51 protein-coding genes (1 of these 51 cut by a window edge) are annotated in these 56,827 nt (G+C 69.1%); 19 read left to right on the top strand and 32 right to left on the bottom strand.

Annotated features, from left to right (window positions below):
• From F1599_RS23795 to F1599_RS23785, 3 genes are all read right to left on the bottom strand, one after another.
• Window positions 1-2,173 carry the 5' portion of a cytochrome c gene (locus F1599_RS23795; RefSeq protein WP_150084747.1) on the bottom strand. Its footprint begins 959 nt before the window's first position, so 2,173 of the gene's 3,132 nt are visible here — the first part of the coding sequence; its start codon is at window positions 2,171-2,173; the stop codon falls past the left edge of the window.
• Window positions 2,170-2,679 (bottom strand): (2Fe-2S)-binding protein, encoded by a 510-nt coding sequence (locus F1599_RS23790; RefSeq protein ID WP_150084746.1) that lies wholly within the window; start codon window positions 2,677-2,679, stop codon window positions 2,170-2,172. Before F1599_RS23790 ends, F1599_RS23795 begins: the two co-directional genes overlap by 4 nt.
• Window positions 2,680-2,808: 129 nt before the next feature.
• On the bottom strand, window positions 2,809-4,008 hold the full coding sequence (locus F1599_RS23785) for an FAD-dependent oxidoreductase (protein WP_150084745.1): 1,200 nt from the start codon (window positions 4,006-4,008) through the stop codon (window positions 2,809-2,811).
• A gap of 338 nt (window positions 4,009-4,346) precedes the next feature.
• Between F1599_RS23785 and F1599_RS23780 the strand changes: the two genes are divergently transcribed.
• The 4 genes from F1599_RS23780 to F1599_RS23765 are packed head-to-tail and all read left to right on the top strand — an operon-like array spanning window position 4,347 to window position 7,698.
• On the top strand, window positions 4,347-5,099 hold the full coding sequence (locus tag F1599_RS23780; protein ID WP_149318536.1) for a maleate cis-trans isomerase family protein: 753 nt from the start codon (window positions 4,347-4,349) through the stop codon (window positions 5,097-5,099).
• 12 nt (window positions 5,100-5,111) lie between these two features.
• Window positions 5,112-5,942, top strand: coding sequence for an alpha/beta fold hydrolase (locus F1599_RS23775; RefSeq protein WP_149318537.1), 831 nt, complete (start codon window positions 5,112-5,114; stop codon window positions 5,940-5,942).
• Window positions 5,943-5,984: 42 nt separating this feature from the next.
• Complete coding sequence (locus F1599_RS23770; RefSeq protein ID WP_150084744.1) at window positions 5,985-7,064, top strand: M29 family metallopeptidase; 1,080 nt, start codon at window positions 5,985-5,987, stop codon at window positions 7,062-7,064.
• Window position 7,065: 1 nt separating this feature from the next.
• Window positions 7,066-7,698 carry an N-carbamoylsarcosine amidohydrolase gene (locus F1599_RS23765; RefSeq protein WP_150084743.1) on the top strand — a complete coding sequence of 211 codons (633 nt, stop codon included), beginning with the start codon at window positions 7,066-7,068 and terminating at the stop codon, window positions 7,696-7,698.
• A gap of 40 nt (window positions 7,699-7,738) precedes the next feature.
• Here the strand turns inward: F1599_RS23765 and F1599_RS23760 are convergent, their stop codons facing one another.
• A complete protein-coding gene (locus tag F1599_RS23760; RefSeq protein ID WP_150084742.1) occupies window positions 7,739-8,527 on the bottom strand; it encodes a TetR/AcrR family transcriptional regulator in 789 nt (262 codons plus the stop codon).
• Between the two features lie 163 nt (window positions 8,528-8,690).
• Here F1599_RS23760 and F1599_RS23755 point away from each other — a divergent pair, with 163 nt between their 5' ends.
• Complete coding sequence (locus F1599_RS23755) at window positions 8,691-11,144, top strand: xanthine dehydrogenase family protein molybdopterin-binding subunit (RefSeq protein ID WP_150084741.1); 2,454 nt, start codon at window positions 8,691-8,693, stop codon at window positions 11,142-11,144.
• 63 nt (window positions 11,145-11,207) lie between these two features.
• On the opposite strand, the gene F1599_RS23750 is transcribed toward F1599_RS23755, so the two are convergent.
• Window positions 11,208-11,702 (bottom strand): MarR family winged helix-turn-helix transcriptional regulator, encoded by a 495-nt coding sequence (locus F1599_RS23750; RefSeq protein ID WP_149318542.1) that lies wholly within the window; start codon window positions 11,700-11,702, stop codon window positions 11,208-11,210.
• A 245-nt stretch (window positions 11,703-11,947) separates the two neighbouring features.
• On the opposite strand from F1599_RS23750, the gene F1599_RS23745 reads away from it, so the two are divergent.
• Window positions 11,948-14,185, top strand: coding sequence for a hybrid sensor histidine kinase/response regulator (locus tag F1599_RS23745; protein WP_190286445.1), 2,238 nt, complete (start codon window positions 11,948-11,950; stop codon window positions 14,183-14,185).
• Window positions 14,186-14,239: 54 nt separating this feature from the next.
• Here F1599_RS23745 and F1599_RS23740 read toward each other — a convergent pair whose 3' ends face one another.
• From F1599_RS23740 to F1599_RS23715, 6 genes are all read right to left on the bottom strand, one after another.
• Window positions 14,240-14,956 carry an ABC transporter ATP-binding protein gene (locus F1599_RS23740; protein ID WP_149318543.1) on the bottom strand — a complete coding sequence of 239 codons (717 nt, stop codon included), beginning with the start codon at window positions 14,954-14,956 and terminating at the stop codon, window positions 14,240-14,242.
• Window positions 14,953-15,753, bottom strand: coding sequence for an ABC transporter ATP-binding protein (locus F1599_RS23735; protein WP_149318544.1), 801 nt, complete (start codon window positions 15,751-15,753; stop codon window positions 14,953-14,955). Before F1599_RS23735 ends, F1599_RS23740 begins: the two co-directional genes overlap by 4 nt.
• The gene (locus F1599_RS23730; RefSeq protein ID WP_150084740.1) at window positions 15,750-17,723 is read right to left on the bottom strand and encodes an ABC transporter permease; all 1,974 of its coding nucleotides are present in this window, start codon (window positions 17,721-17,723) and stop codon (window positions 15,750-15,752) included. Before F1599_RS23730 ends, F1599_RS23735 begins: the two co-directional genes overlap by 4 nt.
• 99 nt (window positions 17,724-17,822) lie before the next feature.
• Window positions 17,823-19,001, bottom strand: a complete 1,179-nt coding sequence (locus F1599_RS23725) for an ABC transporter substrate-binding protein (RefSeq protein WP_223819856.1) — start codon at window positions 18,999-19,001, stop codon at window positions 17,823-17,825.
• Between the two features lie 559 nt (window positions 19,002-19,560).
• Window positions 19,561-20,076: a class IV adenylate cyclase gene (locus tag F1599_RS23720; RefSeq protein ID WP_150084739.1), complete on the bottom strand. Its 516-nt coding sequence runs from the start codon at window positions 20,074-20,076 to the stop codon at window positions 19,561-19,563.
• Window positions 20,077-20,144: 68 nt separating this feature from the next.
• A complete protein-coding gene (locus F1599_RS23715; RefSeq protein ID WP_150084738.1) occupies window positions 20,145-20,765 on the bottom strand; it encodes a 2-hydroxychromene-2-carboxylate isomerase in 621 nt (206 codons plus the stop codon).
• A 339-nt stretch (window positions 20,766-21,104) separates the two neighbouring features.
• Between F1599_RS23715 and F1599_RS23710 the strand changes: the two genes are divergently transcribed.
• The gene (locus F1599_RS23710) at window positions 21,105-21,290 is read left to right on the top strand and encodes a glycine zipper 2TM domain-containing protein (protein ID WP_053823305.1); all 186 of its coding nucleotides are present in this window, start codon (window positions 21,105-21,107) and stop codon (window positions 21,288-21,290) included.
• Between the two features lie 210 nt (window positions 21,291-21,500).
• On the opposite strand, the gene F1599_RS23705 is transcribed toward F1599_RS23710, so the two are convergent.
• The 13 genes from F1599_RS23705 to F1599_RS23645 all read right to left on the bottom strand — a co-directional run bounded on the left by F1599_RS23705 (window position 21,501) and on the right by F1599_RS23645 (window position 34,701).
• Window positions 21,501-21,944 (bottom strand): BLUF domain-containing protein, encoded by a 444-nt coding sequence (locus F1599_RS23705; RefSeq protein WP_149318550.1) that lies wholly within the window; start codon window positions 21,942-21,944, stop codon window positions 21,501-21,503.
• Between the two features lie 11 nt (window positions 21,945-21,955).
• Complete coding sequence (gene folE, locus F1599_RS23700) at window positions 21,956-22,720, bottom strand: GTP cyclohydrolase I (protein ID WP_150084737.1); 765 nt, start codon at window positions 22,718-22,720, stop codon at window positions 21,956-21,958.
• 119 nt (window positions 22,721-22,839) lie between these two features.
• Window positions 22,840-24,129 carry an oxamate carbamoyltransferase subunit AllG family protein gene (locus F1599_RS23695; RefSeq protein ID WP_150084736.1) on the bottom strand — a complete coding sequence of 430 codons (1,290 nt, stop codon included), beginning with the start codon at window positions 24,127-24,129 and terminating at the stop codon, window positions 22,840-22,842.
• 18 nt (window positions 24,130-24,147) lie between these two features.
• Entirely contained in the window at window positions 24,148-24,936 is a 789-nt protein-coding gene (locus tag F1599_RS23690) for an ABC transporter ATP-binding protein (RefSeq protein ID WP_223819853.1), read from the bottom strand.
• Entirely contained in the window at window positions 24,933-25,727 is a 795-nt protein-coding gene (locus tag F1599_RS23685) for an ABC transporter ATP-binding protein (protein ID WP_150084735.1), read from the bottom strand. Before F1599_RS23685 ends, F1599_RS23690 begins: the two co-directional genes overlap by 4 nt.
• Window positions 25,727-26,728 (bottom strand): branched-chain amino acid ABC transporter permease, encoded by a 1,002-nt coding sequence (locus F1599_RS23680; protein ID WP_150084734.1) that lies wholly within the window; start codon window positions 26,726-26,728, stop codon window positions 25,727-25,729. The genes F1599_RS23685 and F1599_RS23680 overlap by 1 nt, the downstream gene beginning before the upstream one ends.
• The gene (locus tag F1599_RS23675; RefSeq protein ID WP_150084733.1) at window positions 26,725-27,588 is read right to left on the bottom strand and encodes a branched-chain amino acid ABC transporter permease; all 864 of its coding nucleotides are present in this window, start codon (window positions 27,586-27,588) and stop codon (window positions 26,725-26,727) included. Before F1599_RS23675 ends, F1599_RS23680 begins: the two co-directional genes overlap by 4 nt.
• Window positions 27,589-27,612: 24 nt before the next feature.
• Window positions 27,613-28,806, bottom strand: coding sequence for an amino acid ABC transporter substrate-binding protein (locus tag F1599_RS23670; RefSeq protein WP_150084732.1), 1,194 nt, complete (start codon window positions 28,804-28,806; stop codon window positions 27,613-27,615).
• Between the two features lie 58 nt (window positions 28,807-28,864).
• The gene (locus F1599_RS23665; RefSeq protein WP_150084731.1) at window positions 28,865-29,533 is read right to left on the bottom strand and encodes an SRPBCC family protein; all 669 of its coding nucleotides are present in this window, start codon (window positions 29,531-29,533) and stop codon (window positions 28,865-28,867) included.
• Between the two features lie 63 nt (window positions 29,534-29,596).
• Window positions 29,597-30,094, bottom strand: a complete 498-nt coding sequence (locus tag F1599_RS23660) for a (2Fe-2S)-binding protein (protein ID WP_150084730.1) — start codon at window positions 30,092-30,094, stop codon at window positions 29,597-29,599.
• Window positions 30,091-30,921 carry an FAD binding domain-containing protein gene (locus tag F1599_RS23655; protein ID WP_150084729.1) on the bottom strand — a complete coding sequence of 277 codons (831 nt, stop codon included), beginning with the start codon at window positions 30,919-30,921 and terminating at the stop codon, window positions 30,091-30,093. The genes F1599_RS23660 and F1599_RS23655 overlap by 4 nt, the downstream gene beginning before the upstream one ends.
• Window positions 30,918-33,407 (bottom strand): xanthine dehydrogenase family protein molybdopterin-binding subunit, encoded by a 2,490-nt coding sequence (locus F1599_RS23650; RefSeq protein ID WP_150084728.1) that lies wholly within the window; start codon window positions 33,405-33,407, stop codon window positions 30,918-30,920. The genes F1599_RS23655 and F1599_RS23650 overlap by 4 nt, the downstream gene beginning before the upstream one ends.
• Window positions 33,408-33,417: 10 nt before the next feature.
• Window positions 33,418-34,701, bottom strand: coding sequence for an amidohydrolase/deacetylase family metallohydrolase (locus F1599_RS23645; protein ID WP_150084727.1), 1,284 nt, complete (start codon window positions 34,699-34,701; stop codon window positions 33,418-33,420).
• Window positions 34,702-35,070: 369 nt separating this feature from the next.
• Here F1599_RS23645 and F1599_RS23640 point away from each other — a divergent pair, with 369 nt between their 5' ends.
• Together F1599_RS23640 and F1599_RS23635 are read left to right on the top strand one after the other, a co-directional pair.
• Window positions 35,071-35,589 carry a MarR family winged helix-turn-helix transcriptional regulator gene (locus tag F1599_RS23640; protein ID WP_150084726.1) on the top strand — a complete coding sequence of 173 codons (519 nt, stop codon included), beginning with the start codon at window positions 35,071-35,073 and terminating at the stop codon, window positions 35,587-35,589.
• A gap of 105 nt (window positions 35,590-35,694) precedes the next feature.
• Window positions 35,695-36,708, top strand: a complete 1,014-nt coding sequence (locus tag F1599_RS23635) for an MBL fold metallo-hydrolase (protein ID WP_150084725.1) — start codon at window positions 35,695-35,697, stop codon at window positions 36,706-36,708.
• Window positions 36,709-36,889: 181 nt separating this feature from the next.
• Here the strand turns inward: F1599_RS23635 and F1599_RS23630 are convergent, their stop codons facing one another.
• The gene (locus F1599_RS23630) at window positions 36,890-37,771 is read right to left on the bottom strand and encodes a LysR family transcriptional regulator (protein WP_395897042.1); all 882 of its coding nucleotides are present in this window, start codon (window positions 37,769-37,771) and stop codon (window positions 36,890-36,892) included.
• A gap of 282 nt (window positions 37,772-38,053) precedes the next feature.
• On the opposite strand from F1599_RS23630, the gene F1599_RS23625 reads away from it, so the two are divergent.
• Window positions 38,054-38,497, top strand: a complete 444-nt coding sequence (locus tag F1599_RS23625; RefSeq protein WP_150084724.1) for a nucleoside deaminase — start codon at window positions 38,054-38,056, stop codon at window positions 38,495-38,497.
• Window positions 38,498-38,502: 5 nt separating this feature from the next.
• A complete protein-coding gene (locus F1599_RS23620) occupies window positions 38,503-39,933 on the top strand; it encodes an MFS transporter (protein WP_190286444.1) in 1,431 nt (476 codons plus the stop codon).
• A gap of 204 nt (window positions 39,934-40,137) precedes the next feature.
• On the opposite strand, the gene F1599_RS23615 is transcribed toward F1599_RS23620, so the two are convergent.
• The 4 genes from F1599_RS23615 to F1599_RS23600 form a co-directional block, all read right to left on the bottom strand.
• Entirely contained in the window at window positions 40,138-41,118 is a 981-nt protein-coding gene (locus F1599_RS23615) for a tripartite tricarboxylate transporter substrate binding protein (protein ID WP_150084723.1), read from the bottom strand.
• Window positions 41,119-41,190: 72 nt separating this feature from the next.
• A complete protein-coding gene (locus tag F1599_RS23610) occupies window positions 41,191-42,210 on the bottom strand; it encodes a Bug family tripartite tricarboxylate transporter substrate binding protein (protein WP_149318555.1) in 1,020 nt (339 codons plus the stop codon).
• Window positions 42,211-42,339: 129 nt separating this feature from the next.
• Window positions 42,340-43,170: a 5-deoxy-glucuronate isomerase gene (gene iolB / locus F1599_RS23605; protein WP_223819851.1), complete on the bottom strand. Its 831-nt coding sequence runs from the start codon at window positions 43,168-43,170 to the stop codon at window positions 42,340-42,342.
• The gene (locus tag F1599_RS23600) at window positions 43,167-45,134 is read right to left on the bottom strand and encodes a bifunctional 5-dehydro-2-deoxygluconokinase/5-dehydro-2-deoxyphosphogluconate aldolase (protein WP_149318556.1); all 1,968 of its coding nucleotides are present in this window, start codon (window positions 45,132-45,134) and stop codon (window positions 43,167-43,169) included. The genes iolB and F1599_RS23600 overlap by 4 nt, the downstream gene beginning before the upstream one ends.
• 227 nt (window positions 45,135-45,361) lie before the next feature.
• On the opposite strand from F1599_RS23600, the gene F1599_RS23595 reads away from it, so the two are divergent.
• The 6 genes from F1599_RS23595 (at window position 45,362) to F1599_RS23570 (ending at window position 51,453) form a co-directional block, all read left to right on the top strand.
• Entirely contained in the window at window positions 45,362-46,219 is an 858-nt protein-coding gene (locus F1599_RS23595; protein WP_150084722.1) for a MurR/RpiR family transcriptional regulator, read from the top strand.
• A 27-nt stretch (window positions 46,220-46,246) separates the two neighbouring features.
• A complete protein-coding gene (locus F1599_RS23590) occupies window positions 46,247-46,624 on the top strand; it encodes a hypothetical protein (RefSeq protein WP_150084721.1) in 378 nt (125 codons plus the stop codon).
• Window positions 46,625-46,827: 203 nt separating this feature from the next.
• Window positions 46,828-47,157, top strand: coding sequence for a YXWGXW repeat-containing protein (locus F1599_RS23585; RefSeq protein ID WP_150084720.1), 330 nt, complete (start codon window positions 46,828-46,830; stop codon window positions 47,155-47,157).
• A 241-nt stretch (window positions 47,158-47,398) separates the two neighbouring features.
• A complete protein-coding gene (locus F1599_RS23580; protein WP_150084719.1) occupies window positions 47,399-48,823 on the top strand; it encodes a mannose-1-phosphate guanylyltransferase/mannose-6-phosphate isomerase in 1,425 nt (474 codons plus the stop codon).
• Window positions 48,810-50,036: a GDP-mannose 4,6-dehydratase gene (gmd, locus tag F1599_RS23575; protein WP_150084718.1), complete on the top strand. Its 1,227-nt coding sequence runs from the start codon at window positions 48,810-48,812 to the stop codon at window positions 50,034-50,036. The genes F1599_RS23580 and gmd overlap by 14 nt, the downstream gene beginning before the upstream one ends.
• 112 nt (window positions 50,037-50,148) lie before the next feature.
• Entirely contained in the window at window positions 50,149-51,453 is a 1,305-nt protein-coding gene (locus F1599_RS23570; protein WP_149318561.1) for a lipopolysaccharide biosynthesis protein, read from the top strand.
• Between the two features lie 191 nt (window positions 51,454-51,644).
• On the opposite strand, the gene F1599_RS23565 is transcribed toward F1599_RS23570, so the two are convergent.
• From F1599_RS23565 to F1599_RS23555, 3 genes are read right to left on the bottom strand one after another with little or no spacing between them, the layout of a single operon-like run.
• On the bottom strand, window positions 51,645-52,319 hold the full coding sequence (locus F1599_RS23565; protein ID WP_006577967.1) for an acyltransferase: 675 nt from the start codon (window positions 52,317-52,319) through the stop codon (window positions 51,645-51,647).
• Window positions 52,316-53,119, bottom strand: coding sequence for a glycosyltransferase family 2 protein (locus F1599_RS23560; RefSeq protein ID WP_150084717.1), 804 nt, complete (start codon window positions 53,117-53,119; stop codon window positions 52,316-52,318). The genes F1599_RS23565 and F1599_RS23560 overlap by 4 nt, the downstream gene beginning before the upstream one ends.
• Complete coding sequence (locus F1599_RS23555; RefSeq protein WP_149318563.1) at window positions 53,116-54,387, bottom strand: hypothetical protein; 1,272 nt, start codon at window positions 54,385-54,387, stop codon at window positions 53,116-53,118. Before F1599_RS23555 ends, F1599_RS23560 begins: the two co-directional genes overlap by 4 nt.
• Window positions 54,388-54,698: 311 nt before the next feature.
• Between F1599_RS23555 and F1599_RS23550 the strand changes: the two genes are divergently transcribed.
• Together F1599_RS23550 and F1599_RS23545 are read left to right on the top strand one after the other, a co-directional pair.
• Window positions 54,699-55,700, top strand: a complete 1,002-nt coding sequence (locus F1599_RS23550; protein ID WP_149318564.1) for a GDP-L-fucose synthase family protein — start codon at window positions 54,699-54,701, stop codon at window positions 55,698-55,700.
• A gap of 19 nt (window positions 55,701-55,719) precedes the next feature.
• Window positions 55,720-56,827, top strand: a 1,108-nt coding sequence (locus tag F1599_RS23545) for a glycosyltransferase WbuB (RefSeq protein ID WP_150084716.1), incomplete at its 3' end; no start/stop codon positions are given.

The following is a 56,827-nucleotide window of genomic DNA, read 5'->3' as shown; positions in this document are numbered from 1 at the left end:
CCTCGCTGATCTTGGCGAAGGCGGTATAGGGGAAGGCGGGGTACAGCCGGCGTCCGTCGCGATGGACGCCTTCGCGCATCGCGCGCTCGAACGCGGCGTACGACCAGTTGCCGATGCCGGTGTCGACATCGGGCGTGATATTGGTGCTGTAGATCGTGCCGAACGGCGTCTCGAGCGGCAGGCCGCCGGCGTTCTTCGCGCCGTTGGGCGCGGTGTGGCAGACGGCGCAATCGCCGGCCGCCGCCACCAGCCGGCCGCGTTCGATCGTCGCGGCCGAATAGAAGCCCGGCTCGGGGGGCGCAACGGGCGCGATCGCCGAGCGCCATGGCATCACGGTGGCGCACAGTCCGGCGATGGCGGCGCCCGCCGCAATCAGCCATTGGCGCTTGCGCCTGGCGGGCGCGTCCTCGGTGTGTTCTCCGGCCAGCGCCAGGCGTACGCGTTCGCCGCTGAACGGCGGCTCGCGCAGGCGCACGCCGGTGGCATCAAAAATCGCATTGGCGATCGCGGCGGCGGCGGGCAGGGTCGCGGCGGCGCTTCCGCGCAGACCCGCGGTCGTCGTCAAGCCGCCGACGACGCGGACCTCGGGAGCGAGCGTGCCGACCGCGGCCGGCAGCGCGGTGGCGGCATCGGCGGCCGTCGCCCAGCGATCGAACGACGGCGCCTGTGCCGTCAATTGCCGGGTCGCTTCGGCGATATCGTGTTCCAGCGCCGGCGCAGCGGCCTGCGTTCGGCCGGGTGAAGGTGAAGGCAAGGACGACGGCGAAGGTGTGGACGTGGACACCGCGCTGTCGTGACCGAGCGTGACCCGTGTCACGCTGACTTCGCCGCTGAACGCGTCTACCTCGACGTCGGCGACCCAGGCGGCCCAGCTGTGCGTTGGCTGCGCGCCATCGGCATCGACCACGCTGGCGTAGGCGAAGCCGCGCCCGCGGCGAACGCCCGCCGACGCATCGCCCGACGCGGCGCGGGACACAGAGCGCTGTGCAGGCGCCTGCCATCCGGCCTGCCGCGCCACCTGCCGAACCAGCGCCGCGCCCCGCTCGTCCTGCAGATGATTCAGGCGCAGCGCAACCGGATCGACGCCGGCCAGCGCGGCGGCCTCGTCCAGATGCGATTCGCGTGCAAACACCTGAGCGACGGCGCCCGCCAATGGGTTGATCGCGATGGCGGCTGCCGTGGGCGCCATGTCGGCCGACACCGCTTCGAGATGGTCGATCCGATACGGCGGCACCAGTCCGGCGTCATCGCTGCCGCCGACATCCGAGACCGCGGACGGCGTACCGGTCTGGATCGATGCCAGCGGCCGAGCCTGGACAGGCATTGCCGTGGCTGTGACCTGGTAGGCGGAAATCGCGGCGGCCTCGCCATCGGGCTCGCCGCCGGTCGTCGCACTTGCGATGCGGGTCGTGATCCATCCCGTGGCATCGTCGAACGCCGCCGCATCGAAGCGAACCCGCACCGGTCCGCCGACCGCCTGCGCCAGCAGCGCGGCATCGGCGGCGGCATGATGGGACACGCTTGCCCGGGCGGCCGCACCGCTCACGTCGGCCATGTCGGCCATGTCGGCCATGGCGGCCATGGCGGCCATATCGGCCATATCGGCGCCGTCGTGCCAGCAGATCAGCGCGACCGCGGTCTCGGCAATCCCGAGCAGCTTCGCCAGCTCGGCGCGCAGCGCACCGGGACGGCTATCCGGAAGCCAGACCCGCAGTTCGCCGTCTCGCCAATCCGCGATCGCGGTGGCGGCAGGCGGGGCGATGCCGGCCAGCGGCCAGCGGTAGTCCTGTTCGAGTTGCATGGATGCGGCCGCCAGCGCCGACGCTGCGTCGCCGTGCGAGGCGACCACCCGGCGCCGGCGCGGAACACGCTGCTCGGTACGGCCCCCGGCCTCCGACCATACCGGGCGCAACGCTGCCGCACCGGCTGCCGCCTGCGCGGGCGAGCGTGCCACCACGGCGAGGAAGTTGGCGCGCGCGACCACCGCGACCACATCGGGCACCGCGCGTGCGGCCTCGGCGTCGAAGCGGCGCAGCGTCGCGGCATGCGGATGACGGGGCCGCACGACTTCGCCAAACAAGCAGCGTTCGCGCGCGGGCGGTGGGATCAGCATCGTCCCGTCCGCTCCGTGGGCGATATCGCCGCCGCCGGCCACCCGTGCCAGATCGTTCATCGCGGCTCCGCCTGTTGGCCGGCCTGCCCCAGCAATACCGCGGCGCGCTTGACCGCGCGCACGATCTCGACATGCGTGCCGCAGCGGCACAGGTTGAAGCGCAGCGCTTCGCGGATCTGCTCGTCGGTGGGATCGGGATGCATCGACAGCAAGGCCTTGGCGGTCATGATCATGCCGTTCAGGCAGTAGCCGCACTGGGCCGCCTGTTCCTCGATAAAGGCTTGCTGCACCGGGTCCAGCCGCTCGCCCCGCGCAAGCCCTTCCAGCGTCGTCACCACATGCCCGACCGCGGCCCTGACCGGCACCACGCACGAACGCGCCGCGACGCCGTCGATCAGCACCGTGCAGGCCCCGCACTGACCGAGCCCGCAGCCGTACTTCGGCCCGTTGCATTCCAGGTCGTTGCGCAGGACATAGAGCAGCGGCGTGGCCGGGTCGGCGCAGACCGATCGTTCGGTGCGGTTGACGTTCAGCGAGAGCTGGCTGGGGGGGCGAGGCACGCTCATGGGGCTGGCTTGTCTTGGGGGCGGCAATGCAAGGTTGCCGCGCCTCCGGGATTCACGATGGGCATCGCGGGCCGGAGCGCGCCGGCTCGACCGCGCCGGCGGGCCCGAAGACCCGCGCAAGGCCTGCGCTCAGGCCGCGGCGGTGGCGGTGGCCGCGGTGGCCGCGGTGGCCGGGCTGGCGGGCACCGCGGCCGCGGCAGGCTCGACCAGCGGCACCTCGAACACATCGTAGCCGAAGCACCAGTCGGGATTCTCGTTGCTGCGCAGCCAGGTGTTCTCGTGCGAGACCCGTTGCACCTTGCTGGCGCGCTCGGCGCGGTTGGCCTCGTACAACGCAAAGGTCGTGCCGAAGTCGTCGAGCCCGGCTTCGACGAAGCAGCGCGTCAGCATCGCGGCGTCCTCGATCGCCATCGCCGCGCCCTGGGCCATATGCGGCTTCATCGGATGGCAGGCATCGCCCAGCAGCACCAGCCGGCCGCGGCTCCACAGCGGCAGCGGGTCGCGCTCCAGCAGCGGCCACTTGGTGACCTCGACCGTGCCTTCGATCAGCGACTGCACGCCCTGGTGCCAGCCGTCGAACGCGGCGCGCATCTCGTCGATGCTGCTCGGCAGCCAGCTCTTGCTCATGTCCCAGGTCGGCTCGGGCACGCCCGTCACGTAATAGATCTCGTCGAGCTTGCCCGTGTCGAAGTAGACCATCATGTGCCGATCGTCGGACCACCACTTGGTACAGCGGTCGTGCGTGAAGCCCTTGACGCGCGAGATCGGGAACACCGCGCGGTGCGCGATATAGCCGGTGTACTTGGGCGGCTCGGCGCCCAGCAGCGTTTCGCGGATCTTCGAATTGACACCGTCGGCGCCGATCACGATATCGGCCTCCTCGACGGTGCCGTCGGCAAAGCTCAGCCGCACCACATCGCCCAGATCCTCGACCTGGGTCAGCTTCTTGTCGAACAGCAGCGTGCCGGGCGCGACCGCGTCGGTCAGCAGCGCGTGGAAGTCGCCGCGGTGCACGGTCAAGTAGGTGGCGCCGTAATGGGACACCGCGTAGTCACCCAGCGGAATCTGCGCGATCACCTCGCCGGTCTTCCAGTCGCGGCTGTACCAGTAGTCCGGATGGCAGCCCATCGCATTGAGTCCGTCCTCGATGCCGATCCTGCGCATGATCTTCATCACGTTGGGTCCGACATGGATGCCGGCGCCAAGCCGCGAAAACGCCGGGGCCTGTTCATACAGCCTGACGTTGAAGCCCTCACGCTGCAGCAGCGCGGCCGCGGCCGTTCCTCCCAGTCCTGCACCGATCACGGCGATCCGAGGTTTGCCTTGCACGTTTTTCTCCTGGCCATCACTTCCATCAAACACAGTTCGCGCCGGCCGGGGCCAGCGATTGGAATTGAGTGTACACACCATATTTTTTTACGTAAAGGCGGAATGTGGCGACTCGGTGTAATCCCTAGGTATTGAAGTGGACGGAACGCTGCAATGCGCCATATCCGTGAAATCAAGCACCAATTGCGCCTTACGTTCGTTGAGTACTTACTAAAATGGTGCATTCGGCACGGTGCCGGAGATGGTTGTCGTAATACAGTGTGTACACTACAATGACTCGACACACGCAAGACGGCTTGCCGTAACGCGCCCCTCTCTACTGACAAACGGAGTCGACAGTGCAGAAAGTCTTCCGGATCGGCCAGATCGTGCCGAGCTCCAACACCACCATGGAAACCGAGATCCCCGCGATGCTGGCGGCGCGCCAGCTGGTGCGGCCGGAACGCTTTACCTTCCACTCGAGCCGGATGCGGATGAAGACGGTCAAGAAGGAGGAGCTTGCCGCGATGGACGCCGAGTCGGACCGCTGCGCGGTCGAACTCAGCGATGCGCGGGTCGACGTGCTGGGCTACGCCTGCCTGGTGGCGATCATGTCGATGGGGCGCGGCTATCACCGCGTGTCGGAAGAGCGCCTGCAGTCGCGCACCGCCGAGAACGACGGCACCGCACCGGTGGTCACCAGCGCGGGCGCGCTGGTCAATGCGCTGAAGGTGATCGGGGCGAAGCGCATTGCGCTGGTCGCGCCCTATATGAAGCCGCTGACCGAGCTGGTGGTCGACTACATCCGGAACGAGGGCTACGAGGTGGTCGACTGGCGCGCGCTGGAGATTCCGGACAATCTCGAAGTGGGCCGCCACGATCCGAACCGCCTGCCGGCCATCGTCGCGCAGATGAATACGCGCGACGTCGATGCCGTGGTGCTGTCTGCCTGCGTGCAGATGCCTTCGCTGCCGGTGGTCGAGAAGGTCGAAGCGATGACCGGCAAGCCGGTGATCACCGCCGCGATCGCGACCACCTACGCGATGCTCAAGGCGTTGGACCTGGAGGCGGTGGTGCCGGGCGGCGGCACGCTGCTGTCGGGCGCGTACTGAGCGGAGGCCGTCATGACAGCGTCCCTACTCTATGGCGGCAACGTCCTTGCCAACGGCATCCGCCAGCATTACCTGCGCTACGGCGGTCCGGGCGAAGGCCGCGACGCGCGCGACCCGGTCATCGTCGTGCCGGGCATCACCTCCCCTGCGATCACCTGGGGCTTCGTCGGCGAGCGCTTCGGCCGCCAGTTCGATACCTATGTGCTCGATGTACGCGGCCGCGGCCTGTCCGAGGCCGGCGACGCGCTCGACTACAGCCTCGATGCCCAGGCGGCCGACGTGATCGCCTTCGCCGAGGCCCTCGGCCTGCAGCGCTACAGCGTGGTCGGCCACTCGATGGGCGCGCGCATCGGCCTGCGCGCGGCGCGCGCCAGGCCGGCCGGCCTGGTACGGCTGGCGATGATCGACCCGCCGGTATCCGGCCCCGGCCGCCGGCCCTACCCCTCGCAGCTGCCCTGGTATGTCGATTCGATCCGGCTGGCGCGCCGGGGCATCGATGTAGAAGGCATGCGCGCCTTCTGCCCGACCTGGACCGAGGCGCAGCTGCGGCTGCGCGCCGAATGGCTGCATACCTGCGACGAACGCGCGGTGGTGGCCAGCTTCGATGGCTTCCACCAGGACGACGTGCATGCCGACATGCCCCATGTCGCCGTGCCGGCGCTGCTGATGGTCGCGGGCCGCGGCGACGTGATCCGACCCGAGGACGTCGAAGAAATCCGCGGCCTGATGCCGCAGCTGCAGGTCGCGCGCGTGCCAGACGCCGGCCACATGATTCCGTGGGACGACGAGGCCGGGTTCTATCGCGCCTTCGGCGACTTCCTCGGCGCGCCGCTGCAGCCGTGAGCGCACGCCAACCCTCACCGAATCACCGAGCAAGGAGAACGCATGCCGGTAAGCGATCATGATCTGACGCAAGCCTGGAAGCAGGTGCTGACGCTGTCGAAGCTGCAGCCGGGCCAGAGCGTCACCGTGCTGACCAGCGCCGCCACGCATCCGCAGACGATGCGCACCGCGCTGCTGGCGGCCTCGTCGATGGGCGCCATCGTCAACCGGCTGGATCTGCCGCCGGTCAACGCGGAGAAGGCGCTGAGCCGCGATTCGCTGGCCTATCTCGGCACCACGCCGCTGACCGGCAATCCGGCCGCGATCGCCGCGCTCAAGGCCAGCGACCTGGTGCTCGACCTGATGACGCTGCTGTTCTCGCCCGAGCAGCACGAGATCCTCGCCACCGGCACGAAGATCCTGCTGGCGGTCGAGCCGCCCGAGGTGCTGGTGCGGCTGGTGCCGACCGAAGCGGACCGCACGCGCGTGCGCGCCGCCACCGCGCGGCTGTCGCGGGCGCGGGAGATGCATGTCGTCTCCGACGCCGGCACCGACCTGCGCTGCGCGCTCGGCGAATTCCCGGCCATCAGCGAGTACGGCTTCGTCGACGAACCCGGCCGCTGGGACCACTGGCCGAGCGGCTTCGTGCTGACCTGGCCCAACGAGGGCGGCACCAACGGCCGCATCGTGCTCGACCGCGGCGACATCCTGCTGCCGATGAAGTCCTATCTGCAGGCGCCGATCGATGTCACGGTCGAGAACGGCTATGTCACGTCGATCGACGGCGAGCTCGACGCCGAGCTGCTGGCCGATTACATGGCCTCGTTCAACGACCCCGAGGCCTATGCGATGTCGCACATCGGCTGGGGCCTGCAGCCGCGCGCGCGCTGGTCCACGCTGGCGATGTACGACCGCGAGGCCACCATCGGCATGGACGCGCGCGCCTACGAGGGCAACTTCCTGTGCTCGTTCGGCCCGAACAACGAGGCCGGCGGCAGCCGCACCACCGCCTGCCACATCGACATTCCGGTACGCCATTGCACCGTCCGCCTCGATGGCGAGACGGTGGTGGAGCGCGGCCGCGTGATGGACGGCGGCGCGCCGGTGCAGCATGCATTCGACTATCGAAACGACGGAGCCTGACATGCAGGATGAAGTGTCGACGTACCAGCGCCAGGGCTTTGGCGCGACCATGGAGATCGCCGCGCCGTTCGGCCTGCTGATCATCGACTTCGTCAACGGCTTTGCCGATCCGGCGGTCTTTGGCGGCGGCAATATCCCGCAGGCGATCGCCAACACCGGGCCGCTGCTGGCCGCGGCGCGCGAACAGCGCTGGCCGATCGCGCATACGCGCATCGTCTTTGCCGACGACGATGCCGACCGCAATGTCTTCACGCAGAAGGTGCCGGGCATGCTGACGCTGAAGGAGGCCAGCCACAACAGCGCGATCGTGCCCGAGCTGACGCCGCGCGACGGCGAGCTGGTGGTGCGCAAGACCGTGCCGTCGGCGTTCTTCGGCACGTCGCTGGCGGCCTGGCTGGCGCACCGCGGCGTGCGCACGCTGCTGGTGGCCGGCTGCGTGACCAGCGGCTGCGTGCGCGCCAGCGTGGTCGATGCGATGTCGCACGGCTTCCGCCCGCTGGTGCTGTCCGACTGCGTCGGCGATCGCGCGCTGGGCCCGCATCAGGCCAATCTGTTCGATATGGAGCAGAAGTACGCGACCGTGATGCCGCGCGACGAAGCGCTGGGCGCGATCGCCGCGGCGCAGGATCGTTAAGGCTTCGACAGACCGCCGGAGACCGCCGATGCGTCCCGCTTCAACCGGCCGCCGCCACGCGGGCGTTCTGCGCGGTCTTGCCCACGGTCTTGCGCACCGGCTTGCGCGCGGACCTGGCGGGGCGGGATGCCGCGGCCGGCTCGGCCGCCGTCGCCTGCTCCGCCGCAATGGCGGGCCGGCAGACCGCGTTGAGCACGGTGTGCTGCATCACCTCGCGCCAGTGCTCCAGCGCGGGCTTGCTCATCATCGGCTCGCCGAGGAACGCGCTCAGCGTATGGTGGTTGGAGTTGTAGAAGTAGCCCAGCGAGGCGATCACCAGATAGATGTCGCGGGCGCGCACCTCGGGCCGGAACTGGCCGCTGGCCTTGCCGCGCTCGAGCACGCCGTCGAGCACCGACAGCGCATAGCTCGAGATTTCCTTGAGCCGGCCGGACTTCTTCGCATGCCGGCCCTGGCTGATATTCTCGCTGGTCAGGATCGCGACGAACTCGGGGTGGTCCAGGTAGTAGTGCCAGACGAAATCGGTCAGCTGCATCAGCGCGCGCACCGGATTGTCCGGATCGAGCTCCAGCGCCTGCTCGGCCTCGTTCAGCTGCATGTAGATGGTCTCGAGCACTTCGACGAACAGCTTTTCCTTGCTGCCGAAGTAGTAGTAGATCATCCGGTCGTAGGTCTTGGCGAGCGACGAGATGCGCTCGACCCGTCCACCGTCGTAGCCGCGCTCGGCGAACACCTTGATGGCGGCCTTCAGGATCTTGGCGCGCGTATCCTGGGCTTGCCGGGCCCGCGTGCCGGCCGCTGCCCTGGTTCTTGCCGTCGCGGTGGTCATGTCGTCGGTTGCGAGGATCTGGCGTTGCGAAGCTGCCAGTATAACTGTCGAAGGTGCCCGCGGCCGCACGCCTTGCAGGCCATGCGGGGCGATCCATGCAAGGCGATGCGAGAGCACTGCGGCGCCATCGCGGCGCGGCCGCCATCGAAGGAAAACGAACGAAATGCCGATGCACGACGATGACTCTCCGCGCGCCCTGAGGGCGGCGCTGTCGCAGGCCCGCGGCGTGCTGCTGATCACGCGCGCCCCGCAGGCCGCGCCCAAACCCGCGCCCGGCCAGCCCGGGGCGGCATCCGACTATGTGCCGGCGCTGCCGGATGTCTTCGTCGCCGTGCAAGCGGACGGCGAGGTGCTGGCCTTCAATGGCCACGTCGATCTCGGCACGGGCATCCGCACCGCGCTCGCGCAGATCGTCGCCGAGGAACTGGACGTGCCGCTCGCTTCGGTGCGCATGGTGCTCGGGCATACCGATGCCACGCCGAACCAGGGCCCGACCATCGCCAGCGCGACCATCCAGATTTCCGCGCAGCCGCTGCGCCGGGCCGCGGCGCAGGCGCGCGCCTTCCTGCTGGCGCGCGCCGCCGAGCGCCTTGGCGTGGCGGCCGACGGCCTGGTCGTGGACGCGGGCCGCGTTCGCGTCCGTCCATCGGACAGCCATACGCCCGCCGAAACCGGCCTGTCCTACGGGGCCCTGCTCGGCGACGACCACATCGAACTGCCGCTGGCCGACGAGGTCGCGCTCAAGCCGGCCAGCGCCTATCGCGTGGTCGGCAAGGCCGCGCCGCGCGTCGATATTCCGGGCAAGGCCACCGGTGCGCTGACCTTCGTCCATGACGTGCGCGTGCCCGGCATGCTGCATGGGCGCGTGATCCGTCCCCCGTATGCGGGACGCGATGCCGGCGACTTCGTCGGCCGCAGCCTGATTTCGGTAAATCGGGACTCGATCCGCAACGTGCCGGGCGTGGTCGATGTCGTGACGATCGGCGATTTCGTCGGCGTGGTCGCGCAGCGCGAGGAGCAGGCGATCGAAGCGGCGCGCCGGCTGCGCGTGCATTGGCGCGCCGCGCCGCCATTGCCGCCGCTGGACGATCCCGAGCCCGCGCTGCGGGCCAATCCCGCCAAACGGCGCGAGCTGCGCGCGCAGGGCGATGTCGATCTTGCCCGGGAGCAGGCCGCCACCACGCTGCAGCGCAGCTATGTATGGCCCTACCAGATGCACGCGTCGATCGGGCCGTCCTGCGGTGTGGCCCACTGGCGCAACGAAGGGCGCAACGAAGGGCGCGACGATGGGCGCAACGAAGGCCGCAACGAAGAGCGGGACGACGACGGACGCAACGAAGAGCGCGAAGAACGGCACGAAGAACGGCACAACGATGCGGACGGCAGCGCGCTGACGGTCTGGTCCGGCACGCAGAACCCCCATGTGCTGCGCATCGACCTGTCGCGCCTGACCGGGCTGGACGAAAGCCGGATCGAGATCGTGCGGATGGAGGCGGCCGGCTGCTATGGCCGCAACTGCGCGGACGACGTCTGCGCCGACGCCGTGCTGCTGTCCCGCGCGGTGGGCCGGCCGGTGCGCGTGCAGCTGTCGCGCGAGCAGGAACATCTGTGGGAGCCCAAGGGCGCGGCGCAGCTGATGGACGTGCAGGGCTCGCTTGGCGCCGATGGCGCGCTGCTGGGCTACGACTTCGTCAGCCGCTATCCGTCCAACGACGCGCCGACGCTGGCGCTGCTGCTGACCGGCAGGATCGACCCGGCGCCGCGGATGCTGGAAATGGGCGACCGCACCGCGGTGCCGCCCTACGACTACGCGCATACGCACATCGCCTGCGACGATACGCCGGCCATCGTCCGCGCCGCGTGGCTGCGCGGGGTATCGGCGCTGCCGAATACCTTCGCGCACGAGTCCTTTATCGACGAGCTGGCGCACGAGGCGGGCGCGGACCCGCTGGCCTTCCGGCTGCGGCATCTTGCCGACGAACGTGCGGCGGACTTGCTGCGCGCGGTCGCCAACGAAGCCGGCTGGCGCGAGGGCGAACGCGGGACACGCGGCATCCCCGCTGCCGACGGCAGGCTGCGCGGCCGCGGCATCGCCTATGCCCGCTATATCCACAGCAAGTTTCCCGGCTTCGGCGCGGCCTGGTCGGCGTGGGTCGTCGATCTGGAGGTCGAGCCGGACAGCGGCAGCATCCGCGTGCTGCGCGTGGTGGTCGGCCAGGACACCGGCATGATGGTCAACCCCGACGGCGTCCGCCATCAGGTTCATGGCAATGTGGTGCAGACCCTCAGCCGCTCGTTGAAGGAGCAGGTGCGCTTCCACGCGGACGGCGTCGCGAGCCGCGAATGGGGCAGCTATCCGCTGCTGACCTTCCCCGAGCTGCCGCCGATTTCGGTGGTGCTGATGCCGCGCCAGCACGAGGCGCCGCTTGGCGCCGGCGAGTCCGCCTCGCTGCCGGGCGCGCCGGCGCTGGCCAATGCGCTGTTCGACGCCACCGGCCTGCGGCTGCGGCGGCCGCCGTTCACGCCGGAATCGGTGCGCGCGGCGCTGGCCGACGCCGCAGGGAAATCGTCGCCCGCGCGAATGCGGGGACCCGGTGTCTCCGCCCTTGCCGGCTGAAGCAGCGGCTGCATTACCGCGCTCGCGGGAACGGCAGCCTTTGCGTTCGCGTTCGAGTTGGTGCTACGCCCCCGGCTCGCGCTCGTCGAACTCGCTCATCTTCTTGAGCAGATAGGTGATCGCGACGCGTTCGGCCGGGTTCAGGTCGCCGAAGGTCTGCTCGGTGATCTGGTGCGCGAAGGGAATCGTCTGGTCGATCAGCGCCAGTCCGGCGGGCGTGACGGTGACCACCACCTTGCGCCGGTCGCTGGGGTCATGCGACACCGCGATCAGCTCGCGCGCCTTCAGCCGCTCGATGATGCCGCGCACCGTGGCCTGGTCGATCGCCGTGGCGCGCACGATCTCGCTGAGCGAGCACGATTGCCGCTCCTTGACCGCGCACAGCACGACGAACTGCGCCGCGGTCAGCTGCGAATCGGGAATGGTCTGCTGGAAGATCGCGACATGCCGCTGATAGGCCCGCCGCAACAGGTGGCCGACCTGGTCGGTGAAATCGTACGAAGGGACCGGCGTCTTGTTCTTGTTGGATGACGAGGTGGACACTTTGCGTGGCGGCATCGGTAGGAGTGTTGCGCAGAGTATATCGGGCACGGCGTCGATACGGGGCCTTCGCCGCCGCTTTCAGCGCTGCCTTCGCCGGCATTTCCTGGGCTGGTTCGCGGGCGGTTCGGGTCCGATGCGCGGCCGGTCCGCGTCCAATCCGCGTCCGGTTCACGGCAATAGGCGTGCGATTTGACGGCCTGCCGGCGCGCGCGCAGTATCATGGGGCCTTCCGCACGGCGCAGCGCGCCCACATCGCTTCTATGTCAGCCGTCATCCCGGGGCATCTGGCCAGGCCCGAGCCCTCCCACATGGTCCGCTTCTACGACGAGGATTCGATCCTTCTGGCGGACGTGCGCGAGTTCGCCGACGAGGCCCTGCGCTGCGGCGGCAGTGCGATCCTGATCGCCACCGAAGAACACCTGGACGCCCTGCTGCCGCTGTTGCGCGGGCTCGGCCCCGGACGCGACGACCGACCGTGGTACACCGGCAATCTGGTCGCACTGCCGGCGCAGGCGACGCTGGACCGTTTCATGGTCGACGGCTGGCCGGACGAGCAGCGCTTTCTGGCAAGTGTGGGGGAGCTGGTCGCCACCGAAGCGCGGCGTGCTCCGCCGCTGCACGCCTTCGGCGAGATGGTAGCGCTGCTGTGCGAGCAGGGCAGGCACGACGCCGCGCTGCGGCTAGAGGAACTGTGGAACGACCTGATCCGGCGCCACGGCTTCAAGCTGCTGTGCGCGTATCCGCATCGCGTGTTCGACAGCGACGAGCAGGCGCGGCACTTTCGCTGCGTCTGCGACGTCCACACCCACTTCTACGCCACCGCGGCCGGCAAGCCGCCGGAGATCGAGGACAACGCCCTGCGCGCCGCGGTATGGCAGCAGAAGGCGCTGGCGCTGGAGAACGAGGTCAAGCGCCTGCGCGAGGCCGAAGCCACGTTGCGCCGGCGCGAGATCGAGCTGACCGACTTTCTGGACAACGCCGCCGAGGGGGTGCACCGCGTGGCGGCGGACGGCACCATCCTGTGGGCCAACCAGGCCGAGCTGCAGATGCTCGGCTATCGCTACGACGAGTATGTGGGCCGCCCAATCACCGACTTTCACGTCGACGCCCCGGTCATCGAACACATCCTCGACAGCCTGAAGGCGGGCGAGACGCTGTACGACCAGCCGGCCAGGCTGCGCTGCAAGGACGGCAGCATCAAACCCGTGCTGATCCACTCGAACGGCTGCTTCGAGGACGGCAAGCTGCGCTATACGCGCTGCTTCACGCGCGACGCCAGCGACCGCGTCGCGCGCGAGATCGCCGAGCAGCAGCGCGAACGCCTGCTGCGCGAACTGGAGCGCGCCAGCCAGGCCAAGGACGAATTCCTGGCCATGCTGGGGCACGAGCTGCGCAATCCGCTGTCGCCGATCGTCACCGCGCTGCAACTGATGCGCATGCGCGGCTCCACCGAGACCCAGCGCGAGCGGGCCATCATCGAGCGCCAGGTCGATCATCTGGTGCGGCTGATCGACGATCTGCTCGACGTCTCGCGCATCACGCGCGGCAATATCGAACTGAAGGTCGAGACGGTGCAGCTCGTCGACGTGCTGACCAAGGCCGTCGAGATGGCAAGCCGGCTGCTGGAGCAGCGCAGCCATCGGCTGACCGTCGATGTCGACCGCACGCTGGTCTGGCAGGGCGACCCCGTGCGGCTCGCGCAGGCAGTGGCCAATCTGCTGACCAATGCCGCGCGCTATACCGATATCGGCGGCGAGATCCTGCTGTCGGCACGGCGCGACGATCAAGGCGGAGACGACATCGGCAGCGGCAGCGGCAGCGGCGAGAGCGCCGACGGCACCATCGTGATCCAGGTGCGCGACAACGGCATCGGCATCGCCGCCGAGATGCTGCCCCATCTGTTCGACCTGTTCTATCAGGGGCCGCGCAAGATCGACCGCCCGGAGGGCGGGCTCGGCATCGGCCTGGCGCTGGTCAAGAATCTGGTCGAGTTGCACGGCGGCAGCGTCACGGCGACCAGCGAAGGACCCGGTCACGGCAGCGAATTCACGATCCGGCTGCCCGCGCACGCCAGCGCCGCACTGGTCGCCGCTGCGCACCGCGAGGAACCTGCCGCCGTGGTGGCCCCCGGCGATGCGCGCCGCGTGCTGCTGGTCGACGACAACGTCGATTCGGTACAGGCGCTGGCGCAGCTGTTGACGGCCTACGGCCACCATGTGCAGGTCGCCTACGACCCGGTTTCCGCGCTGCGTATCGTCGAACGCTTCGCCCCTGATGTCGCGGTGCTCGACATCGGGCTGCCGGTGATGGACGGTTACGAGCTGGTACGCCGGCTGCGCGAAGCGCTCGGCGAGCACCCCTGCCGCTTCGTCGCGCTGACCGGCTACGGGCAGGAGACCGACCGCGATCGCAGCAAGGCCGCCGGCTTCGGCCAGCATCTGGTCAAGCCGGTCAGCCCCGATGCGCTGCTGCGCCTGATCGAGGACACCGGCCGCTGAGACGCGGCGGCGCGCTTCCCGGCGCGCTTGCCAGCGCGCCTGTCGACTCGCTCCCTACACCGCCAGGTAGTCGCGCCGCACCGCGTCGTTGGCCGCCAGTTCCGCCATGGTGCCGTGATAGCGGATGTGGCCGTTCTCCAGCACATAGGCGCGATCGCTGACCAGTTCGGCGAAATGCAGGTTCTGCTCCGACAGCAGGATCGACATGCCCTCGCGCTTGAGCGCCAGGATCATGTTGGCCATCTGCTCGACGATCACCGGCGCCACGCCCTCGGACGGCTCGTCGAGCAGCACCAGATAGGGATTGCCCATCAGCGTGCGCGACACCGTCAGCATCTGCTGCTCGCCGCCGCTCATCTGGCCGCCCGGACGGTGCGGCATCTCGCCGAGATTGGGAAACAGCGAGAACAGCTTCTGCGGCGTCCATTCGACCGCATCGGGGCGCGGCGGCTGCTTGCCGATCTCGAGGTTCTCCATCACCGTCAGGTCGGTGAAGATGCGCCGGTCCTCGGGCACGAAGCCCATGCCCATGCGGCTGATCTGGTACGGCTTGGCACGCGCCAGGTCGCGGCCGCGGAAGCGGATGCTGCCGTGCGCGCGGTCGAGCAGCCCCATCAGCGCCTTCATCGTGGTCGACTTGCCGGCGCCGTTGCGGCCCATCAGCGCGACCACCTCGCCCCGCCGCACTTCGAGGCCGACATCGAACAGGATGTGCGCGCGGCCATAGAAGGCGTTCAGGCCGCTGACTTCCAACAGCATGTCGGCGTTCATGCCGAGCCCTCCTGCGTCTGTGCCGGGCGGCGCTGTCCCGCCTGGCTTTCGAAGGTCTTGCCGGTGCCGAAATACACCTCGCGCACCTTCGGATCGTTGCGGATCGCCTCGCCATCGCCCTCGGCGATCAGCTGCCCGCGCGCCAGCACGATCATCCGGTCCGCATAGGCGAACACGACGTCCATGCTGTGCTCGGTAAACAGCACCGACAACTGGTGCCGCACGACCAGCTGCCTGGTCAGCGCCATCAGCGCGCGGCGTTCCTCCGGCGCCATGCCTGCGGTCGGCTCATCCATCAGCAGCAGCCGGGGCCGGTTGGCCAGCGCGATCGCGAGTTCGACGCGCTTGACGTCGCCGTAGGCCAGCACGCCGCAGGCGCGCTCGGCCTGGCTCGCCATGCCGACCTGCTCGAGCAGCGCCATCGCCTCCTCCCGATGGTGCTCGCGCACCGGGCGCCACAGCTGGAACAGCTTGCGCTCGCGCGACAGGATCGCCATCTGCACGTTCTCGACCACCGTCATCGAGCCGAAGGTCGCGGCGATCTGGAAGGTCCGGCCGACGCCGAGCCGCCAGATGTCGCGCGGCCGCATGCCGGCGATCTCGTGCCCGTCGAAGCGGATCGAGCCCTGGTCCGGCTTCAGCTGGCCGTTCAGCATGTTGAAGCAGGTCGATTTGCCGGCGCCGTTCGGGCCGAGCAGCGCCAGCAGCTGGCCGGCGGGCAGGTCGAACGACACGTCGCTGACCGCCTTGACGCCGCCGAACGCCTTGCCCAGATGTCTGACTTGCAGCAGCGTCATGCCGGCTCCTTCAGCGAGGGGGATTGCCAGGACGAGGGGGACGCGCCGGCCACCCCCGCACCGCCGGCCGCCGGCTCGGCTACGGCCGGGTCCGTCTCGCGCCCGAAGCGCTTGCGCAGCGAACCGACGATGCCCGCCGGGAACAGGATCACCAGCAGCAGCATGGTCGCGCCCAGCAGCGCGCGCCAGTAATCGGTTTCGCGCGCGATGGTGTCCTGCAGCCAGGTGAACACCGACGCGCCGACCAGCGGCCCCGCCAGCGTCTGCACGCCGCCAAGCAGCACCATCACCAGGCCGTCGACCGAGCGGCCGACGCTGATCGCGTCCGGCGAGATGCTGCCCTTCGAGTAGGCGAACAGCACGCCCGCCATGCCGCAGAACAGGCCCGCGATGGCGAACGCCACCCACTGCACGCGCTTGACGTCGATGCCGATCGCCTCGGCACGCAGCGCCGCGTCGCGGCCGGCCCGCATCGCGTAGCCGAACGGGGCGAACAGCACGCGCCGCAGCGCCAGCACGCACAGGCAGCACAGCCCCATGGTCAGGTAGTAGAACGCGGTCGGTGACGACAGCCAGCCGGCTGGCCACACGCCCAGCAGCCCGTTGCTGCCGCCGGTAAAGCCGTCCCATTGATAGATGACGGACCAGACGATCTGCGCGAAGGCCAGCGTCAGCATCGCCAGATAGGTGCCCGACAGCCGCACGCAGAACCAGCCGAACACCACCGCGCCAATGCAGGCGACCAGCGGCCCCAGCAGCAGCGTGGCCTCCATCGGCAGCTGCCATTTGGTCAGCAGCAGCGCGGCGGCATACGCGCCGAGGCCAAAGTAGGCGGCATGGCCGAACGAATGCAGGCCGCCAGGCCCCATGATGAAGTGCAGGCTGGCGGCGAACAGCACAGCGATCAGGATCTCGACCAGCAGCACGGTCAGGTACGGATAGGCCGGCGCCAGCACCGGCACCAGCAGCAGCGCCGCGACGGTCAGCGCGCCGGCGAGCTTGACCGCCTTGCCGGGCGCGCGCAGCGGCGCCTCCAGCTCGGCGCCATTGCGCGACGGCGCCTGCGGCTTGCCCAGCAGTCCCCATGGCCGCACCACCAGGATCACCGCCATCACCAGGAACTCGACCACCAGCGTCATCTTGGTCAGCGCGATCTCGACGCCGCCAAACGACACCGTGCCGAGCGCGATGCACAGCGCCTTGATCTCGGCGATCAGCAGCGCCGCGAGGAAGGCGCCGGGAATCGAGCCCATGCCGCCGACCACGACGACGACGAAGGCGTTGCCGATGGTCTCCAGATCCAGTGCCAGGTTGGCCGGGACACGCGGACCCTGCAGCGCGCCGGCCAGTCCGGCAAGGAAGCAGCCCAGCGCGAACACGCCGGTGAACAGCCAGGCCTGATTGATGCCGAGGGCGCCGACCATCTCGCGATCCTGCGTCGCCGCGCGCAGCAGCGTGCCCCAGCGCGTGCGCGTCAGCAGCAGCCACAGCAGGCCGAGCACCAGTGGGCCGATCGCGATCAGCACCAGGTCGTATTGCGGGAAGCGCTGGCCCAGTATCTCCACCGCGCCGCTCAGGCCCGGGGCGCGCGGGCCGAACAGGTCTTCCGGTCCCCAGACGAACAGCGCCGCATCCTTGATCACCAGCACCAGCGCGAAGGTCGCCAGCAGCTGGAACAGCTCCGGCGCCTGATAGATGCGCCGCAGGATCACGCATTCGACCAGCGCGCCGATCGCGGCGACCAGCAGCGCCGACACCAGCACGCCGCCCCAGAAACCGGCGGCGGTTTCGCCGATGCGGCTGACCACCGTGTACGACAGATAGATGCCCAGCATGAAGAACGAGCCGTGCGCGAAATTGACGATGCGAGTGACGCCGAAGATCAGCGACAGCCCGGCGGCCACCAGGAACATCGTCGAGGCTTCGGCCAGGCCGTTCAGCAGCTGGACCAGCAAGCTTGTCAGTGTCATGTGTCGACTCCAGCCGGGACGCGCCGGCCTTATTGCATTGGCCTTATTTGCACCGGCCTGTTGCATCGGCCCGATTGCGTCGGCGTGGTTGCATCGCCGTTATTGCGCCGGCCGCATCGCCTTCACTTCGGCGTCGCTCGGCTGGACCTTGGCGCCGTCCACATAGACGAACGAGGTCATCACGCCCTTGCCGTCGCGCACGCCGGTGCGGCCGACGTAGGCGCCCATCGTCGATTGATGGTCCTGCGGACGGTAGACGATCTGCCCCATCGGCGTGTCGACGCGCAGGCCGGAGAACGCGGCGGCCAGCTTGTCGCTGTCGGTGGTGCCGGCCTTCTGCAGCCCGGCCGCGATCGACTTGACCGCGGCGTAGCCGACCACCGAGCCGACGCGCGGCGTGTCGTTGAACTTCTTGCGGTAGGCCTCGACGAACTTCTTGTTCTCGGGCGTATCGATCGCGTACCACGGGTAGCCGGTGACCACCCAGTTCTTCGGCGCCTCGCCGCGCAGCGGATCGAGGTATTCGGGCTCGCCGGTCAGCAGCGACACGACCTCGCGCCCCTCGAACAGGCCGCGCGTATTGCCCTCGCGCACGAACTTGCCGAGGTCGGCGGCGAACAGCACGTTGAAGATCGCATCGGGCTTGGCATCCGCCAGCGCCTGCACCACCGAGCCGGCGTCGACCTTGCCCAGCGGCGGCGCCTGCTCGGCAACGAACTCGACATCGGGCTGCGCCTGCTTCAGCAGCTTCTTGAAGGTCGCGACCGCCGACTGGCCGTACTCGTAATTCGGATAGACGATGGCCCAGCGCTTCTTCTTCAGCTTGGCCGCCTCGGGCACCAGCATCGCGACCTGCATATAGGTCGACGGGCGCAGCCGGTAGGTGTACTGGTTGCCGTTCTGCCAGACGATCTTGTCGGTCAGCGGCTCGGCGGCGAGGAAGAACACGCGCCGCTGCTTGGCGTAGTCGGTCAGCGCCAATCCGGTGTTGGACAGGAAGCCGCCGAACAGCAGCGCCACGCGCTCGCGCGCCACCAGTTCCTCGGCCACCCGCACCGAGTCGCCGGGATTGCCGTTATCGTCGCGCGATACCACCTCCAGCTTCTTGCCGAGCACCCCGCCCGCCGCATTGACCTCGTCCACCGCCATTTCCCAGCCGCGCTTGTACGGCTCGAGGAACGCCGGCTGCGCCTTGTAGCTGTTGATCTCGCCGATCTTGATGGTGTTCTGCGCCAGCGCCGCGGCGCTGCCGAGCAGCGCCGACACGGTGACTGCCATGGCAGCGGTGGCGCGGCGCAGTCGTCGTTGGGGGCGGATTCGGTTGTGCATCGTTCTTCCTTTGCTGAAGCGAGTCGCCGGTTGGCGGAGATGGACGGTGGAACGGCAAGGCGCGCCGGCGCAGGCCCGGCACAGGGACGGCACAGCGCTGGTGCGTGGCGCCCCGCCCGGGCGGTGCGCCGCGCACTGTTTTCATTCAGGATTCACTACATACATCGCAGCGGCCGGTTTGACGCAAGGAACGGGCCAGCGGCTGCCCACGCCGAACCGTGCAAGCATGCCACGGCAAGCGGCTTCGCGCTCGTTCCGCGGCGGATACGTCCGGCCGCGGCGCGGCGTGGTGCTTCCGGGCCCCGCCATTGATGTAGTGTTTACCGAATGGACGTTCAGTATGTACTACATCAAAGCGGGTGGAAATCAGGGTGTTCACGGGAATGGCACCGGCGGGGAGGCGGTGCGGCGCGGGAGATCGGCGAACAAGGCAGGCAGCGACGCAGTCGGCGAGGAAGGGCAGGAGAGCGGCGCGGCAATCAAGCCCTCTGCGAGAAGCCGGGCGGGATCAGCCCCTTGCGCGCAGCAGATCGACATAGGCGGTCGGCACCAGCCGGCTGGCGTCGATGCCCAGCTTGCCCAGCAGCGCGTGCGCCTCGGCCACGCCGTGCTCGGGCGCTTCGCCGTCGCGCAGCACCACCTCCAGTTCGAGGAAGTCCCCCAGTCCCTCGACGCGGTCCAGATGCACGCGGGTGCGGCCGATCAGGTAGAGGATGCGGGCCTTGCGCACGCGCCCGGCCTCACCGTAGGCGGCCGACAGCGCGGCGCGCAACTGGTCCGGCTCGGCGGTCGGCACGATCTGGTAGTGGCTGGGCTTGGGACCGCTGTCGTCGGCGCGGCGATAGAAGATCAGCTCGCCCCGTCCCGAGGGAAACGCGCGCAGCTTGAGGCGGCCGTTGCCGCAATGGAAGAAGGTGTCGTCCTGTTGCAGCAGCTCGGGACCGTGATCGGCCAGTTCGGCCGCGAGGGGCGCCAGGGCGTCGCGGTCGTCGACGCGGGCCTTGATTTCGATATTGGTCGGCATGGGGCGACGATGGTAGCACGCGTGCCCCGCGTATCCACCGTGCCCAGCCCGCCCCGCCCCCCACTCGCTCAGGCGTTCGCGGGCTTCCCGATGGCCAGCGCCAGCGCGTCTTCCAGCCGGTCGTTGCCCCAGAACATCTGCTCGCCGACGAAGAAGGTCGGCGCGCCGAAGATGCCGCGGTGCAGCGCCCGTTCGGTCTGCGCGCGCAGCGCCTCCTTGTTCTGCCGCAGCACCGCGGCGGACAGCAGCGCGTCGGCCGGCAGACCCAGTTCGGCCAGGGCCTCGCCGACCGCCTCGGGATTGTCGATATCGCGGTCCTCGGCGAAATTCATCCGCATGATGCGGCGGCAATAGGCGCCGATCCAGGGCTCCTCGGCGCCGAGCAGCGCCACGCGCATCGGCAGCAGCGCCCGGCGCGGGAACTGGCTCGGCTGCCGCCATGGCAGGCCGTATTTGGCGCACTGGCGGGCGGCGTCGATCATCGCGTAGGCGCCCTTGGCGCGCTGCACCACGAAGGGCGAGCCTTCCCAGCCATGTGCGGCGAACACCGGGCCGAGCAGGAAGGGCTTCCACGCCAGCGCGACGCCGTGCCGGGCGGCCAGCGGCTCGATCCGCATCGCGCTCAGGTAGCTGTAGTTGCTGCCGAACTCGAACCAGAACTCCAGGGCGGGTGGGGGCGCGGCCGACATCGTGTCTCCTCGTGGGGCGCTGCAGCGACGCCACGATGATCGCGCGGAGTCCCGGTGCCGCTCAAGCGCGGCCTCGGCATGGCGGGCATGCCGGCGCGGCATGCGGCAGCGCACAAGCGAGGCACAAGCGAGGCACAGGCAGTGGCGCCAAGCGGGGCACAAGCGCGGCGCAGGCAGGGGCGCCAGCGGGGCACGAGCGCGGCGCCGGCTGTGACACGGCCGCCGCCCGGGGTGTCGTCCCTTTCCTACAGGCAATTCAGCCCGGGGCCGAATCGACGCCGCGCCGGCCGGGCCTAAGCTGGACGCATCAGGCGGCAACACGCCGCTCAGGAGATCATCATGTGGAAGCTGATAGCGACGCTCGTTGCGGCGGGCGCGATGACCATCTCGATGCAGGGCTGTACGCTGGGCGGCGCGGTCGCCGGCGGCGCAATCGGCCACGAGGTCAGTGACGGCAGCCCGTGGGGCACCATCGGCGGCGCAGCGGTCGGCGGTTATATCGGCCACGAGCTCGGCAAGGACTGACGGCCTGGCCGGCGCGTCACCGGCGCATCACCGGCGCATGACTGGCGTATGACCCGCGCCTGATCGGCGCTGGCGGGCCGCCCTGCCTTCGCGCGGCGGCCTGATTCACCCTCGCTGGCCGTCGATGGTCGGCGACCCTTCGGTGGTCAGCGATCCCGCGACGGCCACCACCGACCGCTCGGCGGCCATCGAACCCTAAACGGCAACGGTTCAATAACGCGGCCGTTCCGCGCTGCGCGCCACCACCGCATTCCCGGCGATCAATTCGCCCAGCAGCGCCAGCGAGGCGCGGCCGCTGGTGCGGTACGGATCGAACTCCGCCCGCGGGAAATACTTCAGCAGCGTGGCGGTATTGATGCGGCAGGTATCGACCAGCCCCATCGCCCAGCCGGCAAATTCCCGCTCGGCGATTTCCTCGTAGTGCAGCAGCACCACGTCCTCGTGCCGCGGGTCCTGTGCGATCCGGTGATAGAGCGCCGACACCTCGGCGCGGGCGCCCTCCAGGGCCTGCAGGAACACACCGTTGCCGTAGCACAGCACCCCGGTGATGCCTTGCGGCGGATTGCGCTCGATGCTGGTGGCGACGATGGTATCGACCAGATCCTCGTCGGCGGGCTGGCGGGCGCGGCTCGCGTAAAGCAGACGAACTAGCATGATGGCCTCCTTCAGCCGCGGTTCAGATTGAGCAGGGTCAGGAATTCGCGCCGCAGGCTGTCGTTCTTCAGGAAGGAGCCGCGCATCACGCTGTTGGTCATCTTGGCGTCGGTATCGCGCACGCCGCGCCAGTGCATGCAGAAGTGCTCGGCCTCCATCACGATGGCCAGGCCGTCCGGATTCATCTTCTGCTGCAGCAGGTCCGCCATCTGGCTGACTGCTTCTTCCTGGATCTGCGGCCGGCACATGATCCATTCGGCCAGCCGCGCATATTTGGACAGGCCGATCAGGTTCGAGTGCTGGTTCGGCATGACGCCCACCCACAGCTTGCCGATGATCGGACACAGGTGGTGCGAACACGCGCTGCGCACGCGGATCGGACCGACGATCATCAGCTCGCTGAGCTGCTCGACATTGGGAAATTCCGTCACGCTCGGCGCATGCACATAGCGGCCGGCGAAAATTTCCTTCAGGTACATCTTGGCGACGCGGCGCGCGGTCTCCTGCGTGTTGTGATCGTTGTCGATATCGATCACCAGGCTGCGCAGCACGTCGGCCAGCCGGTTCTCGACCTCCTTCGACAACTGGTCGAGCTCGCCCGGCTCGATGAAGCGCGAGATATTGTCGTTGGCGTGGAAGCGCTGGCGCGCGGCGAGAAGCCGGGCGCGGATGCGCTCCGACACCGGTTGCTCGACGACGTGGCCGCGCGCGTCGGCCACGACGGGCGTCGAGGCGCCGGCTGCTTGCCGTTTCGGAGCGGAATCGCTGGTGGTCATGCCGTTTCCCGAGTTGAAGGACATTGGCCCGACTATAGGGGGACGGCACAGTGGCGGCAAGCGCAGGGACCAACCCGGCGCTGCGTGGCGAAATCGGCGCCCGCAATGGCCCGGCGGCGTCAGGCCTCGCCGGCCGCTGCCGCGATGTCCCGCGCGGCCTGCGCGAACAGGGTCGCGGGCGGCACGAACAGCCCGCGGCCGAGCAGGCCCCGTTCCCCGGCGGCATCGATCATGGCGATCGCGGTCAGCGGCTCGCAACCCGCGGCGACGCGTGCGGCATCGAGGCCCACGGCCAGCCCTTGCGGCGCCAGGCCCGGATGCCGGCCCGCCAGCAGGGTTCCGGACCGCTTGCGCCAGTCGGCCGGCAACCATGGCGCCAGCACGGTGGCGATCTCCGGCGCTCCGGTCAATGCCTGCCCGCCACAGCCCAACACATCGATGACGCCGCTGTCGCCGATTACCGGCGAGGCGGTGGCCGCGGCCGCCGATGCGTTCAGCGGCGGCCCGACCGGTGCGGCGGCAGCCGCGGTATGCCATCGATGCGGCTGGCCAGCCAGCCGGATGCCAGCCTGCTGCCCATTGCCGGCCAGCGCCACGACGAGGGTCGACGCCGCGTCGCGGCCGCCATCGGCGGCGCGTTCGAGCATCAGGTGGCAGGCCGCCATCCAAAGCGTCAGGAAAAACAGCGGCGTCTGGCGCAGCATCTGCGCCAGCGCGTACGCGTCTGCTTCGCCGGTGGCGTCGGCCGCCACGTCGGGAAGGGTGTCCAGCGCCGGGATCAGCCGCTCGCACAGGGCCGCGTTGGCCACGACGGTACGCGCATGCAGATCGTCGCCACCGGCCAGTCCCGCCGCCGCCAGCGGCAGCAGGGGCAGCGGCCCGGCGGCCAGCACGGCGCTCAGCCGGCGCGCCAGCGGGCCATCGCGCCACGCCAGCCTGGGCAGGATCGCGGGATCCCGGCTGCCGAAGCGCAACTGCGGCCCCGCGCCGCTGCCCAGCAGCGACCACGCCCGGGCACGCGGGCAGTACGCGGCTGGAGCCGCGACGTCGGCGACCTCCACCAGCGCCGAGGAAGGCGAAATCAACGCGGCCAGCGGCGTGACGGCGCCGAAGTCCTGCGCCGGCCGCAACGCAATGCGCCCGGATGCAATCGCGCGCTCGGCCGCCATCGCATCGCTCGCCCAGCCCTCGTGCAGGCAGCACAGCACGGCCGAAGCGAGCAGCGGTGCCGGCGGCCGGCACGGGTCCGTCAGCGGCGGGCCGGCGTGCAGCAGGGTGTGGTGCTCCAGACCGAGCGCCTCGCGCGCGGGTCTTACGGCCGTCCACGCGGGTTGCACCGAGACGAGCCGCGCCAGCACGCGCGCATTGGCGGCGCGGCGGTCCGCTTCATTGGCATCGATCGCGTCCATTGCCATTCTCATGCCGCCTCACATCCCCATATAGGCCTGGCGCACACGGGGATCGTCGGCCAGCACGCGCGTGTCGCCTGCAAGCGAGATGCGTCCGGTCTCGACCACGTTTGCATGGCGGGCCAGCTCGAACGCCGTCAGCACATCCTGCTCGACCAGCAGGATGGTCAGCCCCGCGCGGTTGATCTGCAGCAGCGCCTCGCCCAGGTTCTCGACCGCACGCGGGGCCAGCCCCAGCGACAGCTCGTCGATCATCAGCAGTTGCGGGCGCGACATGATGCCGCGACCGATCGCGCACATCTGCTGCTCGCCGCCGGACAGCGTGGTGGCATCCTGCTTCTGGCGCGTCTTCAGGATCGGAAACATGGTGAAGACGAAGTCGAGGTCTGCCTCGATGTCGGCGCGGCTGTCGCTGCGCAGATACGCGCCAAGCAGCAGGTTGTCGCGTATCGACAGGCCGCGGAACAGCCGCCGCCCTTCGGGCACATGCGCGACGCCGGCGCGCAGCATCGCGTCGGGACTGGCGCCGGTCATGTCCTTGCCGGCAAACGCGAGTCGCCCGCCCGAGGGCTTGACCATGCCGGAGATCGTCCGCAGCAGCGTGGACTTGCCGGCGCCGTTGGAGCCGACGATGCAGGTGATCTCGCCGGCCGGCACCTGCAGGTCGATGCCCCACAGCACCTGCACGTCGCCGTAGCCGGCGCGCAGCCCGGCAATCTCCAGCAGCGGCGTGTTGAGGGGCGCGGCGGCGCCGGCGGGCGCGGCACTGGTGCGAGCGCCCATGGCGACGCGGGTTTGGACGTTCATCGGTGGACCTCCGTGGTGGTGTCCGCCGCCGGCGTCGCGGCTACGCCATGCGCCGCCTGGCGCGCGGCAAACTTGCTGCCCAGATAGGCCTCCACCACGCGCGCGTCGCGGATCACGGCCTGCGGCTCGCCCTGCGCGATCAGTTCGCCCTGATGCAGCACCAGGATGCGCTGGCTCAGGGACATCACGACCTTCATCAGATGTTCGATCAGCAGGATGGTGACGCCGCGCGCCGCGATCGCGCGCATCAACGCCAGCGCCTGGTCGATCTCGGCGCTGTTCAGCCCCGCGTTGACCTCGTCGAGCAGCAGCAGGCGCGGCCGCATCGCCAGGCTTTTGGCCAGTTCCAGCCGCTTGCGCGACGGCAGCGTCAGCGCGGTGGCCGGGCGCCGCGCCTCGTGCGCGAGGCCGACGAATTCGAGATGGTCCATCGCGTCGCGCTCGGCCTGCGCCAGGCTCGCCGCGTGGCCCGCGAACAGCGCGCCGGCGCAGACGTTCTCGAGCACCGTCATCTGCGGAAACGGCTGCACGATCTGGAAGGTCCGCGCCAGGCCGCTGCGGGCCGCCTGCCACGGCCGCTGCGCGGTCACGTCCCGGCCGCGGAACACCACCGAGCCGCCGTCGGCGCGCACCACGCCGGTGATCAGATTGACCAGCGTGGTCTTGCCCGCGCCGTTCGGTCCGATCAGTCCGACGATCTCGCCTTCCTCCAGCGCGAAGCTGACCTCGCGGGTCGCATGCAACCCGCCGAAATGCTTGTCCAGTGCCTGGACCTCCAGCAGCTTGCCCATCAGCGCACCTCCGTCGCGGTGGCGCGGCCGGCGCGCGCCCAGGCGGCCGATCGGATGCGTGCCAGCCCGCGCCGATAGTCGATCTTCAGCAGGCCGCCCGGCAGGAAGAAGATCAGCAGCACGATCACCACGCCGAGGATCGCCTGGTGGTAGTCGAGAAAGCGCGCCCAGATGGTTTCCTCCATCAGCACGAAGGCGGTGGCGCCGACCAGCGGCCCGTACACTGTGCCAAGTCCTCCCAGCATCGCCATCACGGGCACCTTCAGCGTCAGCAGGATGCCGAACGCGTCGGTCGGCGCGATATACGAGACCCACGACGCGTAGATGGCGCCGACGGTGCCGCAATAGACGGCCGACAGTGTGTAGGCCGCGGTCTTGTAGCGGTTGGTGTCGATGCCAACCATATCGGCGGCCTCCTCGTTCTGGCTGATGCAGCGCAGGCCGAAGCCGAGCCGCGAGCGCTCGACCGCCAGCGTGGTGGCCCACGCGCACAGCATCACCGCCAGCATCGCGTACAGGAAGACACGGCCGGCGAAGTCCGGGCCGCCGCCGAGGATGCGGATATTGAGCCCGTCACCGCCGCCGGTCACATCGACCCACAGCGAGGCGACCATGCGCAGCACCTCGACCAGCGTGATCGACCCGATCGCGAAGTAATGGCCCTTCATCCGCAGGATTGCGCCGCCAAGCAACGCGGCGAACAGGCTGACGAACACGGTCGCGCCCAGCCAGGCGAGCACCATCGGCACGCCCGCGTTCTGCAGCAGGCCGCCGACATAGCTGCCCAGGCCGACAAAGGCCGCGGTGGAGAACGACGGATAGCCGGCATAGCCGCCGATGAAGTTCCACGACAGCGCCAGCGCGCCGTACATGCAGACGAACGTGGCGAGCCGCACGAAGTAGTTGTCGGCCAGGAACGGCATCGCGGCCAGCAACAGCACGCCGCCGGCGAACAGCAGATGCGCGCCGCGCGCGGGGAAGCGGGAACGGTTGGCGTTCATTGGTACCCTCGCTTGCCGATCAGCCCGGTGGGCCGCGTCATCAACAGCACCAGCATCAGCAGCGAGCCGACCAGGATCGCGCTCTGCGCCCCCAGGAAGTTGCCCGCCACACTCTCGATCAGCCCCAGTGCGAGGCCGCCGACCAGCGCGCCCGGCACCGTGCCGAGCCCGCCGATCACGCAGATCACGAAGGCCTTGCCGAGCAGCAGCCCGGTGATATTGGTGGTGATCGGGAACACCACCGACATCAGCACGCCGCAGGCGCCGGCCATCAGCGCGCCGATGCCGAACGTGATCGCGTAGACGCGGCCCACGCGAATGCCCATCAGCGTGGCGGCATCACGGTCCATCCGCACCGCGACGATCGCGCGGCCGATGCGCGAGCTGCGCAGCACCAGATAGAGCACGCCGGTCATCGCCAGCGCCAGCAGCATCGCCAGCAGCCGGTCGTTCGGCACGATCACGCCGTTCAGGTCCAGCCGCCCAAGGTCCAGCGAAATCCGGCGCGGCGTCGCGTCGAACCACACGTTCATCAGGTTGTAGAGGATCATGTCCAGGCCGAAGGTCAGCGTCAGCGTGGTCAGCACCGGCTGCGACACGACCCGGTTGACCAGCCCGTACTGCAGCAGGAAGCCGAGCAGGAACAATCCCACCGATACCACCAGCAGCATCACGAAGGGACTGACCTGCCAGTGCAGCCACGCGAAGTAGGCCAGATAGCCCCCCAGCACGATGAACGACCCGTGCAGCATGTTGATCACGTTCAGCACGCCCCAGACCAGCGAAAAGCCGACGGCGATGCAGGCGTACAGCGCGCCCAGCATCAGGCCGTTGACGACGATTTGTGCGTAGAGACTCATGGCGGTGGCTTCCGGCGGTCCGTGTCAGCGCACGGCGACGAGGTCGGCCTGCTTGACGGCTTGCGGATACAGCACGGCCACCTTGCCCGACTGGACCTGGATGATCGGCAGGTCGCGCCCGGCATTCATGCCATTGGGGCCGAACTTGACCGGGCCGTAGAACGTCATCGCATCGAGCGAGGCCAGCGCGTCGCGCACCTTGGCGCCCTGCGTGCTGCCCGCCTTCTCGATGGCCTTCTGCAGCGCGATCAGCGCCGCCGCCGCGGAGGCGTGCACATAGTCGGGGTCGTGCTTCTCGCGGGCGACGAACTCGTCGTAGAACGCCTTGGTCGAACCGAACACATCGTCCGCCTTGTATTGCGACGACGGATGCCACCAGGTCGCGCTGCTGACGTTGTTGGCGAGCGGGCCCAGCGCATCGATGAACTCGCGGTAGGCCGGACCGGTGATCATCGTGATGATCGGCGCGGTCGTGCCCAGATCGGCCATCTGCTTGCGCACCAGGATCAGGTCCTTGGTGTAGCCGGTGATATAGATCCACTCGGCGCCCGATGCCTTGATGCGCGACAGCGACGCGGAATGGTCGAGCGCTCCCACCGGGAAATATTCGTTGTGGACGACCTTGAGCCCGGCCTTCTCGGCATGTGCCTTCATGGTCGCGGCCATCGAGCGCGGAAACACGTCCTCGCGGCCGAGGATCGCGATCTTCTTGACCGTGGGCATCTGTGCGGTGAAGGTGCGGATCATCGAATCGACCAGGCCGCCGTTCGGTGCCAGCGTGCCGAACAGGTATTTGTAGCCCTGGTCGAACACCGACTCCGACGACGCGGCCGACGCCATGACGGGAATGCCATAGCGCTCGGCCACGCCCGCGACAACCTTGGTATGTCCGGAGCCGAAGGGCGCGGTCAGGAATTCGACCTTGTCCTGCGTGATCAGCTTCTCGGCCATCTGCTGCGCGCGCTTCTCGTCGGACTGGTAATCGTAGGTGATCAGCTCCACCTTGCGCCGGGTGCCGCCGACATTGATGCCGCCGGCCGCGTTGACCCGCTTGAGCCACATGTCATAGGCGACCTGCTGCTTCTTGCCTTCGTCGGCCAGGCCTCCGGTCAACGCGAGCGGCGCGCCGATGCGGATGGTGGACTGGGCCTGGGCCAGCGCGGTGGCGCCCATCAGGAGCGCGGACAGCAGCGCGGTACGGATCAGCTTGGGAGTCATGGAATACCTCGTCACGGGACAGGTCTTGCGGAGCGAATCAGGGAAAGGGACGGCAAACTCAGCGGCGGCCAAACGACAGCCACTGCCGCAGGCGGGCCCACAGCGCGGGCCAGAACAGGGCATTGAGGTCGAGCGGCGCACTGGCCGGCGCACTGGCTGGCGCCTGCCTCGACGGCGCAGGCGCCGTGTCGACAAAGGCAGGCGGCTCGGCCGCGGCGAAGGCGGCTACCGTGGGAGCCGCCGCAACGGTAACGGCCGGTCCGGCCTCGGCTTCGAGCTTGCGGCGCAGGTTGGCGGCAAAGGCCTCGGTCAGCCGGGCGGCCAGCTCGCGGACGATGCCGCCTCGCGAGAACTGCGCCAGGCTGCCGGCGATCGCATAGTCGACCGCGATGTCGACGCGCGTGGCGGGCCCGCCGGTCGCGTCCGCGACGTCATGCAGCGAGAACGCGGCCTCGCCCTTGACGCGCGAGCCGCTCTTGCGGTCCGCACCGGTGCCTGTCACCGCGCCACGGTAATCGGCATCGTCCAGGCGCATCTCGCCGTCGCCGGCGAAGACCGCGACGATGGGCCCGAGCTTGACGGTCATCGTCAGGGGCAACCGGCCGTCTCGTGGCGGCGCCGACAGCGACGCCCCGGGCAGGCAGGCGATCACGCCCTCGGTATCGCGGAAGCAGCGCCATACCGCGTCGCGCGCGAACGGCAGCAAGATCGTTTGTTGGAGTTCCATGCGGGGCTCAGCCTCCTGTGGGTCGCCTCGGTAGCGTGTCGTGTCGGTTCCCGCGGGTTCTGGTCAGGTGCGATTGACCGCGCCGGCGGTCTTGCGGGCATCGAGCACGCTGCGTATCGCCCGCACCAGGCCGACATAGCCGGTGCAGCGGCACAGGTTGCCGGCAAGCTCGTGACGGACGCGCGCATCGTCGGCATCCGGCAGCCGCAGCACGATGTCACGCGCGGTGGCCAGCATGCCCGGCGTGCAATATCCGCATTGCAGCGCGTGTTCGGCGCTGAAGGCTTCGCGCAGTTGCGCCATCACGGGGTCGGCATCGAAGTCCTCGATGGTGCGTACCTCGGCGCCGGTGCAGCTGACGGCCAGCACGGTGCACGAGCGCGTCGGCACGCCGTCGACCTGCAACGTGCAGGCGCCGCAGACGCCCTGCTCGCAGCCGAGATTGGTGCCTGTCAGGTTCAGGTGTTCGCGCAGGAAGTCGGCCAGGTGCGTGCGGGGCTCGATGGCGGCGCTGACACGCTCGCCGTTGACACACAGTTCGACAGGCATGGGGAGTGTCATGCGCCTTCTCCGGTAAAGACAGCCAGCGCCGCGGCGGCGCGCCGCAACGCCACCGCGTGGAGTTGGTATTCAAGCGTGCCGGGCTCGAGCCCGGCCTCGCACAGGTGGCGGTGCGCCAGCGCTTCGTCCCAGCGCTCGATCAGCGCGCCGGCGTCGGCGATCACGAACGGCGCGCCGTCGATGGCGCCGATCACCGCGCGACGCCTACCCTGTGCGCCGTCGTCGACGAAGGCGCAGATCGCCTCGGCGAATTCGCCCGGCTTGCGGTTGACCTTGTAGTAGCTCCAGCGCGCGCCGGGGCTCAAGCGCGCGATGCGGACCCCGAGCAGCACTTCGTCATCCGCCAGCGCCGTGGTGAATGCGCCGACCATCCAGTCGCGCTGCGCGATCTCGCGCTGGCCGCGCGGGCCCATCACGATGCAGGTGGAGTCGAGCAGCGCCATCACGTTGATCCAGTCGGCCGCCGGGTCGGCATGGGCCAGGCTGCCGCCCAGTGTGCCGCGGTTGCGCACGGCCCGATAAGCGATGCCGCGCGCGACGAAGGACATCAGGCCGCGGCTCGGATCGGGAATGCGCCCGTCCTCGATCTGCGCATGGGTGATGCCGGCGCCCAGTTGCACCGACGTGCCCGCGTCGAGGCATTCGCGCAGTGCCGCGATGCCGCCCAGATCGATCAGCTCGGCCGGCTGTGCCAGCCGCAGGTTCAGCATCGGGCCAAGCGACTGGCCACCGGCGACGGCCTTGGCAACGCCATTGCTGCCGGCGAGCGCGGCGAGCGCCGCTTCGACGGTGTCGGGCCGCCGATAGTCGAACGGCGCCGGCTTCATGCCGCCACCTGCGCAGGCGACGACGGCATCGGGCTGAAGTGGCCGGGGTGGCGGACATCCCTGGCACGCGCATTGGCGAGCGCGGCGAGGATCGCCCGCGGGCTTGCCGGCAGCTCGCGCAGTTCGGCGCCCAGCGGCCGCAACGCGTCATTGATGGCGTTGACGATCGCCGCGGGCGAGCCGATCGCACCGCTCTCGCCGATGCCCTTCTGGCCGAACTCGGTGTAGGGCGCCGGCGTTTCCATATGGTGGATGCGGATCGCAGGCACTTCGGTAGCGCCAGGCAGCAGGTAGTCGGCCAGCGTCGATGCCTGCGGCTGGCCGTCTTCGCTGTAGCGCATCTCCTCGTACAGCGCGGTGCCGATGCCCTGCGCCGCCCCGCCGTAGACCTGGCCGTCGACCACCATCGGATTGATCAGCACGCCGCCGTCCTCGACGATCGCGTAGTCGATCAGTTCGACCTTGCCGAGTTCGGTATCGACGGCGACCGCCACCGCATGGCACGCATAGCTGAAGGTGCCGGTATCGCGCGTTGCCTGGTAGGTGGTCATGACCTCCAGCCCCGCAGGATCGACATCGGCGGGCAACTTCTGCGGCTGCCGGTACCAGACGTGGGCGAGCTCGGCCAGCGGCACGCGGCCACCGCCGCCCACCACCGCCCCGTCCTCCCAGCGCGCCGCCGGCACAGGCAGCCCCAGCAGATGGGCGCCGATGTGCAGCAGCCGTGTTCGCAACTGCTTGCAGGCCTGGCCCACGGCCCCGCCCGCCATCACGATCGAGCGCGAGCCCCAGGTGCCGGTGGAGTACGGCGTGATCGCGGTATCGCCAAGCAGCACGCGCACCTGATCGGTGTCGACGCCGAGCACCTCGTGCGCGATCTGCGCCAGCGTCGTTTCCATGCCTTGCCCGTGCGAATGCACGCCGGCGCGGATCTCCAGCACCCCGTCCGGCGTCAGCCGCACCACGGCCGGCTCGCGGCCCGGCACCATCGGAATGCCCCAGCCGTGATAGACGGAAGTGCCATGGGCGCCCTGCTCGCAGAACACCGCAAACCCGACGCCAATGCGGCGCCCGTCGGGCTCGCCGCGCTGCTGGCGCGCCCGCAGGCCCGGCAGATCGATGGCCGCCACGGCGCGTCGCACGCATTCGGGATAGTCGCCGCTGTCGAAGTGCTTGCCGGTGATGTTGTCGAACGGCATGCGCTCGGGCGGCACCAGATTGCGCAGCCGCACCTGATGGGGTTCCAGCCCCGCCTCGACCGCGATCGCGTCCATCACGCTCTCGATCGCGAAGCAGACGCCGGTGCGCGCCACGCCGCGGTATGGCAGGATCGGCGGCTTGTTGGTCGCCACCGACCAGGTGCGGCAGCGATAGCGCTCCATCATGTAGGGCCCCGGCAGGATGCTGCCGACCTGTGCGGCCTCCAGGCAGGCCGAGAACGGGTACGACGAATAGCAGCCCGAATCCACCGTGGCCTCGCAGTCGACCGCCAGCAGGCGGCCATCGCGCTCGGCCCAGGCCTCGATGCGATAGGCGTGCTCGCGGCAGTTCGCGTTGGCCGTCAGCTGCTCGCGCCGATCCTCGATCCAGCGCACCGGCTGCTCCAGCCGCATCGCCAGCCACGCGACGCAGACTTCTTCGGGCAGCAGGATTCCCTTGTAGCCGAAGCCGCCGCCGACGTCCGGCGAGATCACGCGAACCTGCCCTTCGTCCAGGCCCAGACAGCCTGCCAACCCCGTGCGGTTGATATGCGGCATTTGCGCCGCGGTGACCACCACCAGCTGGGCCAGGCGCCGGTCCCACCAGGCGACCACGCCACGGCCCTCCATCGGCGCCATGCTCTGGCGCGCGGTACGCAGCGTGCGGATGACGTGAATCGGCGCGCTCGCGCGGATCGCGGCCAACGCGGCCTCGTTGTCGCCGTCCGTGCCGACCGCCGTCGAAAGAAACACGTTGTCGCCCCAGTGCTCGTGCACGAGCGGCGCGCCGGCCTCGCGTGCGGCCAGCATGTCGACCACCGCCGGCAGCTCCTCGAAGTCGACGAAGACCTGCGCCGCAATGTCTTCGGCCAGCGCGCGGGTCGGGGCCACGCACATCGCAATCATCTCGCCGACCTGGCGCACCTTGCCGTCGGCGAGCACCGGCTGCGCCGACGACTTGAAGCCGGCGAGCCCCGAGTCGGCGACGATGGGCCGCACTCCGTCGAGGTCGGCCAGCGTGAATACCGCATCGGCCAGCCCTTCGGGCTTCTCGATGCCGCGGATGCGCGCATGCGCCAGCGGACTGCGCACGAACGCGACATCGCGCATGCCGACCATGCGCAGGTTGGCGACATAGTCGCCGCGGCCGCGCAGGAATCGGTCGTCCTCCTTGCGGCGCAGCCGCGCGCCGATGCCGCCGGTCTTCCCGCCGGTCTTGCCGCCGTTGTTGCCGCCGTTGTTGCCGCCGTTCTTGCTGCGGTCGCCGTGCGCTGCCGGGGTCGTCATCGCGATCTCCCTAGGCGACCTGCGCAACGGGCAGGATGGACGCGGCCGCATCGAAGCGCTGCCCGGCGCGCAGGCAGAACACCGGTTCCAGCATCCGCTCGACCACCACCTGGGTCCCCTCGTTGTCGGCGAGGACCCAGCGGCCACGCAGGTCTTCCAGCACCGAGACGTTGGCCTCGGCACCGACCCGCAGCGTGCCGGCGCCGTCCTTCAGGCCGGCCATGCGTGCCGCATTGACGGTGGCCATGCGCACCACATGGTCCAGTGGCAAACCGAGCGCCAGCATGCTGGTCATCGCCGACACCAGGCTGAAGCGGACGCGGCCGAGGAACATATGGTCCTGGTCCGGATGTTCCGCCGGCGTACCCGCTGGCGCCGGCACGTGCGTGTTGTAGCCGTGCATGTCGGCGCCCAGCGTATCGGGCACGATGCCGGCGTCCAGCACGGTGCGCGCCATCCGGTAGCTGAAGTGCGAGCCGTGACCGACGTCGATCTTCAGGCCGCGCGCCGCCGCCTCGCGCGCCAGCGGGTGCACGGTGCCGTCGCGGTTGACGAAGCCGCCGGGATGGCGGCTGAACGGATGCGCCAGCACATCGCCGGGCTTGAGCATGTCGACCACCTGCTCGAGGATCGTGTCGGGGTCGACCTCATGCTCGGGGTGGCCAGGCATCGGCCACAACTGGCCGAAGTGGACGTAGACCGGCAGCGCTGCCTGACGGCCGATCTCGGCGGACGCACGCATCACCTCGACGCCCCACCGCGCAAACCCGCCGAGCTCGGCATGGGCCTTGATGCCGCGCACCAGGTCGGCGTTGGCCAGCGCGGCCTTCACCGTGGCATCGACATCGACACATTCGGGCCGATACAGCTCGGCGTAGTAATGGCCTTCGAGCCCGCCGACCAGATAGGCGGACAGGAAGGCGTAGATGCGGCTGCTTGCCGGCTCGGCAACGTAGTGCCGAAAGCCGGGCAGCGTCATGCAGCTCGCGCCGCCCTGGTCGATCAGCGTGGTGACCCCGGAATGCACGCCGCACATGTCCGCGTTCAGCCCGAAGCGTCCGGTCACGTACTGGTACACGTGCGCGTGCGTGTCGATCAGGCCGGGCAGCACCAGCTTGCCGCGGCAGTCGACGACTTCGGCCGCATCGGCGTCGGCAGGCAAGGCCGCCGAGCCGTCGCCGACGGCGGCGATGCGGCCGTTGCGGATCCATACATCGCACACCGCGTCGATGCCGGCGTCCGGATCGATGACGCGGCCTTGCCGAAGAACGATGTCGCGCTTACTTGCAGTCATGCTGGCCTCGTGGGGTGAAAACGCTGCCTGCAAAACGCAAGAACTTTGCCAGTGCATGCCGCAGGCCCGGCCCCCGTTGCCGGAAACCCTTGCCGGCCAAGGCTTTGCGGTCTTCCGTCGACGCAACGAAATACGGGGTATGCCACTTATCCGGGTCGATTCCGGATGCGCGAGGCTGGTGCCGGCGCACCGGGAATCGGCGTATACGAACCCAGCGGGCAGCAAACCTGCCCCGTTGCTGTGCAATACGGGGCATACCACCTATCCGGCGATAATGGCGGCAACCGAAGCCACGCTGGAACGGCTGCCCCCTGACCTGGCGCCAACCGCCGGCGGCGAAATGCCGTCCGTTTCCGAACACCGCACCGCATGACGACGACCAAACGACCCATCGCCATCCAGACCGAGATCGACGCCGCCCGGCACCGCTCCACGCTGCTGGGGCGCCCCGGCTTCCTGATCCGGCGCCTGCATCAGGTCCACTGCTCGCTGTTCCTCGAGGAGACCGAGGCGTTCGGCATCACGCCCGTCCAGTACAGCCTGTTGACGGCACTGGAGCAGCACGGCGAACTCGACCAGAACACCGTGGCCCTCGAGGTAGGCCTGGAGCGCACCACGGTGGCCGAAGTCATTCCTCGGCTGGAGGCGCGCGGACTGCTGCAGCGCCGGCAAAGCGAAACCGACCGGCGCGTCAAGCTCGTCAAGCTGACCCGCAAGGGCAAGACACTGGTCAGGAAGATGGAGGCGGCGGTTCAGCGCGCGCACGATCGCACCGTCGACCATCTGCCGCCGGCCGACCGTGAACGGTTCCTGCTGTATCTGATCCGCCTGGTCGAGGCGACCAACGAGCACGGCAGCGTGCCGTATCGGCTGCCGCCAGCGGAGTGACGGTCTGCGGGGAAATGTGACGAGTGATACATTAGCGCCAGCCCGATTTCCGGCTTGTTGTTCCCGTCATTGCGCCAAACAACGTTCTTCCGCATGGAGCGCCGTATGAACCCGTCCCGTTTTGCCCTTCCGCGTCGTGTTCTTCCTCTCGCGCTGGCCGCCGCACTGTCGTGCGCGGCGCTCGCCGGCACGCCGGCCCACGCGCAGGGCGTACCGGCGCAGCAGCAGAATCAGGTGCCCGGCTATTACCGGATGATGCTCGGCGAGTTCGAGATCACCGCGCTGTACGACGGGTATATCGATGTCGACCCCAAGCTGCTGCGCAACACCAGCGCGCGCGAGGTGCAAACCCTGCTGGCTCGCATGTTCCTCGACTCGACACCCGGCGTGCAGACCGCGGTCAACGGGTTCCTGATCCACACCGGCAAGCAGCTGGTGCTGGTCGACACCGGCGCCGGCGCCTGCTTCGGCCCCGCACTGGGCAAGATCGTCGACAACATTCGGGCGGCCGGCTACGACCCGATGCAGGTCGACACCGTGCTGCTGACCCATCTGCATGGCGACCATGCCTGCGGCCTCGCGGTCGACGGCAAGCCGGTGTTCCCCACGGCGACGGTCCATGCCTCGCAGATGGACGCGGACTACTGGCTGTCGCAGGACATCGCCGACAAGGCCCCGGCCGAGGCGCAGCCCTACTTCAAGATGGCGCGCGATGCGGTGGCACCGTATCAGGCGGGCGGGCGCTTCCGCACCTTCAAGGCCGGCGACGAGGTGGTGCCGGGCATCGCCGCGGTGGCCGCCTATGGCCACACCCCCGGCCATACCGGCTATCTGGTGCGCTCGGAGAAGAACGGCAAGGCGCACAGCCTGCTGGTGTGGGGCGACATCGTGCACAGCCATGCGGTGCAGTTCCGCCGGCCGGATGTCGCGATCGAATTCGACGTGGACAGCCGCGCCGCGGTGCGCACGCGCAAGCGGCTGTTCAACGATGCCGCGCGCAACAAGCTGTGGGTCGCCGGCATGCATCTGCCCTTCCCCGGCATCGGGCACGTGCGGGCCGACGGCAACGGCTATACGTGGGTGCCGGTCGAGTTCGGGCCGATCCGCACGGATCGGTGATCACGCGCCGATCCGCCGCTAACGCGTCGCTGACCCGGCGCTGCCCGCTGCCGACCGGCCGCTGCACCGTGCTGACTCAGTGCTAACTCGGTGCCAACTCGGTGCTAACTCGGTGCTGACTCGTCGCTGATCCGGTGCTAACAGGCTGCTCGCCGGGACTAACGCGGTGCTTGAGCGGGTGCTAGTCGCGCAACTGGCCGCGCCGCTGGTCGCGCCGCATCACGGCATCGCACATGGCCTGCAGCCGCGCCGCCATGTCGCGCGCCGGCGCCGACGGTTCCGGCCGGGCATGCAGGCTCAGCTCGACCGGCGGCACCGCGCCGATCAGCGCGGGCTCGTCGAGCACGCGATGCGCGCGCGTGACCACGCGGCGCGGCAGCAGGCTGATGCCCAGGCCGTCGGCCACCGCCGAACTGAGGCTGGCGAGACTCGCGCTGACGAAGCCGATGCGCCAGCGCCGGCCGCTCGCCTCCAGCGCATGCGTCATCTCCCCGCGATACAGGGCGCCGCCAGGAAAGACCGCCAGCGGCACCGGCTCGCGCCCGAAGGCGGGACGCCGGCGGCTGTCAATCCAGCACAACGGCTCGGGCCAGCTCGCGAGCCCGGCGGCGCTGCCCTCGCGCTGCTTGATCAGCGCCAGATCGAAGTCGCCCTCCTGGAATCCCTGCCATAGCTCGTGGCTCAGGCCGCTGGTGACCTCGAGCCGCACGCCGGGCCACGCGTCGGCGAAATCGGCCAGCACCGGCGTCAGCGTCTGCGCGGCGAAGTCTTCCGGCACGCCGAGCCGGATCTCGCCCTGCACCGCGCTGTCGCGGATCAGCGCGACGGCCTCGCCCGACAGCTGCAGGATCCGCCGTGCATAGCCCAGCAGGCGTTCGCCCTCGGGCGTCGGCGTGACATAGCGCCCGCCGCGGTCGAGCAGCGCGCACCCGCACTGCTCCTCGAGCCGGCGCAATTGCTGGCTGACCGTGGACTGGGTCAGATGGACGCGCTCGGCGGCGCGGGTGAAGCTGCCGCTGTCGGCCACGGCGACGAAGCTGCGCAGCAATTGGGGATCGAGGATGTCGTTCAAGGGGTGGCGTTCGAGGCGGCTATGTGTCCAGGGATTCGGGCAGGGATTGGAGCCGGTCTTTGCGCGGTCCTTTGCGCGGTCCTTTGCGCGGTCCTTTGCGCGGGTCCTTTTCCAGGTCCTTTGCGCAGGTCTTTGGCGCGCTCTTTGAGCGGCCCTTTGCCGGGCTATTTGATTTCTCACTGCCTCGCATTCCATCATTTAATTTCCCAATTGCCAAGCGCGCGCGTACAGTCTGGTCCTCTACCCGCAGGCTCTTTTCCGCGAGGCATCCCCATGTCTAACCACGAATCCCTGTTGCGCGAAGCCGTGCATCTGGCGCAGGCCAACCGCGCACGCGGCGGCCGGCCCTTCGGCGCCGTGCTGGCGCGTGAAGGCCAGCTGATCGCCACCGGCGTCAACGGCATCGTCCACAGCCACGATCCGACCAGCCATGCCGAGATGGAGGCGATCCGCGCCGCCAGCCGGCGCCTGCAGAGCCCGGACCTGCGCGGCTGCGCGGTCTATGCCAGCGGCCATCCCTGCCCGATGTGCCTGGCCGCGCTGGTGATCAGCGGCGTGCAGGAGGTCTACTACGCCTTCGACAACAACGACGCCGCGCCCTACGGCCTGTCCAGCGAGGCCACCTACCAGGCGTTGCGGCTGACGCTCGATCCGCCGCCGCTGCCGCTGATCCGCCTCGATGTGGGTGTCACCGCCGATGCGGTCTATGGCCGTTGAGATCCATGGCAGTTGAAGTCCCCACCGGCCGGCGCGGCATCGGCGCGCCGGGCTGGGCACTGGCGGCCATCGTGCTGGCTGGCCTGAACCTGCGTCCCTTCCTGACTGGCATCGGCCCGCTGGCGCCGGTCATCCGCAACAGCACCGGGCTGGATTACCGCGGCATGGCGTGGCTGACGCTGCTGCCGATGGTGCTGATCGGCGTCGGCGCCTGCCTCGCGCCGGCGATGCGCCGATGGCTCGGCGAGCGGCGCGCGGTGCTGCTCGCACTGGCGCTGGTCGGCATTGGTTCGCTGTTGCGGCTCGCGTGGCCCGGCGGCACGGCGCTGATCGCCACGGCCGCGCTGTGCGGCCTCGGGACGGCGGCCGCGCAGGCGGCGCTGCCGGCCATCGTCAAGCGCCAGTTTCCGGCACGGATGGCGATGGTGATGGGCCTCTATTCGGCCGCGCTGATGGCGGGCGGCGCGCTCGGCGCGCAGCTGACGCCGTGGATCGCCGGGCTGAGCGGCAGCTGGCATGCGGGGCTGGCGGTGTGGGCGCTGCCCGCATGGGCCGGATGGCTGCTGGCGTGGCGGACGCTGCCGCGCGGTGCGGCGGTCGAGCCAGCGATATCTTGCCGCGACGTCGCCGATGCCAGGGCCAACGCCAACGACGTCGTTGATGCCAGAGCCGAAGCCCACGCTGCCGACGTCGCCGATGCCAGGGCCAAAGCGAACGCCACCGACACCGTTGATGCCAGCGCCAAAGCCAACGCCGCTCACGTCGCCGATGCCAGAGCCAAAGCGAACGCCGCCCACACCGTTGATGCCAGTGCCAAAGCCAGCCGCCCCACCGCGATTCCGGTGCTGCGCCTGCTCAAGCGCCCACGCACCTGGCTGCTGATGGCCTCGTTCGGCGTGATGAACGGCGGCTATGCCTCCTTGATCGCGTGGCTCGCCGCCTATTACCAGGAGCGCGGCTGGAGCGGTCCGGCCTCGGGCGGCCTGATCGCGGTGATGTCGGTCGCGCAGGCCGTTGCCGCGCTGGCGCTGCCGACGCTGGCGGCCCGCAGCCCGGATCGCCGCGCATGGCTGGCCCTCGCGCTCGCCCTGCAGGCGATCGGCTTCGCCGGCCTGGCCGGATGGCCGGACCTCGCGCCCCTCGCATGGGCCATCATCGGCGGCGCCGGCCTGGGCGGCTGCTTCTCTCTCTACCTGGTGGTCGCGCTGGACCACCTGCCCCGCCCCGAAGACGCCGCCGCGCTCGGCGCACTGATGCAGGGCGGCGGCTTCCTGCTGGCCGGCTGCGCTCCGTGGCTGGCGGCGGTGCTGCACGACGCAACCGGCAGCTTCGCCGCTGCCTGGTGGTACCACCTCGCCGCGGTCGTGCTGGTGATGCTGGCCACCACGCGCTTCGATCCACGCCGGTATCTGCTGGCGATGCCGAGCCGGGTCTGATGGCTGCCTGCGAAGGCGAAGGCTTCGGTCTTCGCCTTCGGCCACATCGGCGCTCCTTCTTCTCTTTCCGACGCCACCAGTTCGCCCGCATGGCCGCTGCAACGGGGCACACTGCACGACGATGCGTACCCGTTTCTGCGTACCGCAGCCGCGCTGCCGAAGCCGACCGTACCCGTTTCTGCGTAGGCCGGCCCGGACTTCCGATCAGGTCTTGATCCCCAGTTTTTCGATCAGCGCCTTGAAGGTAGCGTTGTCGCGCGCGATCACGCGCTTGAAGGCGGCTTCGTCCAGATAGCCTTCGCCCATGTTCTGCTTGGCCATCGTCTCGCGCAGCGCGGGGTCCTGCATGGTCTTGGCGATGGCGCTGCCCAGGCGGGCGACCACGTCCGGTGGCGTGCCCTTGGGCGCCGCGATGCCGCGCCAGCCGTGAATGACCAGATCGACGTTGCGCTCCTTCAGCGTCGGCACGTTCTCCCAGCCCGCCTTGATGCGCTGCTCCGACATCACCGCCAGCGGGCGGATCTTGCCGGCGGCCACATAGGTCGCGACTTCCACCGGCGTCACCGCCACCGCTTCGATATGTCCGCCGAGCAGGTCGAGCACCGCCGGATTCGCGCCGCGGAACGGCACATGGTTGAAGCGCACGCCGGCCTTGTCCTCCAGCGCGGCGGCGGACAGATGGCCGAGCGAGCCGGGACCGGCATTGCCCACGCGCATCGAATCGGGCTGCTTGCGGGCGGCGGCCAGGAACGCCTCGATGGTCGTGAAGGGCGAATCGGCGCGCACCGCGATGGTGGCCGGGTCCGCGTTCAGGCGCGCGACTGGCGTCATGTCGTCGGCGGTGAATTTGGCCAGACCCAGATGCGGGATCATCGTCAGCTCGACCGTGATCACCGCCAGCCGATAGCCGTCGGGCTTGGCGCTGACCAGATCAGCCCAGCCCACCGCGCCGCTGGCGCCCGACTTGTTCAGGATCACCAGGTTCTGCGGCAGATGCTTGCGCGCGGCCTCGGCGAAGGCGCGCGCAAGCACATCGGTGCCGCCGCCCGCCGCGAACGGCACGATCAGTTCGATTGGGCGCGACGGGTAGGCGCCGCCCTGGGCCAGCGCCGGGCAGGCCGCGGTGGCAGACATCGCAGCGAGCGCGCGCAGCACGGCGCGGCGTTGATGAAGCGGTTCATTCATGACGAAAACTCCGGGGTACGGTAAAGACTGGAGCGAGAGCAGGAGCGAGGAGAGAACCGGCGCAGGCCGCGCTCAATCGAGCCGGATGCCGGCGGCCTTGATCACGCCGGACCACAGCTTCTGCTCGCTGCGCGTGAAATCGCCGAACTCCGCGGCGGACATCGGCATCGGCTGGATGCCAAGCTCCTCGAGCTTGGCGCGCGTGCCCGGATGGCGCAGCGCGGCGACCAGTTCCTGGTTGAGCCGCGCGACGACCGGCTGCGGCAGCTTGGCCGGGCCGACAAAGCCCTGCCATGCATAGGCCTCGAAGCCCGCGAGTTCGGGCAGGCCGGATTCGGCCATGGTCGGCACGTCGGGCAGGATCGGCAGTCGCTGGGGCGTGGCCACGGCCAGCACGCGGATCTTGCCGGCGCGGATCATCGACAGGCTCGGCGGCAAGTCGACGAACATGGTCTGCACCTGGCCGGCCATCAGGTCCTGCAGCGCCGGCGACGAGCCCTTGTAGGGCACGTGCAGGATGTCGGTACGCGTACGCTGCTTGAACAGTTCCAGCGCGACATGCAGCGGCGAGCCGGGCCCCGACGACGCCGAAGAAATGCGCCCCGGCGACTTGCGCACCAGCGCGACGAACTCCTTCAGGTCTTTCGCCGGAAAGGACGGATGCACGGCCAGCACCAGCGGCATCCGGCCCAGTCCGCCGATGAAGGTGAAGTCCTTGCCCGCGTCATAGGTCAGGCTCGAATACATCGCCGGGTTGAAGGCCAGCGTGCCCGAGTCCGCGGTGCCGACCGTATAGCCGTCGGGCGCCGCTCGCGCGATGGCGGTGGCGCCGATGATGCTGGCCGCGCCGGGCCGGTTCTCGACCACCACGGGCTGGCCCAGGTCCTGCCCCATGCGCAGCGCCAGGTTGCGCGCGATCACGTCGGTGGTACCGCCCGGCGCATAGGGCACGATCCATTTGACGGGCTGGCTGGGGAAGGTCTGTGCGCCGGCCGGGGCCACGCAGGCAAACGTCGTGGCCAGTGACGTGGCAAGCGTCGTGGCGAGCGCGGCGAAGGCGCGGGCAATGCCGCGGGGGATGCGGGTCTTCATGGCGATGTCTCCTGTCTTGGCGGGAACTGCGGTGTTCCCTTGTCGTATGGCGAAGCGGGTGCCGCGCGGCGGCGGCGAACAAGCGGGTTCGGCGTTTCAGCGACGTTTGAGCGGCGTTGGCGCGGCGCCTCAGCGCGGCGCCATCAGCCACTCGTGCGCGGGGTCGTTGCGGAAGGCCCAGCGCCGTTCGGGCCCGGCCATCGTGTTCAGGTAATAGAGGTCGTAGCCGTACGGCGCGGTGCAGGGGTGATAGCCGCGCGGCACCAGCACCGCATCGCGATGCTCGACCGCCATCGCCTCGTCCAGACTGCGGTCGTCGGTATAGACGCGCTGGAAGGCAAAACCCTGCGAGGGATCGAGCTGGTGGTAATAGACCTCCTCCAGCGCGGTCTCGGCCATCGGGTCGCTCGCGTCGGCGCTGTCGTGCTTGTGCGGCGGATAGCTGGACGAATGCCCCGCGGGCGTGATCACCTCGACGACCAGCAGCGATTCGGCAGCCTCGCTCTCGGGCAAGATGTCGCAGACATGGCGGGTGTTGGCGCCCTGGCCGCGGACGCTGCGCCGCATCTGCGCGGGTTCGATCACGCGGCACGGCAGGCGGCCCTCGGCCGGTGCGGTGCTGAACGCGATCTCGGCCGCATCGCGCGCGATGACCTGCACGTCGCGGCCCGGCGGCACATAGACGGCATACGGCGATTGCGCTTCGAAGACCGACCGGCGGCTGCCCAGCGCGCTGAACCGCTGCGTGCCGACCACCACGTCGACCTGCCCGGACAACACCGTGATGCACAGCTCGCGCGCGCCGGTGGACAACGCTTCGGCCTCGCCGGCGTCGAGCCGGATTGCACGAAAGCCGATATAGCGCCAGCCGGCCGACTGCGGCGTGATGTCGACGATATGGCGGCCCGGCTGGGCCTTGACCAGCAGGCTGCCGGTGTTGCGCATCGACCTCGGATTCATGCTGCCTCCCGTGTGGTGCTGTCGCCCGTGGGCGCGGGCCGGGTGCTGCGCCAGCCTGCAATGAGCCGGCGGAAGTTGGCGGCGACCCTTGCCTGGAAGGCGTCGTCGTCCAGTTCGCGGCGCAGCCACGCAAGACTCGCCTCGGCCCATACCGAGCGGCCGATCATGAAGCCCTTGACCAGCGGCGAGCTGGCTTGCGCGAAGCCATCGAGCAGTTGCTCGAGCGGCTGGTTCAGGCCAAGAATCACCGCCCCGCGGCACCAGGGGTCGCGCTCCTGCACGAGCCGGTCCAGCGCCTGCCATTGCGCTGCCGACATCGCGCCGACCTTCCACCATTCCGGCTTCAGGCCGATGTCGTAGAAGTGGCGGATCGCGCGGACCACCGCTTCGCCCCGGTCATCCGGTGCCAGCGTGTCCTTGGGCGGAATGACCTCGAGCAGCAGCTCGTGGCCGCTGTGGCGGGTCGCTTCCCATACGGCCTGCAGGTAGTCGTCCTGCTCCGCGCGCAGCGCGGCCGGATCGTCCGGGTGATAGAACACCAGGCACTTGACGACCTGCTCGCGCGGCCAGTGCGCCAGCTCGGAAGCGAGCGAGCGCGTGCCGTCGAAGCGCAGCGGCCGCGAACCGGGCAGCTCGATCGGGCGGCCCACCCACCAGCCCCGACCGGTGGCCTGATGCAGCGCCGATTCGCCCAGCCGGCCGTCGATCAGCACGCCGATCTTGCCGCCGCAGCCCGGATCGCCTTCGACCTCGGCCACCACTTCGTTGATCAGCCGCTTGAGCCGCGGGATCTCGGCCACGTCGGCGCCTGCCGCGCGCGCCAGCTCCTCGAATTGCGAGCGATGGTCGTAGGCCAGCACGTACAGCTCGGGCCACGGTTGGCGCGGCGCCGACACGCGATGCAGATGGGCCAGCGTCGGATCGCGGTCCGGCCGCGGATGCCGATGGCCGGAGAACCAGTGCGCCAGCTCGGCGGGCGTAGGCATCGCCGGCGCGCAGCCGTGCCGCGACACCACGATGGCGCCGCACGCATTGGCGATGGCAGCGGATTCGCGCCAGTCCTTGCCGCGCAGCAGGCCGGCGAGCAGGCCCGAGGCGAAGGCATCGCCGGCGCCGAGCACGTTGAGCACCTCGACCCGCTCGCCCAGCACCGTCAGCGCATCGTCCAGCGTCGGCGGAATCTCGCCGGTGACGATCGTGCAGCCGAGCGGTCCGCGCTTGACCACCAGGGTGGCCTGCGTGCAGGCGCGCACCTGGCGCAGGCTGGCCATCAGGTCGCCTTCGACGCCGCCGGCGATCAGCCATTCCTCCTCGGTGCCGATGATCAGTTCGAACGCGCCGAGCTGCGCCTGCAGGTGGCGGCTGACCTCGGCATTGCCGATATAGCGCGTCTCGCCGTCGCCCTTGCCGGTCAGGCCCCACAGCACCGGGCGGTAGTCGATGTCCAGCACGCGCACCACGCCGTGGCGCCCGGCGATCTCGAGGGCGCGCCGCGAGGCGGCCAGCACGCCGGGCGTGCTCAGATGCGTGCCGGTGATGACCAGGCTGCGGCAGCGGGCCAGAAAGGCGGCGTCGATGGCCTCGGCATCCAGCGCCATGTCGGCGCAGTTCTCCCGCGCGAACAGCAGCGGGAAGGTGTCCTGGTCCTTGATGCCCAGGAGTACCATGCCGGTCAGCCGCGCGTCGTCGATCTGCACCTGGCTGACGTCGCAGCCCTCGCGGCGCAGCGTGTCGAGCAGGAAGCGCCCGTTCTGCTCGTTGCCGACGCGCGAAATCATCGCCGAGCGCAAGCCGAGCCGCGCGGTGCCGAAGGCGATATTGGCCGACGAGCCGCCCAGGTATTTGGCGAAGGTGCTGGCCGCCTCGAGGCTGCAGCCGATCTGCTGCGCATAGAGATCGACCGCCAGCCGGCCAAGGCAGGCCACATCGATATCGCGCTGATCGGGAAATGGGAGGGTGCGCATGAAGGTGCTGTCTCTGTCTGCTGTCTTGTCTTGTCTTGTCTTGGTCGCTGCCGTGGATCGGGACCGAGCGGCTGCGCCAGCGATGGAAGCGATGATAGCGCGAGAATAGAAAATTTGTTCTGTTTTTTGTTGTGTGAGAAAATAAATTCCAATTCAATGCCTGTCTCTCCACATGCGGCCTGCACGATGCTGCCGCCGGAGAGGCAGCGCGGCGACACCGAACACCGATGAGCGAATCCCTTCCCTACGCAGACGCCGATCAATTCCTGGCCGCCGTGCGCGCCGGCTTCCCGCAACTGAGCAAGCAGCTCAAGGCGATCGCGCAGTACGTCGAGAGCCATCGCGAGCAGCTGGTGCTCGACGGCGTCAACGAGTCGGCCCGCCATTGCGGCGTGCAGCCTTCGGCCATGGTCCGCTTCGCCAAGCATTTCGGACTGTCGGGGTATTCGCAGATGCAGGCGCTGTTCCGCGCCGCGGCGGCCCGGCAGCTGGCGCCCAATCGGGACTATCGCGACCGGCTGCGCGCGCTGATCGGCAGCAAGGGCGGTCCGCTGGCGCCGGCGGACATCGCGCACGAGGTCATCGCGGGCAGCCTCGACAGCCTCGAGGCTCTGCAGCGCGAGGTCGACGGCGAACGCTTCGGCCAGGCCGTCGAGCTGCTGGTCGACGCGCCGTCGATCTGGCTGGTGGCATCGCGGCGGGCTTTCCCGGTGGGCGCCTACCTGGCCTACGCGCTGCAGCACACCAGCAAGCCGATCCAGTGGCTCAATGGCCTGGGTCATATGCAGCAGGGCCAATTGCGCGCGCTCCGGCCGGGCGACGTGATGATCGCGGTCTCGTTCGCGCCCTATGCCGAGGAAACGCTGGCCTGCGTGAGAACCGCGGCAGCGCAGGGCGCGCGCATCGTCGCGTTGAGCGACAGTGCTCTCGGCCCGCTGGCCGAACACGCCAGCGTGCTGCTGCAAGTCCAGGATGGCGCAACCTTCGGCTTCCGTTCGCTGACCAGCACGCTGTGCCTGGCGCAATCGCTATTTCTCGCGGTCGCCTACCGGCTCGAGATCGAGTACACCAGCACGGCGCACTGACGCGCTCACGGCAGGCTCCTCGGCTGATTGGCTGATTCCCTGGCCGATTCAACGGCCGATTTACTGGCCTGTTCGCTGACCTGTTCGCTGGCCGATTTGCTCGCCGATTCGCTGGCCAATTCGCAGGCTCGGCGTGCCGATCGGCATGCCGCCCTGCCCGCATTCATTTCCGATGTAACGCCACATTACGCACGCGCAACGCGGCGCGGCGATTCCACACGCGTTCATCCTGGCGAAAAAGCCTTGCCGCGCAAGGAGATACGCCAATCGACGCCGTCGCTCGACGCGGCCGCGGCGACGCGATGGCGCTGTGAGAGTGCCTTACAAGTGCAACGGCCGCCGCAGCGGGGGCACCGCTACATTGCAGCCATGTTCAACGCGCCCCGCCAAGGAGCCCACAGATGAAACGAACCCTCTCCATCCTCGTGCTGCTGTCCGCCACCGCCGCCATGCTGTCCGCCTGCATCGTCGTGCCGCATGGACATGGGCACGGGCATCACCATCGCCATCACCGCTATTGATGGAATTGCGGCCGCGCCAACGGCCCCGAACCGCATCGCAGTGCATCACCGCAACGCCCAGCTTGTTACCCGGACCAGGAGTACCTCATGACCCGCCCTCTGATTCTCGCGCTCGCCACCCTCGCCGCCGGCTCGGCCTTCGGCCTCGTGTCGCCGGCCCAGGCGCATGACGGCCATCGCTACGATCGCGACCATGGCTATCGCCGTGACGCGCCGCCACCGCCGCGCTACGAAGCGCCACGGGCCGCACGCCGGGGACAGGTTTGGGTGCCGGGCTACTGGCGTGCCGCCGGTCCGCGCTATGTATGGCAACCGGGCCATTGGGAACGCGCCCGCCCCGGCTACCGCTATGTGCCCGAGCGCTGGGTGCGCGGGCCGCACGGCTGGGTGATGCGGCCGGGACACTGGGTGCGATAAACCCGCCCGCTGTCTCGCTGGAACGAGAGAAGCGCCCCCATCCACTCTCTTTGTTTGAGCCCCGCAGGGCCGGCCATTGCGCCGGCCCTTTTTGTCATCGCTGCGCCACCTGCGGCGCGAGACGGTGACCGTCGATCTCTGTTGCCTAACAAACATTGCTGCGGGACAGCGGTCGATACACTTGCCCTGACGGTTTCACCCAATCGCATCGGCACGCGTGCAGCGGCCGGTTGGAGATGTCATGGCAAGCGAGAATCGAATCGTACCGGTGGTGCTGTGCGGCGGCACCGGCTCGAGGTTATGGCCGCTGTCGCGCGACGGCCATCCGAAGCAGTTCCTGCGTCTGCTTGGCGACCATACCTTGCTGCAGGACACGTTGCTGCGCGTGCGCGGTATCGACGGCGTCGGCGCCCCCATCCTCGTCAGCAATGAAGCGCACCGCTTCGTCGTCGCCGAACAGGCGCGCGAGATCGGCTGCGAACCGGCGGCGATCCTGCTCGAGCCGCATGCGCGCAACACCGCGCCGGCGGCCGCGGTCGCCGCGATCAAGGCGCAGTCGGGCGGCGACGATCCGATCCTGCTGGTGCTGCCGTCGGACCATCTGGTCCGCGACCACGCGGCGTTCGCGCGCTCGGTCACCGCCGCCAGCGTGGCCGCCGCGGCGGGCGCTGTTGCCACGCTGGGCGTGGTGCCGACCTTCCCGGCCACCGGCTACGGCTATATCAAGGCGGTGCCGACCAACGATGGCGCGCTGATGACGGTCAAGCGATTCGTCGAGAAGCCTTCGCTGGAGCAGGCCACCGACTTCCTCGGCGAAGGCAATTGCTTCTGGAACAGCGGCATGTTCCTGTTCCGCGCCTCGGTCTATCTCGATGCGCTGCGGCAGTTCGCCCCCGACATCCTGCGTGCCGCCGAACAGGCGGTGGCGCGCGGCAAATCCGATCTGGACTTCTGCCGGCTCGATGCCGATGCCTTCGGCGCGTGCCCGTCCGATTCGATCGACTATGCGGTGATGGAGCATCTGCGCGACGGGCGCATGGCGCCGCTCGCGGCCGACTGGAGCGATATCGGCTCGTGGGACGCGGTGTGGAAGGCGGCCGAGAAGACCGAAGGCAACAACGCGGCGGTCGGCAACGTGGTCACGCACGGCGCGCGCGATTGCCTGGTCCACGCCTCGCATCGGATGGTGGCGGTGGCCGGGCTCGACAGCGTGATCGTGGTGGAGACGCCCGACGTCGTGCTGGTCGTCCACAAGGACCATGCGCAGGACGTCAAGCAGCTGGTCGAAGCGCTGCGCGCGCAGGGGCGCCCCGAGGCCACGCAGCATCGACAGGTCTACCGGCCGTGGGGCTCGTACGACAGCGTCGACCACGGCCAGCGCTATCAGGTCAAGCGCATCAGCGTCAAACCCGGCGCCAAGCTGTCGCTGCAGAAGCATCACCACCGCGCCGAGCACTGGGTGGTGGTGTCGGGCACCGCGCGCGTGCGCCGCGGCGACGTCGAATTCCTGCTGACCGAGGATCAGTCCACCTATATCCCGATCGGCGAAACCCACAGTCTAGAAAATCCCGGCCGGATCCCGCTCGAGCTGATCGAGATCCAGTCCGGCTCGTACCTTGGCGAAGACGACATCATCAGGATGGCAGACATTTATGGGCGCACTTGACCTGCAACCGCTCGGCCCGCTCGCGGCCGGCGATCTCGAACTCCAGCCGCGGCAGCACGACGAGGCGTCGGCCGGCAGCGGGGCACGCCGCAAGCGTGCGCTGATCACCGGCATCACCGGCCAGGACGGTGCCTATCTGTGCGAGCTGCTGCTGGCAAAGGGCTACGAGGTCCATGGCATCAAGCGCCGCAGCTCGCTGTTCAATACCGAGCGGATCGACCATCTGTACCAGGACCCGCAGGCCCCCGACCGCCGCCTGTTCCTGCACCACGGCGACATGACCGATACCGCCAGCATGGTGCGCGTGGTGCAGCAATCGCAGCCCGACGAGATCTACAACCTGGCGGCGCAAAGCCACGTGCAGGTGTCGTTCGAGGAGCCGGAATACACCGCGAACACCGATGCGCTCGGTACGCTGCGGCTGCTCGAAGCCATCCGCATCCTCGGCCTGGAAAAGACCACGCGCTTCTACCAGGCGTCGACCTCGGAGCTGTACGGCCTGGTGCAGGAGATTCCGCAGAAGGAAACCACGCCGTTCTATCCGCGCAGCCCGTATGCGGCCGCCAAGCTCTACGCGTACTGGATCACGGTGAACTACCGCGAGGCGTATGGCATGTACGCCTGCAACGGCATCCTGTTCAACCACGAGAGCCCGTTGCGCGGCGAGACCTTCGTGACGCGCAAGATCACGCGCGCCATCGCGCGGATCGCGCTCGGCCTGCAGGACACGCTGCATCTGGGCAATCTGTCCTCGCTGCGCGACTGGGGCCATGCGCGCGACTACGTGCAGATGCAATGGATGATGCTGCAGCAGGCGCAGCCCGAGGACTTCGTCATCGCCACCGGCGAGCAGCACAGCGTGCGCGAGTTCGTGCAGCGGGCCGCCGCCGAACTGGGCATCACGGTGCGTTTCGAAGGCAGCGGGGTCGACGAGATCGGCGTGATCGCCGCGATCGACAACAGCCGCCAGCAGCTGGCGCCCGGGCGCAAGATCGGCGACGTGATCGTGCGGGTGGATCCGCGCTACTTCCGCCCGACCGAGGTCGACACGCTGCTGGGGGACCCCACCCGGGCGCGCGAGCGGCTGGGCTGGTCGCCGACCACCAGCTTCGACGAACTGGTGCGCGAGATGATCGGTGCCGACTACGCGGCGGCACGGCGCGACGCCCTGTGCAAGCTGGCGGGCTTCCGCGCCTACGATCACCACGAATGACGGGGTGATGGCAACCGCGTAAGTGCGGCGGTGCGCGCCGGCGCGCCGGCGCATGAATGGCGGCCCGGGCCTGCTTCGGCGGCGCCCGGGCCGCGCAAAGGAAGAGGCAAGCGTGGAGCGGATATTGCGCGGCATCGGCGCGAACGCCCTGGGGCAGGTGGTCACCATCGTGACCCAGCTGCTCAGCGTGCCGCTGTTTCTGGCGGCCTGGGGTCCCGAGCGCTACGGCACCTGGCTGATGGTCATTGCGGTACCGGTCTATCTGGGGCTCGCCGACCTGGGCTTCACCGGCGTGGCGGTCAATCGCATCAATATGAGCATCGCCGCGGGCAACCAGCGCGCCGCCGTGGTGTGCTACCAGTCGACGCTGGTGCTGCTGCTGTCGATCGGCGCCGTGCTGGGCGGGATGGCGATGCTGGCCGGCGCCGCCTTCGGCGACGCGATCGAGGGATGGACCGGCCTGGCCGGCGGCGCGGCGGTGCTGGCGATGCTGATGATCGCGATCTACGTGGTCGGCTACATGTTTGCACTGCTGTCGCACGGCGTGTTCTACAGCGTGGGGCGCTACGCCGAGGCCATCATGTGGTTGAACCTGTTCCGGCTGCTCGAATTCGTCGCGCTCGCCGCCGGCGTGCTGCTGTTCGATGGCGGCTTCCTGCTGCTGCTGACGCTGCTGGCCATTGTGCGGGTACTGCTGGTGGTGGTGACGTATGTGCGGATGGTGCGCCTGGCCGCATGGGCGCGCGCCGGCGTATCGGCGTTTTCGCGAGCCGAACTGCGCGAGATGCTGCTGCCCGCGCTGGCGCTCAATGCCTTCCCGATCGGCAACGCCCTCAATATGCAGGGCATGGTGCTGTGCGCGGGCTTTGTCTTCGGTCCCGCCTTCGTCGCCTACTTCAGCGCGATGCGCACGCTCTCGCGCATCCCCTACCAGCTGGGCCAGCTGATCAGCCAGTCGCTGTCTCCCGAGATCGGCCGGCTCTATGGCCAGCGCAACGCGCGCGCGCTGCGCGCCCTGTTCCGTCATGCGCTCAGCGCCTCGGTGGGATTGGCTGGTGCCTGCGGCGTGTTCCTGTATATCGCCGGTGAATGGATCTGCCAGCTGTGGACGCATGGCAAGATCGCGCCGATCCATCCCGACTACAGCTGGCTGCTGGCCGCCGCGGTGGTCAATTCGCTGTGGCATACGGCATCGGTGATGGTGACCTCGACCAACAACCACGCACGGCTGTCGCTGGTGTATCTGGCCGCGAACGCCGCCGGTCTGCTGATCGCGGTGGCGGGCGGCAAGCTGCTGGGCCAGGCGGCGGTGTCGTTCGGCGTGCTTGCCACCGAGCTGCTGATCCTGCTGGCGCTGCTGCCGCTGATACACGGTTTCGCTCGGCACGGATTGGCCGGGGTGCTGGCCAAGCCCTGAACCGGTCAAGCTCTGAACCGGTCAAGCCCTGAAAGGATCATCCCCTCGTTGGCTGTCATTGCGGCGGATGCGGGCGGCGGATGCAGGCGGCGGATGCGCGGCGGATGCGGAGAATCGGGCGTCTTCGCGAGCCGCCGGGTCCCCCGCGGGCGCGGAGACGACGCATCTGACATCGGGCGCCGTGCGCACCGTCAGACGATATACCCTTCCTCGCGCCGGAAATAAGCCAGGTCCTCGGGCAGTTCCTGCACCGCCTTCGCCGGGCAGCCGCCGTACAGCATGTGTGGCGCCGCCATGCTGCGGTTCAGCACTGCGCCGGCGGCCAGCACGCTGTAGTCGGGCAGTGCCGCGCCGGGCAGCAGGATCGAGCCGGTGCCGACGAAGCAGTAGGCGCCGATCGTCACCGGCGCGCAGCGCTGGCGCGATTCGCGGATCGACACGCTGTGCGTCAGGATCTGGCTGCGATAGCCCGCCACCGTCGAATACGCACCGACCGTGATGGTGTCGGTGCAATCGAGGATATGGCGGGAGGTGATCGCGGCATGCCGCCCGATCACCAGTGCCGGGTCGCGGTCGGCGGCATCGCGAAAATGCGGCGAATCGGTCAGCCCTTGCGGGAATCCCGACACCCAGTTCAGGCTGCCGAGAATGGCATGCTCGCCCAGGCTCAGCCGGCGGATGCCCTTGACCAGCGTCAGGTGGGCGATGTGCGAGTGCGGCCCCATCTCGAGTTCGTCGCACAGCACCAGCGACCAGCCGATGCGCGCGCTCGGATCGATGCGCGCGCCGCAGAAGCGGTTCAGCAGCCGCCGCCGCAGCGGCCACGGCAGGCCGATCGAGACGGCCGCCAGCACTTTCCGGATCATGACTGCCTCCCGAACACGGGGCCGCGTACCACGCGCTCATAGGCGGCGCGCGGATTGGCCAGATGCTTGGTCACGCGGAACCAGGCCGACGCCAGATCGTCGTAGCGGCGGCGATCGCGCCCCAGAATCTTGCGGAACATGCGCTGCTCGAACTGCCGGTGCGCCTCGGCCATCCGCGCCGAGCCGGTGATCGACTCGGCGTAGACGCGGTAGCAGCTGAGAAAGTCGGGCACATTGCGGAAGGTGGCTCCGGCCAGCGCCATGTCGACCACCAGTTCGCCGTCCCAGTTCGAGCGGTTCTCGACATTGAAGCCGCCGACCGCGCGATAGGTCTCGGCGCGAAAGAAGGTCGACGGCTGGATCGCAATGCTGGCGCCATAGGCGGCGCGCCGCAGGCCGAAGCGGTCGGAGTACACGCGCCGCACCAGTGCGCCCTCGCCGTCGATCACGTAGCCGTTGCCGCAGATCACGTCGGACGACGGATAGCGGCGGAAGTAGGCGGCCACCTTGGCGAACGCCTCTGGCAGGAACAGGTCGTCGGAGTTCAGGTAGCAGAAGATCTCCCCCGTCGCCGCCGCGAAGCCCTTGTTCAGGCCGTCGGCGGGGCCGTTGTCGGGCTCGAGGATGCAATGGTCGATCGACCTGGCATGGCGCGCGATGATGTCGCGGCTGCCATCGGTCGAGCCCGGATCGACCACGATGTATTCGATCTCGCAACCGCGCTGGCCCGTGACCGAACGGATCGCCTGCTCCAGATACCGCGCCTGGTTGAACGAGACCGTCACCACGCTGAATTTCATTGCACGCTCCGCAGCTGGCGATTGCGGGAGGCATGGTGCCAGGCGAACAGCATGCCGAGGAACAGCGCGGACTCCCAGCGGTGGTCCGCCGAGAACGGCGAGAAGAACACGTCCCAGACGAACTGCGCGGTGCCGACATAGAAGAAGATCGGCAGCGTGGGAATATTGCGCACGAACAACCACAGCGTGCGGGCCAGCATGCAGATCCAGTAGAGGCCGCCGACGAGGCCGCTCCAGATCAGCGCGCCCATCAGGAAGGAGTGGGCGGGTATCAGCGTGTCGTCGGTGACGACGATCTTGTCGTCGAGCGCGGCCCCCATCTGGTAGACCATCACGCTGTAGGCGTCCTGGTAGCCGTTGCGGTCGATCGCCCACGAGCCATGGCCGAGCAGCGGCGCATCGAGGAAGGCGCGCATCGAGATCAGGATCTCCGAGCGGCCGCCGAACAGGATGCCGAGCTCGCTGGTGGCCTGCACGGTGTATTTGTGCGCGGCTTCGGGAGTGAGGAAGCCGAACTCGCCGGCATGCGCGAAGACCATCGAGAACAGCGCGTTGAGCGCCGCGATCACCAGCACCAGTACGCCGAACAGCAAGGGAATGCCGCCGCGCGCATTGGTCAGGCTGCGCACCCACGCAACCACGGCGCTGCGGCGCAGCAGGTAGATCACCAGCGCCAGCAGCGGCAGCCCCGCCGCGCTGCGGAAGTCGAACGCCGCGGACACGGCGCAATAGGCCAGGATGCACAGCGCGATGCGCAGCGCGCCGGCGCGTGCCAGCGCCAGATAGCACAGCAGCAGCATCAGCACCGGCGTCGCATAACCCCACTTCCAGGGGTTGTACAGCATCTCCTCGGTCGGGGCCCGGCTCACGTTGAAGATCTCGCTGAGCGCGGCGCCGATCAGGAAATACCAGATCCGCTTCGGACTGCCCTGGCTGAAGTGCGTGCCGATCGCGAACACCGTCAGGAAGAACACGCCCGGCGCCAGCACGCCTTTGATCGAACTGGTCAGCGGCGTGCTGTTGGACAGGTCCGACAGCGCCTGGGCGAACGCCCACATCAATGTCAGGCCGAGGAAGGTGGCATAGCCGCGCTCGATCCGCAGCGTCGACAGCATCGCCAGGCCGTATGCCGCCGCGATGAATTCGCCGACGTACACTTCGCCGATCACATTGAGCTTGATCGCACACAGTGCGCCGAGCCCGAGGTACAGCAGCAGGGCGGCGTGGCTGGTGCGCGCGCCGATCGGCAGGGTCGAGGTGGTTTGCATGGTCTGACCGCCTTCTGAGTCGGTGAGCGGGTATGCCGTGCGGGACCAGGGCGGAACCGGACATCCGGACCCGCGAGCCCACGGACCCGCATGGCCGCACGATGCCGGGGGGTAAGCATGTTTTCCGTTCGATGGCGCACACCGGTTCGAGCCGCCCCGCGCCAATGTGCGCAAGCCCACAGTCGGGAGCGGGATCGCGCGCTAGAGTCCGTCCAGTGCACGCCCTTCCGGGTGCAGCCCGGCGTTCCCGATCCTCGCCCGACCGCCACGCCGGTGGCCCACTTCGCCGATCCACAGTCAGTGTCACAGCCATGAATCAGCCTCCACAACGCATCTTCGTTGCCGGCCATCGCGGCATGGTCGGCGGCGCCATCGTGCGCGCGCTCGGCGCGCGTCCCGACATCACCGTGATCACCCGCACGCATGCCGAACTGGACCTGTGCGACCAGGCCAGGGTACGCGCCTTCTTCGCCGAGCAGCGCATCGACCAGGTCTACCTGGCCGCCGCACGTGTCGGCGGCATCCATGCCAACAACACCTATCCGGCCGAGTTCATCCAGCAGAACCTGCTGATCGCGGCCAACGTCGTTCATGAATCGTGGCGCTCGGGCGTCAAGCGGCTGCTGTTCCTCGGTTCGAGCTGCATCTATCCGGCCTTCGCCACGCAGCCGATCGACGAGGCGGCGCTGCTCACCGGCGCGCTGGAGCCGACCAACGCGCCGTATGCCATCGCCAAGATCGCCGGCATCAAGCTGTGCGAGAGCTACAACCGGCAATACGGCACCGACTTCCGCTGCGCGATGCCCACCAATCTGTACGGCCCCGGCGACAACTACCACCCGGAGAACAGCCATGTGATACCCGGCCTGCTGCGGCGCTTCCACGAGGCCAAGCAGAGCGGCGCCAGCGAGGTGGTGGTGTGGGGCACCGGCACGCCGCTGCGCGAATTCCTCTACGCCGACGATCTCGGCCAGGCCTGCGTGCACCTGATGGCGCTGCCGCAGCAGGAATATCGCAACCACGCCGGCGCGCCGGGTTTCTTCAATGTGGGCAGCCCCGACGAGGTCAGCATCCGCGTGCTGGCCGAGCTGATCGCCGACACCGTGGGCTTTCGCGGCGCGATCCGCTTCGACACCAGCAAACCCGACGGCACGCCGCGCAAGCGGCTGAACTCGCGCCGGATCGAGGCGACCGGCTGGAAGCCGACCGTGTCGCTGGTCGACGGACTGCGGCTGGCCTATCGCGACGCGCTGCAAAGCGGCCGCCTGGAGAGCCCGCCGCGGCGCCAGCCGCGGCTGGTCGCGCTGCGCTGAGCCCGCGCAGGTCCCGCCGATGAAGATCCTGCTGTACTGCCTCAATTACGCTCCCGAGCTGACCGGCATCGGCAAGTACACAGGCGAACAGGCTCGCTGGTTCGCCGCGCGCGGCCACCAGGTGCGCGTCGTCACGGCCCCGCCCTACTATCCGGCCTGGCGTGTCGGCGCCGGCTACCGCGCCTGGCAATACCGGCGCGAGCAACACGACGGCGTGCAGGTATGGCGCGCGCCGATCTGGGTGCCGCGCCGGCCGTCTGGCCTCAAGCGCGTGCTGCATCTGGCCAGCTTCGCGCTGAGCAGCCTGCCTTGCCTGCTGGCGCAATGGCGCTGGCGTCCGGACGTGGTGATGGTGGTCGAGCCGCCGCTGCTGTGCAGCCCCGCCGCGCTGCTGCTCGGCCGCTGGACCGGTGCGAAGACCTGGCTGCATGTGCAGGACTACGAGGTCGATGCCGCCTTCGCGCTCGGACTGCTGAAGCAGCCGTTGCTGCGCAGGCTCGCCTATGGGCTGGAGCGTCATGCGATGGCCGGTTTCGACCGCGTATCGACGATCTCCGAGGCAATGCTGCGGCTGGCGCGCGACAAGGGCGCGCCGGCCGCACGCACGCAACTGATTCCGAACTGGGTCGACCTGCGCGCGATCCAGCCCGGCCGCGGCAGTCTCTATCGGCGTCGGCTGGGCATTGCGCCCGATGCCACGGTAGCCCTGTACTCCGGCAACATGGGCAACAAGCAGGGACTGGAAGTGTTGGCCGCGGCCGCGCGCCAGTTGCGCGACCGGCCAGACATCTGGTTCGTGCTGTGCGGGGACGGCGCGGGCCGTGCCGCGCTCGAGCAGGCGTGCGCCGGGCTGCCGCAGGTCCGTTTCCTGCCGCTGCAGCCGGCCTCGCGCTTTCCCGCGCTGCTGGCCGCCGCCGATCTGCATCTGCTGCCGCAGCGCGCCGATGCCGCCGACCTGGTGCTGCCGTCGAAGCTGGCGGGCATGCTGGCCAGCGGCCGGCCGGTCATTGCGACCGCGCATCCCGGCACCGAGCTGGCCCGGCTGGCGGCGCGCTGCGGGCGCGTGGTCGCGCCGGGCGACGGCCTCGCGCTTGCCGCGGCGATCGATGCGCTGGCCGCCGACCCGG

The sequence above is a fragment of the Cupriavidus cauae genome, assembly GCF_008632125.1.
Classification (GTDB): domain Bacteria; phylum Pseudomonadota; class Gammaproteobacteria; order Burkholderiales; family Burkholderiaceae; genus Cupriavidus; species Cupriavidus cauae.
This window is presented reverse-complemented; position numbering and strand designations above follow the sequence as displayed.

Bases quoted from the DNA above. Each gene is read 5' to 3' on its own strand.
- F1599_RS23705 (WP_149318550.1), bottom strand. From the start codon at position 21,944: ATGCTAGTTCGTCTGCTTTACGCGAGCCGCGCCCGCCAGCCCGCCGAC.
- F1599_RS23710 (WP_053823305.1), top strand. From the start codon at position 21,105: ATGTGGAAGCTGATAGCGACGCTCGTTGCGGCGGGCGCGATGACCATC.
- iolB (WP_223819851.1), bottom strand. From the start codon at position 43,170: ATGAATCCGAGGTCGATGCGCAACACCGGCAGCCTGCTGGTCAAGGCC.
- F1599_RS23765 (WP_150084743.1), top strand. From the start codon at position 7,066: ATGCAGGATGAAGTGTCGACGTACCAGCGCCAGGGCTTTGGCGCGACC.
- F1599_RS23680 (WP_150084734.1), bottom strand. From the start codon at position 26,728: ATGAACGCCAACCGTTCCCGCTTCCCCGCGCGCGGCGCGCATCTGCTG.
- F1599_RS23635 (WP_150084725.1), top strand. From the start codon at position 35,695: ATGAACCCGTCCCGTTTTGCCCTTCCGCGTCGTGTTCTTCCTCTCGCG.
- F1599_RS23555 (WP_149318563.1), bottom strand. From the start codon at position 54,387: ATGCAAACCACCTCGACCCTGCCGATCGGCGCGCGCACCAGCCACGCC.
- F1599_RS23715 (WP_150084738.1), bottom strand. From the start codon at position 20,765: ATGTCGGCCGCGCCCCCACCCGCCCTGGAGTTCTGGTTCGAGTTCGGC.
- F1599_RS23650 (WP_150084728.1), bottom strand. From the start codon at position 33,407: ATGACGACCCCGGCAGCGCACGGCGACCGCAGCAAGAACGGCGGCAAC.
- F1599_RS23645 (WP_150084727.1), bottom strand. From the start codon at position 34,701: ATGACTGCAAGTAAGCGCGACATCGTTCTTCGGCAAGGCCGCGTCATC.
- F1599_RS23560 (WP_150084717.1), bottom strand. From the start codon at position 53,119: ATGAAATTCAGCGTGGTGACGGTCTCGTTCAACCAGGCGCGGTATCTG.
- F1599_RS23665 (WP_150084731.1), bottom strand. From the start codon at position 29,533: ATGGAACTCCAACAAACGATCTTGCTGCCGTTCGCGCGCGACGCGGTA.
- F1599_RS23735 (WP_149318544.1), bottom strand. From the start codon at position 15,753: ATGACGCTGCTGCAAGTCAGACATCTGGGCAAGGCGTTCGGCGGCGTC.
- F1599_RS23620 (WP_190286444.1), top strand. From the start codon at position 38,503: ATGGCAGTTGAAGTCCCCACCGGCCGGCGCGGCATCGGCGCGCCGGGC.
- F1599_RS23640 (WP_150084726.1), top strand. From the start codon at position 35,071: ATGACGACGACCAAACGACCCATCGCCATCCAGACCGAGATCGACGCC.
- F1599_RS23580 (WP_150084719.1), top strand. From the start codon at position 47,399: ATGGCAAGCGAGAATCGAATCGTACCGGTGGTGCTGTGCGGCGGCACC.
- F1599_RS23790 (WP_150084746.1), bottom strand. From the start codon at position 2,679: ATGAGCGTGCCTCGCCCCCCCAGCCAGCTCTCGCTGAACGTCAACCGC.
- F1599_RS23625 (WP_150084724.1), top strand. From the start codon at position 38,054: ATGTCTAACCACGAATCCCTGTTGCGCGAAGCCGTGCATCTGGCGCAG.
- F1599_RS23740 (WP_149318543.1), bottom strand. From the start codon at position 14,956: ATGAACGCCGACATGCTGTTGGAAGTCAGCGGCCTGAACGCCTTCTAT.
- F1599_RS23600 (WP_149318556.1), bottom strand. From the start codon at position 45,134: ATGCGCACCCTCCCATTTCCCGATCAGCGCGATATCGATGTGGCCTGC.
- F1599_RS23695 (WP_150084736.1), bottom strand. From the start codon at position 24,129: ATGGACGCGATCGATGCCAATGAAGCGGACCGCCGCGCCGCCAATGCG.
- F1599_RS23655 (WP_150084729.1), bottom strand. From the start codon at position 30,921: ATGAAGCCGGCGCCGTTCGACTATCGGCGGCCCGACACCGTCGAAGCG.
- F1599_RS23615 (WP_150084723.1), bottom strand. From the start codon at position 41,118: ATGAATGAACCGCTTCATCAACGCCGCGCCGTGCTGCGCGCGCTCGCT.
- F1599_RS23755 (WP_150084741.1), top strand. From the start codon at position 8,691: ATGCCGATGCACGACGATGACTCTCCGCGCGCCCTGAGGGCGGCGCTG.
- F1599_RS23550 (WP_149318564.1), top strand. From the start codon at position 54,699: ATGAATCAGCCTCCACAACGCATCTTCGTTGCCGGCCATCGCGGCATG.
- F1599_RS23775 (WP_149318537.1), top strand. From the start codon at position 5,112: ATGACAGCGTCCCTACTCTATGGCGGCAACGTCCTTGCCAACGGCATC.
- F1599_RS23690 (WP_223819853.1), bottom strand. From the start codon at position 24,936: ATGAACGTCCAAACCCGCGTCGCCATGGGCGCTCGCACCAGTGCCGCG.
- F1599_RS23760 (WP_150084742.1), bottom strand. From the start codon at position 8,527: ATGACCACCGCGACGGCAAGAACCAGGGCAGCGGCCGGCACGCGGGCC.
- folE (WP_150084737.1), bottom strand. From the start codon at position 22,720: ATGACCACCAGCGATTCCGCTCCGAAACGGCAAGCAGCCGGCGCCTCG.
- F1599_RS23595 (WP_150084722.1), top strand. From the start codon at position 45,362: ATGAGCGAATCCCTTCCCTACGCAGACGCCGATCAATTCCTGGCCGCC.
- F1599_RS23685 (WP_150084735.1), bottom strand. From the start codon at position 25,727: ATGGGCAAGCTGCTGGAGGTCCAGGCACTGGACAAGCATTTCGGCGGG.
- F1599_RS23725 (WP_223819856.1), bottom strand. From the start codon at position 19,001: ATGGCAGTCACCGTGTCGGCGCTGCTCGGCAGCGCCGCGGCGCTGGCG.
- F1599_RS23660 (WP_150084730.1), bottom strand. From the start codon at position 30,094: ATGACACTCCCCATGCCTGTCGAACTGTGTGTCAACGGCGAGCGTGTC.
- F1599_RS23610 (WP_149318555.1), bottom strand. From the start codon at position 42,210: ATGAAGACCCGCATCCCCCGCGGCATTGCCCGCGCCTTCGCCGCGCTC.
- F1599_RS23565 (WP_006577967.1), bottom strand. From the start codon at position 52,319: ATGATCCGGAAAGTGCTGGCGGCCGTCTCGATCGGCCTGCCGTGGCCG.
- gmd (WP_150084718.1), top strand. From the start codon at position 48,810: ATGGGCGCACTTGACCTGCAACCGCTCGGCCCGCTCGCGGCCGGCGAT.
- F1599_RS23750 (WP_149318542.1), bottom strand. From the start codon at position 11,702: ATGCCGCCACGCAAAGTGTCCACCTCGTCATCCAACAAGAACAAGACG.
- F1599_RS23770 (WP_150084744.1), top strand. From the start codon at position 5,985: ATGCCGGTAAGCGATCATGATCTGACGCAAGCCTGGAAGCAGGTGCTG.
- F1599_RS23745 (WP_190286445.1), top strand. From the start codon at position 11,948: ATGTCAGCCGTCATCCCGGGGCATCTGGCCAGGCCCGAGCCCTCCCAC.
- F1599_RS23670 (WP_150084732.1), bottom strand. From the start codon at position 28,806: ATGACTCCCAAGCTGATCCGTACCGCGCTGCTGTCCGCGCTCCTGATG.
- F1599_RS23585 (WP_150084720.1), top strand. From the start codon at position 46,828: ATGACCCGCCCTCTGATTCTCGCGCTCGCCACCCTCGCCGCCGGCTCG.
- F1599_RS23720 (WP_150084739.1), bottom strand. From the start codon at position 20,076: ATGCCGACCAATATCGAAATCAAGGCCCGCGTCGACGACCGCGACGCC.
- F1599_RS23730 (WP_150084740.1), bottom strand. From the start codon at position 17,723: ATGACACTGACAAGCTTGCTGGTCCAGCTGCTGAACGGCCTGGCCGAA.
- F1599_RS23675 (WP_150084733.1), bottom strand. From the start codon at position 27,588: ATGAGTCTCTACGCACAAATCGTCGTCAACGGCCTGATGCTGGGCGCG.